50 protein-coding genes are annotated in these 48,943 nt (G+C 70.8%); 14 read left to right on the forward strand and 36 right to left on the reverse strand.

The features are described from left to right. Window positions 1-68: 68 nt before the first annotated feature. Window positions 69-1,757: a DUF6114 domain-containing protein gene (locus ACFT2C_RS19895; RefSeq protein ID WP_377208804.1), complete on the reverse strand. Its 1,689-nt coding sequence runs from the start codon at window positions 1,755-1,757 to the stop codon at window positions 69-71. Then, on the reverse strand, window positions 1,748-2,341 hold the full coding sequence (locus ACFT2C_RS19900; RefSeq protein WP_377208805.1) for a DUF6230 family protein: 594 nt from the start codon (window positions 2,339-2,341) through the stop codon (window positions 1,748-1,750). Before ACFT2C_RS19900 ends, ACFT2C_RS19895 begins: the two co-directional genes overlap by 10 nt. A gap of 129 nt (window positions 2,342-2,470) precedes the next feature. On the opposite strand from ACFT2C_RS19900, the gene ACFT2C_RS19905 reads away from it, so the two are divergent. Then, window positions 2,471-3,100: a TetR/AcrR family transcriptional regulator gene (locus tag ACFT2C_RS19905; RefSeq protein ID WP_377208806.1), complete on the forward strand. Its 630-nt coding sequence runs from the start codon at window positions 2,471-2,473 to the stop codon at window positions 3,098-3,100. Between the two features lie 17 nt (window positions 3,101-3,117). On the opposite strand, the gene ACFT2C_RS19910 is transcribed toward ACFT2C_RS19905, so the two are convergent. The 4 genes from ACFT2C_RS19910 to ACFT2C_RS19925 all read right to left on the reverse strand — a co-directional run bounded on the left by ACFT2C_RS19910 (window position 3,118) and on the right by ACFT2C_RS19925 (window position 8,243). After that, window positions 3,118-3,615, reverse strand: coding sequence for a GNAT family N-acetyltransferase (locus ACFT2C_RS19910; protein ID WP_377208807.1), 498 nt, complete (start codon window positions 3,613-3,615; stop codon window positions 3,118-3,120). Window positions 3,616-3,736: 121 nt separating this feature from the next. Further along, window positions 3,737-5,353 carry a trypsin-like peptidase domain-containing protein gene (locus ACFT2C_RS19915; RefSeq protein ID WP_377208808.1) on the reverse strand — a complete coding sequence of 539 codons (1,617 nt, stop codon included), beginning with the start codon at window positions 5,351-5,353 and terminating at the stop codon, window positions 3,737-3,739. 158 nt (window positions 5,354-5,511) lie between these two features. Continuing rightward, a complete protein-coding gene (gene menD / locus ACFT2C_RS19920; RefSeq protein WP_377208809.1) occupies window positions 5,512-7,266 on the reverse strand; it encodes a 2-succinyl-5-enolpyruvyl-6-hydroxy-3-cyclohexene-1-carboxylic-acid synthase in 1,755 nt (584 codons plus the stop codon). Continuing rightward, entirely contained in the window at window positions 7,263-8,243 is a 981-nt protein-coding gene (locus ACFT2C_RS19925; RefSeq protein ID WP_377208810.1) for an o-succinylbenzoate synthase, read from the reverse strand. Before ACFT2C_RS19925 ends, menD begins: the two co-directional genes overlap by 4 nt. 91 nt (window positions 8,244-8,334) lie before the next feature. Between ACFT2C_RS19925 and ACFT2C_RS19930 the strand changes: the two genes are divergently transcribed. Next, window positions 8,335-9,291, forward strand: a complete 957-nt coding sequence (locus ACFT2C_RS19930) for a DMT family transporter (RefSeq protein WP_377208811.1) — start codon at window positions 8,335-8,337, stop codon at window positions 9,289-9,291. A gap of 14 nt (window positions 9,292-9,305) precedes the next feature. Here ACFT2C_RS19930 and ACFT2C_RS19935 read toward each other — a convergent pair whose 3' ends face one another. Then, window positions 9,306-9,908, reverse strand: coding sequence for a gamma carbonic anhydrase family protein (locus ACFT2C_RS19935; protein WP_377208812.1), 603 nt, complete (start codon window positions 9,906-9,908; stop codon window positions 9,306-9,308). Window positions 9,909-9,976: 68 nt separating this feature from the next. On the opposite strand from ACFT2C_RS19935, the gene ACFT2C_RS19940 reads away from it, so the two are divergent. Then, window positions 9,977-10,930 carry a 1,4-dihydroxy-2-naphthoyl-CoA synthase gene (locus tag ACFT2C_RS19940; RefSeq protein ID WP_377208813.1) on the forward strand — a complete coding sequence of 318 codons (954 nt, stop codon included), beginning with the start codon at window positions 9,977-9,979 and terminating at the stop codon, window positions 10,928-10,930. An 18-nt stretch (window positions 10,931-10,948) separates the two neighbouring features. Here ACFT2C_RS19940 and ACFT2C_RS19945 read toward each other — a convergent pair whose 3' ends face one another. Together ACFT2C_RS19945 and ACFT2C_RS19950 are read right to left on the reverse strand one after the other, a co-directional pair. Continuing rightward, the gene (locus tag ACFT2C_RS19945) at window positions 10,949-11,614 is read right to left on the reverse strand and encodes an SDR family NAD(P)-dependent oxidoreductase (protein ID WP_377208814.1); all 666 of its coding nucleotides are present in this window, start codon (window positions 11,612-11,614) and stop codon (window positions 10,949-10,951) included. Between the two features lie 124 nt (window positions 11,615-11,738). Then, on the reverse strand, window positions 11,739-12,818 hold the full coding sequence (locus ACFT2C_RS19950) for a DUF3048 domain-containing protein (RefSeq protein ID WP_377208815.1): 1,080 nt from the start codon (window positions 12,816-12,818) through the stop codon (window positions 11,739-11,741). Between the two features lie 111 nt (window positions 12,819-12,929). On the opposite strand from ACFT2C_RS19950, the gene ACFT2C_RS19955 reads away from it, so the two are divergent. Both ACFT2C_RS19955 and ACFT2C_RS19960 read left to right on the forward strand, forming a co-directional pair. Beyond that, on the forward strand, window positions 12,930-14,186 hold the full coding sequence (locus ACFT2C_RS19955) for an AMP-binding protein (protein WP_377208816.1): 1,257 nt from the start codon (window positions 12,930-12,932) through the stop codon (window positions 14,184-14,186). An 85-nt stretch (window positions 14,187-14,271) separates the two neighbouring features. Then, window positions 14,272-15,141 (forward strand): 1,4-dihydroxy-2-naphthoate polyprenyltransferase, encoded by an 870-nt coding sequence (locus ACFT2C_RS19960; protein ID WP_377208817.1) that lies wholly within the window; start codon window positions 14,272-14,274, stop codon window positions 15,139-15,141. Here the strand turns inward: ACFT2C_RS19960 and ACFT2C_RS19965 are convergent. After that, window positions 15,105-15,425 (reverse strand): DUF4229 domain-containing protein, encoded by a 321-nt coding sequence (locus tag ACFT2C_RS19965; RefSeq protein ID WP_377208818.1) that lies wholly within the window; start codon window positions 15,423-15,425, stop codon window positions 15,105-15,107. The two genes, ACFT2C_RS19960 and ACFT2C_RS19965, sit on opposite strands and share 37 nt — an antisense overlap. A gap of 95 nt (window positions 15,426-15,520) precedes the next feature. On the opposite strand from ACFT2C_RS19965, the gene ACFT2C_RS19970 reads away from it, so the two are divergent. Continuing rightward, complete coding sequence (locus tag ACFT2C_RS19970; RefSeq protein WP_377208819.1) at window positions 15,521-15,949, forward strand: PLD nuclease N-terminal domain-containing protein; 429 nt, start codon at window positions 15,521-15,523, stop codon at window positions 15,947-15,949. Window positions 15,950-16,050: 101 nt separating this feature from the next. Further along, window positions 16,051-16,452 carry a PLDc N-terminal domain-containing protein gene (locus ACFT2C_RS19975; protein ID WP_377208820.1) on the forward strand — a complete coding sequence of 134 codons (402 nt, stop codon included), beginning with the start codon at window positions 16,051-16,053 and terminating at the stop codon, window positions 16,450-16,452. Window positions 16,453-16,603: 151 nt separating this feature from the next. Here the strand turns inward: ACFT2C_RS19975 and ACFT2C_RS19980 are convergent, their stop codons facing one another. The 7 genes from ACFT2C_RS19980 to ACFT2C_RS20010 all read right to left on the reverse strand — a co-directional run bounded on the left by ACFT2C_RS19980 (window position 16,604) and on the right by ACFT2C_RS20010 (window position 23,880). Further along, entirely contained in the window at window positions 16,604-18,085 is a 1,482-nt protein-coding gene (locus tag ACFT2C_RS19980; RefSeq protein WP_377208821.1) for an RNA-guided endonuclease InsQ/TnpB family protein, read from the reverse strand. Window positions 18,086-18,372: 287 nt separating this feature from the next. Continuing rightward, window positions 18,373-19,386, reverse strand: coding sequence for a c-type cytochrome biogenesis protein CcsB (gene ccsB / locus ACFT2C_RS19985; RefSeq protein ID WP_377208822.1), 1,014 nt, complete (start codon window positions 19,384-19,386; stop codon window positions 18,373-18,375). Window positions 19,387-19,388: 2 nt separating this feature from the next. Beyond that, a complete protein-coding gene (locus tag ACFT2C_RS19990; RefSeq protein WP_377208823.1) occupies window positions 19,389-21,146 on the reverse strand; it encodes a cytochrome c biogenesis protein ResB in 1,758 nt (585 codons plus the stop codon). Beyond that, on the reverse strand, window positions 21,146-21,985 hold the full coding sequence (locus ACFT2C_RS19995) for a cytochrome c biogenesis CcdA family protein (protein WP_377208824.1): 840 nt from the start codon (window positions 21,983-21,985) through the stop codon (window positions 21,146-21,148). Before ACFT2C_RS19995 ends, ACFT2C_RS19990 begins: the two co-directional genes overlap by 1 nt. Continuing rightward, window positions 21,985-22,581, reverse strand: a complete 597-nt coding sequence (locus tag ACFT2C_RS20000) for a TlpA family protein disulfide reductase (RefSeq protein WP_377208825.1) — start codon at window positions 22,579-22,581, stop codon at window positions 21,985-21,987. The genes ACFT2C_RS19995 and ACFT2C_RS20000 overlap by 1 nt, the downstream gene beginning before the upstream one ends. Continuing rightward, a complete protein-coding gene (locus ACFT2C_RS20005; protein ID WP_377208826.1) occupies window positions 22,581-23,225 on the reverse strand; it encodes a histidine phosphatase family protein in 645 nt (214 codons plus the stop codon). The genes ACFT2C_RS20000 and ACFT2C_RS20005 overlap by 1 nt, the downstream gene beginning before the upstream one ends. 142 nt (window positions 23,226-23,367) lie before the next feature. Further along, window positions 23,368-23,880 carry a MarR family winged helix-turn-helix transcriptional regulator gene (locus ACFT2C_RS20010; RefSeq protein WP_377208827.1) on the reverse strand — a complete coding sequence of 171 codons (513 nt, stop codon included), beginning with the start codon at window positions 23,878-23,880 and terminating at the stop codon, window positions 23,368-23,370. A 130-nt stretch (window positions 23,881-24,010) separates the two neighbouring features. Between ACFT2C_RS20010 and ACFT2C_RS20015 the strand changes: the two genes are divergently transcribed. After that, a complete protein-coding gene (locus tag ACFT2C_RS20015) occupies window positions 24,011-24,562 on the forward strand; it encodes a YceI family protein (RefSeq protein ID WP_377208828.1) in 552 nt (183 codons plus the stop codon). A 178-nt stretch (window positions 24,563-24,740) separates the two neighbouring features. On the opposite strand, the gene ACFT2C_RS20020 is transcribed toward ACFT2C_RS20015, so the two are convergent. Beyond that, complete coding sequence (locus ACFT2C_RS20020) at window positions 24,741-25,334, reverse strand: helix-turn-helix domain-containing protein (protein ID WP_377208829.1); 594 nt, start codon at window positions 25,332-25,334, stop codon at window positions 24,741-24,743. A 218-nt stretch (window positions 25,335-25,552) separates the two neighbouring features. Here ACFT2C_RS20020 and ACFT2C_RS20025 point away from each other — a divergent pair, with 218 nt between their 5' ends. Both ACFT2C_RS20025 and ACFT2C_RS20030 read left to right on the forward strand, forming a co-directional pair. Next, window positions 25,553-27,184 carry an NCS1 family nucleobase:cation symporter-1 gene (locus ACFT2C_RS20025; protein WP_377208830.1) on the forward strand — a complete coding sequence of 544 codons (1,632 nt, stop codon included), beginning with the start codon at window positions 25,553-25,555 and terminating at the stop codon, window positions 27,182-27,184. Window positions 27,185-27,186: 2 nt separating this feature from the next. Further along, window positions 27,187-27,927 carry an aspartate/glutamate racemase family protein gene (locus ACFT2C_RS20030; protein ID WP_377208831.1) on the forward strand — a complete coding sequence of 247 codons (741 nt, stop codon included), beginning with the start codon at window positions 27,187-27,189 and terminating at the stop codon, window positions 27,925-27,927. Between the two features lie 76 nt (window positions 27,928-28,003). Here ACFT2C_RS20030 and ACFT2C_RS20035 read toward each other — a convergent pair whose 3' ends face one another. The 3 genes from ACFT2C_RS20035 to ACFT2C_RS20045 are packed head-to-tail and all read right to left on the reverse strand — an operon-like array spanning window position 28,004 to window position 29,643. Continuing rightward, a complete protein-coding gene (locus ACFT2C_RS20035) occupies window positions 28,004-28,651 on the reverse strand; it encodes a redox-sensing transcriptional repressor Rex (RefSeq protein ID WP_377208832.1) in 648 nt (215 codons plus the stop codon). A 60-nt stretch (window positions 28,652-28,711) separates the two neighbouring features. Then, on the reverse strand, window positions 28,712-28,960 hold the full coding sequence (locus tag ACFT2C_RS20040) for a glutaredoxin family protein (RefSeq protein ID WP_377208833.1): 249 nt from the start codon (window positions 28,958-28,960) through the stop codon (window positions 28,712-28,714). A 14-nt stretch (window positions 28,961-28,974) separates the two neighbouring features. After that, on the reverse strand, window positions 28,975-29,643 hold the full coding sequence (locus tag ACFT2C_RS20045) for a Pr6Pr family membrane protein (protein WP_377208834.1): 669 nt from the start codon (window positions 29,641-29,643) through the stop codon (window positions 28,975-28,977). A 75-nt stretch (window positions 29,644-29,718) separates the two neighbouring features. Here ACFT2C_RS20045 and ACFT2C_RS20050 point away from each other — a divergent pair, with 75 nt between their 5' ends. Next, on the forward strand, window positions 29,719-30,513 hold the full coding sequence (locus ACFT2C_RS20050) for an HAD family hydrolase (protein WP_377208835.1): 795 nt from the start codon (window positions 29,719-29,721) through the stop codon (window positions 30,511-30,513). 81 nt (window positions 30,514-30,594) lie between these two features. Here the strand turns inward: ACFT2C_RS20050 and ACFT2C_RS20055 are convergent, their stop codons facing one another. From ACFT2C_RS20055 to ACFT2C_RS20075, 5 genes are all read right to left on the reverse strand, one after another. Continuing rightward, window positions 30,595-31,125, reverse strand: a complete 531-nt coding sequence (locus ACFT2C_RS20055) for an SRPBCC domain-containing protein (RefSeq protein ID WP_377208836.1) — start codon at window positions 31,123-31,125, stop codon at window positions 30,595-30,597. Beyond that, window positions 31,122-31,439, reverse strand: a complete 318-nt coding sequence (locus ACFT2C_RS20060) for an ArsR/SmtB family transcription factor (RefSeq protein WP_377208837.1) — start codon at window positions 31,437-31,439, stop codon at window positions 31,122-31,124. Before ACFT2C_RS20060 ends, ACFT2C_RS20055 begins: the two co-directional genes overlap by 4 nt. Window positions 31,440-31,549: 110 nt before the next feature. Continuing rightward, entirely contained in the window at window positions 31,550-31,648 is a 99-nt protein-coding gene (locus tag ACFT2C_RS20065; RefSeq protein WP_003792170.1) for a 30S ribosomal protein bS22, read from the reverse strand. A 205-nt stretch (window positions 31,649-31,853) separates the two neighbouring features. Beyond that, window positions 31,854-32,522 carry a potassium channel family protein gene (locus ACFT2C_RS20070; protein WP_377208838.1) on the reverse strand — a complete coding sequence of 223 codons (669 nt, stop codon included), beginning with the start codon at window positions 32,520-32,522 and terminating at the stop codon, window positions 31,854-31,856. A gap of 71 nt (window positions 32,523-32,593) precedes the next feature. After that, the gene (locus tag ACFT2C_RS20075) at window positions 32,594-33,994 is read right to left on the reverse strand and encodes a TrkH family potassium uptake protein (RefSeq protein ID WP_377208839.1); all 1,401 of its coding nucleotides are present in this window, start codon (window positions 33,992-33,994) and stop codon (window positions 32,594-32,596) included. A gap of 172 nt (window positions 33,995-34,166) precedes the next feature. On the opposite strand from ACFT2C_RS20075, the gene ACFT2C_RS20080 reads away from it, so the two are divergent. Both ACFT2C_RS20080 and ACFT2C_RS20085 read left to right on the forward strand, forming a co-directional pair. Further along, complete coding sequence (locus ACFT2C_RS20080) at window positions 34,167-34,772, forward strand: hypothetical protein (protein WP_377208840.1); 606 nt, start codon at window positions 34,167-34,169, stop codon at window positions 34,770-34,772. Window positions 34,773-34,919: 147 nt separating this feature from the next. Further along, entirely contained in the window at window positions 34,920-36,095 is a 1,176-nt protein-coding gene (locus tag ACFT2C_RS20085; RefSeq protein WP_377208841.1) for an acetoin utilization protein AcuC, read from the forward strand. An 18-nt stretch (window positions 36,096-36,113) separates the two neighbouring features. Here the strand turns inward: ACFT2C_RS20085 and ACFT2C_RS20090 are convergent, their stop codons facing one another. The 10 genes from ACFT2C_RS20090 to ACFT2C_RS20135 all read right to left on the reverse strand — a co-directional run bounded on the left by ACFT2C_RS20090 (window position 36,114) and on the right by ACFT2C_RS20135 (window position 47,246). Then, the gene (locus ACFT2C_RS20090; protein WP_377208842.1) at window positions 36,114-36,839 is read right to left on the reverse strand and encodes an ABC transporter permease; all 726 of its coding nucleotides are present in this window, start codon (window positions 36,837-36,839) and stop codon (window positions 36,114-36,116) included. Further along, entirely contained in the window at window positions 36,836-37,627 is a 792-nt protein-coding gene (locus ACFT2C_RS20095; RefSeq protein ID WP_377208843.1) for an ABC transporter ATP-binding protein, read from the reverse strand. Before ACFT2C_RS20095 ends, ACFT2C_RS20090 begins: the two co-directional genes overlap by 4 nt. 8 nt (window positions 37,628-37,635) lie before the next feature. Next, window positions 37,636-38,280 (reverse strand): TetR/AcrR family transcriptional regulator, encoded by a 645-nt coding sequence (locus tag ACFT2C_RS20100; RefSeq protein ID WP_377208844.1) that lies wholly within the window; start codon window positions 38,278-38,280, stop codon window positions 37,636-37,638. Window positions 38,281-38,395: 115 nt separating this feature from the next. Then, a complete protein-coding gene (mmsB, locus tag ACFT2C_RS20105; protein WP_377208845.1) occupies window positions 38,396-39,577 on the reverse strand; it encodes a multiple monosaccharide ABC transporter permease in 1,182 nt (393 codons plus the stop codon). Next, complete coding sequence (gene mmsA / locus ACFT2C_RS20110) at window positions 39,574-41,145, reverse strand: multiple monosaccharide ABC transporter ATP-binding protein (protein WP_377208846.1); 1,572 nt, start codon at window positions 41,143-41,145, stop codon at window positions 39,574-39,576. Before mmsA ends, mmsB begins: the two co-directional genes overlap by 4 nt. A 163-nt stretch (window positions 41,146-41,308) precedes the next feature. Next, a complete protein-coding gene (gene chvE / locus ACFT2C_RS20115; protein WP_377208847.1) occupies window positions 41,309-42,484 on the reverse strand; it encodes a multiple monosaccharide ABC transporter substrate-binding protein in 1,176 nt (391 codons plus the stop codon). 243 nt (window positions 42,485-42,727) lie between these two features. Further along, the gene (locus ACFT2C_RS20120; RefSeq protein ID WP_377208848.1) at window positions 42,728-43,633 is read right to left on the reverse strand and encodes a carbohydrate ABC transporter permease; all 906 of its coding nucleotides are present in this window, start codon (window positions 43,631-43,633) and stop codon (window positions 42,728-42,730) included. Further along, window positions 43,633-44,598 (reverse strand): carbohydrate ABC transporter permease, encoded by a 966-nt coding sequence (locus ACFT2C_RS20125; protein ID WP_377208849.1) that lies wholly within the window; start codon window positions 44,596-44,598, stop codon window positions 43,633-43,635. The genes ACFT2C_RS20120 and ACFT2C_RS20125 overlap by 1 nt, the downstream gene beginning before the upstream one ends. Continuing rightward, on the reverse strand, window positions 44,595-45,944 hold the full coding sequence (locus tag ACFT2C_RS20130; protein ID WP_377208850.1) for an ABC transporter substrate-binding protein: 1,350 nt from the start codon (window positions 45,942-45,944) through the stop codon (window positions 44,595-44,597). The genes ACFT2C_RS20125 and ACFT2C_RS20130 overlap by 4 nt, the downstream gene beginning before the upstream one ends. Before the next feature lie 207 nt (window positions 45,945-46,151). After that, window positions 46,152-47,246 carry a LacI family DNA-binding transcriptional regulator gene (locus ACFT2C_RS20135; RefSeq protein WP_377208851.1) on the reverse strand — a complete coding sequence of 365 codons (1,095 nt, stop codon included), beginning with the start codon at window positions 47,244-47,246 and terminating at the stop codon, window positions 46,152-46,154. Window positions 47,247-47,362: 116 nt separating this feature from the next. On the opposite strand from ACFT2C_RS20135, the gene ACFT2C_RS20140 reads away from it, so the two are divergent. Next, on the forward strand, window positions 47,363-48,895 hold the full coding sequence (locus ACFT2C_RS20140) for an alpha-N-arabinofuranosidase (protein WP_377208852.1): 1,533 nt from the start codon (window positions 47,363-47,365) through the stop codon (window positions 48,893-48,895). Window positions 48,896-48,943: the final 48 nt, after the last annotated feature.

The raw sequence follows: 48,943 nt of genomic DNA on the forward strand, positions 1-48,943 counted from the left end.
CGCCTGTCCGGGTCTCCCTTGTGTCACCAAGGGAGACTCGGACAGGCGCTCTACTTCGCGGACCTACCTCAGGGGGTGCCTGCGGTCGGGCCCTTGCCGATCGGGTCGGTCTCGTCACCCCAGACCTGCTCGCGGAAGTGGTCCCACACCTGGATGTCAGACGTCGCGCCCATGAAGCCCATCCGCGCGTCCGTAGCCGTCAGCAGGATCTCGATGAGCGAGGCGCCCTCGAGCACCTGGGTCGCCACCTCCAGGAGGTCCTGCCCGTCGGGCAGGTTCGCGTGGATCGACGACACGTACATCTGCGCGTCGCCCTCGAGCGACACGAAGTTCGCCCGGGTGTCGGTGCCCGCCGGCGGGTTGTTGTCGTCGTAGGCGTACGACTTGAGCCAGAAGCCGTCGACGACGACCTTGTCGGCCGAGATCTTGATGGCGTCCCGGCGGCTGCCGTCGTTCTTGACCGGCACGTTCGCCAGGCCGATGCCGTTGATACCGGTGAGCGGGATCTCCAGGTCCGTGCTCTCCAGGTCGGCCGGCAGGGAGAAGACCGAGCCGTCCTCCCGCGCACCGCACTGGCCGGGCAGGTCGATGTTGAGGTCGTACTTGCCGCCGAAGCTCACCTTGACGCACGTGCCGAGCTCCGTCTGCAGCGCCTCCTCGATGGTCTGCTGAGGGTCGACCTCACCGCACGGGTCCGACGGCGCCGCGTCCCCCGACTCCGGTGGCACCTCGCCGTCTTGCGTCGGCTCCTGGCACTCGGAGTCGTAGTCGTCGGTGGTCCCGTCGCCGTTGCCCGCGCCGTCGCCTGACCCGGTCCCGTCGCCCTCTGCCGGGTCAGTCGTGCCCCCGGTGATGTCGTCGACCGCGTCCCCGACCGGGTCCTCGCCCGCGCCCGACTCGGACGCGCTGGGCGACGGCGACGCGGTCGGCGAGGTGGAGGGGTCGGCGGTGCCGTCGTCCTCGCAGGCCCCGAAGACGGCGCACCAGAACGAGTCGTCCTGCTGGGTCTCGGCGCCCGACGTCGACGCAGGCAGGCTCATGCCGCCCATCGCCATCGCGCTCGCGACGACCACCGCCGCGGACTTCTGGGACAGGGCGCGCAGCGCGCTGCTGAGCGTTTCCACCTTGGGGATCGCCTCCGTGTCCGGGTCCGGATCGCGGTCGGCGCGCGGTGCGTCGTCGTCCGGCTCCGGCTCCGCTGCCGTCGTGTCGTCTGCGGCGGTGTCCGACGCCGGGGCGTCGTCCGCCGCGCGCGCCGCGTCGTCCGTCTCCGCGACCGGCTCGGCGCCGCCCGCCTCCGCGACCGGCTCGGCGCCGCCCGCCTCGCCGGCGGCCGCCGACGGTGCCCAGGTCACGACGATGATGCCGCCGATCACGCCGAGCAGGAACCCGACGACCCAGCCGCCGAGGTTCACGCCCGCGATCGAGTAGACGGCGATCGCGAGCGCGATGACGCCGTAGAAGATCCGGTGCACGGGCTGGGCGATCGAGAGGATCCCGAGCAGGAGCAGGGCGATCGGGAGGATCGTCGCCTGCGCACCCTCGACCCCGAACTGCAGCACGATGTTCATGCCGAGCTGGTCCAGCTTGATCGGGCCGGACAGAAGCATCTCCAGGCCGGCGAGAGCTACCAGCACACCCCCGACGAACGGCCGCTGCCTGCGCCAGGGGCGGAAGTCCCTGCGCCAGTCAGCAAGCTTCGTGCGAAGTCCGGGGCGGCTGGCGTTCGCCTGGCCGTCACCCGGACTCAGAAGCACTCGGTGCCGTCCGTGATCTTGAGGCTGAGGTCCGTCAGCTGGAAGACGGCGGCCTGCGTGCTCCAGGAGACCTGCTCGAGGTTCGAGATGTCGACCGAGTCGGAGTCCATGGCGAAGTCGCCGGCGTCGCCCTTCTTGGCCGTGTTCACGGTCGAGGCGTCCACGCCGATGCGGATGTTCTTGAAGATCGCGGTGCCGGACAGGTCGTTCATGCCGATCTGCAGGTCGGTGGCCTTCGCCGGCTCCTCGCCGGTGCCCGCCGAGATCAGGATGCCGACCTTGCCGAGCGGCGTGTCCTGCACGACCGACTGGCACAGGTTGTAGAGCTGCGCGTCCTTGATGTTCGCGATCGCCGCGGGGTGCTTCGTACCGTCGGAGGCGGTCGCGACGCCCGCGTACTGCGAGAAGCCGGTCCCCGCGAGCTGGTCGGCGCCGATCTTGAACTGGCTGCCGGAGATGGCGAACGAGACGGGCACTGCCCCCTGCGCAACGCCGCCGAGCAGAACGCTCGCGGCGATGGTGACCGGAATGACGGCGAGAGCCACACGACCCTTGCGCGACCCGGTGAGCTTGCTGAGCTTCATTGGTTTCCCCTCGATGCCAATGTTGAGGACGACTACAGCGTCGTCTCGCCGCGACGTTAGCGCGATTACTGAGTTACCGTCAATTGCCCCTCTGACGGCGCCGCAAAGCATGCCCGATATGCTCGACGCATGGCAACAGCCCGACGCACGCGACTTCGTCCGGAGGAGCGCCGCAACCAGCTCGTGGCGCTGGGGGTCGCGACCCTTGCGGACCGCCCACTGGCCGAGGTGACCGTCGAGGAGATCGCCGCCGAAGCCGGTGTCTCGACGGGTCTCGTCTACTACTACTTCGGCTCCAAGAACGGCCTGCACCACGAGATAGTGCGCCGCGCGCGGGACTCGATGCTGCACGCGTCCGAGCCCCAGCCGGAGCTTCCGCCGTCCGACCGCCTGGTCAGCACGCTGACCCGGCTCGTCGCGTACGTGCGGGAGCACGGCCCCACCTTCTACTCGCTCGTGCGCGGCGCGGCCAGCGGCGACGAGGAGGTGCGCGCGGTCATCGAGGACGCGCGGCGTGAGCAGACCGAGCGCGCCCTCGCCGTGCTCCTGGAGCTGGGCGTGCCCGAGACGGAGCTCCTGCGCATAGCTGTCCGCTCCTGGGTGGCCCTCGCCGAGCAGGCCCTGGTCGACGGCGCCATCAACTCCGACCTCGACGACGACCTGCTCGTCGGCTACCTCGAGCGCAGCCTGGGCGGCGTCGTCGCCGCCGTCGTGCCGGGTGCCTCGGAGGCATTGTTCGGGATTCCGTCGACGCTCTGAGCGGCTTGACTCGCCGGTCAGAGCGGCTTGACCATCAGCAGGCAGGGGTTGTCGACCCAGAGGTCGGGGAACTCCTCCACCGGGTGGAAGCCGCAGGCGGTGTAGAAGGCGCGGGTCCGGTCGAAGTCCGGGTCGGACGCGGACGGGCCGAACGTCTTCACGCTCAGCAGGCGCACCCCCTGCGCACGGAGGTCCTGCTCAACACGCTCCAGAAGGGTGCGCCCGATCCCCGCGCGATGGTGCTTCCGGCGGACGGCGAGCAGGTGCACCTCCGCCGACGTCGGGTAGCGCTGGTCGACGAGCAGCACGCCGAGCACGTCCTCGAAGGGGGTCTCGCCGCCGTCGGCCCCGCCCTCGGGCGGGGCGACCGCCACGTAGTTGGGGAACTTGGCCGCCGCCTCGACGTACTCGTGCGTGAACCTGTCAATGCCGAACCACTCCGGCAGCTCTTCGAGGATGTCGTGTGCGGCATCCGATCGGCCGAGGGTCCTGACCACGGTAAACGTCCCAGACACGCGGCCTAACTTAAACCTGACGGCCCATCTTCACCCGCTGAACGCGAATACGCCGAGGTAGTCATCTGGCGAGGTAGTCAGATGACTACCTCGCCAGATGACTACCTCGGCGGAAAGGGGGTCAGCCCTGGTTGTTGAAGAACTGCTGCAGCCAGTCCGGGATGTTGTTCGGGCTGTTCTGGTCCGAGCCGGAGCCGTCGTCCTGGCCCGGGAGCTGCTGGTCCTGCGAGCCCTGGTCCTGGGTGGCCGTCTCGTCCTTGACCGCGAGCGTCACGGTGATCTCCTGGGTGTTGCCGTCGCGAACCACGGTGAGGACCGACTTGTCGCCGGCCTCCTTCTCCCGCACGAACGCGGTGAGCGACGCCGAGCCGTTGACCGCGTCACCGTCGATCGCCACGATCACGTCTCCCTTCTGGATGCCTGCGTCTCCGGCCGGCGAGTCCGCGACGACCTCCTCGACGCCCGCGCCGCGGCGGGTGACGCCGTCGGCCGTGGCGGTCGCGTCGGTGAGCGAGACGCCGAGGAACGCGTGCTCGGCCTTGCCGTTCTCCTTGAGCTGGTCACCGATCTGCGTGGCCAGGTTCGACGGGATGGCGAAACCGAGGCCGATCGAGCCGGAGCTGCTCGACTGCACTCCGCTCGACAGGGTGGCGATCGACGAGGTGATGCCGATGACCTCGCCCGACGCGTTGAACAGCGGCCCACCCGAGTTGCCGGGGTTCACCGCGGCGTCGATCTGGATGGCGTTGGTGACCACCTGGTCGGACCCGTTCTCGGCGCTGGCCGTGACCGGACGGTCCAGGGCGGACACGATGCCCGTCGTCGCCGTGTTCGCCAGCCCCAGCGGGTTACCGAGCGCCAGCACGGGCTCCCCCACGACGACGTCGGACGAGTCCGCGAACTTCGCGGGCTTGAGGTCCGACGGCGGGTCGGTCAGCTTCACGACGGCGAGGTCGGTGGCCGGGTCGGTACCGACGATGTCGGCGTCGTACACGCGGCCGTCGCTCAGCGTGACCTGGACCTTCTGGGCGTCCGCCACGACGTGGTTGTTGGTCAGGATGCGGCCCTCGGAGTCCAGCACGATGCCGGAACCCTCGGCGCCGCCGGCCTGGCTCTGCACCTGGATCGCCACCACGGACTCCTGCACCGCGGAGGTGACCGACGTCCAGTCCGGGTTCTGGACGGTCGAGCTCTTCACGGGCACGTTCTGGCTGGTGGTCTGTCCGACGTCGGCCAGGGAGGTCGCGTTACCCGAGTCGCTGGTGAGCGAGATGGCGCCGGCCGTGCCCAGGCTGGCCAGCAGCGCGGCGGCCGCGGCGGCACTGACCACGGGAACCCAGGCGCGGTTCCGCGGCTTGGCCTGCGGGCCGCCCGACGCCGGGGCGGGCGCGCCGTACGGGTTGACGTACCCGGACGTGGGGCTCGCGGCGGGCGCCGCGTTGTATGCGGGCGCCGGGTGCTGAGCGGTGGCCGGGTGCTGAGCCGGCGCGCTGTGCTGCGCCGATGCGCCCACGGGAACGGACGCGGGTGCCGGGGACTGGCCGCCGGTCGAGGGCTGCGCGGGGTTCGAGGGCTGCTCAGGCACCGCGTCCTGGGCCGGCGTCTGGTGCTGCGCCGGCGCCGGCCCGGTGGCCGGCAGCTGCTGAGTCGGCTGCGGCGCGGGCGGCAGCTGCTCGGTGGGCTGCGTCGCGGGCGGCTGCTGGTCCGGCTGCGGAGTGGTGCTGTTCTCGTCGTTCATCGGTGACCCTCCTTGAAGTCACCACTAGTTGACACCCCGTTCCTTGTCCCACCCTTGGACAAGTCTGTGAGTTCCCTGCACAGCCGGCCCCCCGCCCGCCCCGTTGAGTGCTGGCTATTTGTCGGCCAGGCGCCGCCAACTCAACAAATAGCCCGCACTCAACGCGGGGTGGCGGCCGCGACGATCGCGCTCGACAGGGCGCGGGACTCCGTCAGGCGGTCCGCTCGCGGCACCTGCACCTCGATGACCTGGACGCCGTGGCTCGGCGCCTGCAGCGCGTGGCGCAGGGTCGGCACGTCCTTGACGAGCTGATGGTCCACGCCGTACCCCGCGCAGAGCTGCGCCAGGTTCGACCCGTGCGGCGTCCCGAACACCCGCTCGAACGTGGCGTTCGCGGCGCTGCCGGTCGCGGCGAGCGCGCCGTGCTCCAGGGTCGCGAAGATCGAGCCGCCGTCGTCGTTCACCACCACGATCTCAAGGTCCACGGGGGGCTCGTCGGGCCCGCGGAGCAGGCCGCCGACGTCGTGCAGGAACGTGAGGTCGCCCAGCAGGGCGCGCGTGCGCAGCCCCCGGCGGGCGGCCGCGAGCGCCACGCCGACCGCCGTCGAGACCGTGCCGTCGATGCCCGCGAGCCCCCGGTTGGCCAGGACCGCCGGGCCGGGGCCGTCCAGCCCGAGCACGAGCTCCAGGTCCCGCACGGGGTTGGACGAGCCCACCACCAGCAGGTCGTCGGGGCCGAGCACCGCGGCCACGGCCCGGGCCACGGAGTGGGCGGTCGGGCCGCCGAGGACCGCGTCGTCGCAGGTGGCGTCGTCAAGCACGCGCGAAGCTTGGGCCCCGGCGGCCCGCCAGCGCTCCAGGAACGCCGACGGCGGCGGCGTGAACGTCTCGAACCAGGCGGGCGCCACACCGGGCAGGACGACGGCGGCGTTGCGGGCGGCGTCGGGCCACGGGCCGGCACCCGGCGCGACGACGGTGACGGTCACGTCGGGGCGGCCGAGCAGCCGCTGCACGGGCCGGGAGAGCGTCGGCCGGCCGAGGACGACCACCTGCTCGATGCTCGCGGCGAGCTCCTCCGACCCGAGCAGCACCCGGTACGCCGCTATCGCGTTGGGCCCGCCGGTCGCCCCGGACGACGGCTCCGCGAACAGCGGCCAGCCCTGCACCTCCGCGAGCTGCCGGGCATCTGTGCCGGCGCCGTCACCCGCGACGACAACGGTGCGCGCCGGGTCACCGGGCAGCGCGGGCGACGCGACGTGCTGCAGCACGGCGGGCACGACGAGCGGCGGGTCGGGCTTGGGGTGGCCCTCCTGCGCGGTGTCCGCGGGGAGGCCGGGCAGCGGGGCCGACGGCGCCAGCGGATCCCGGAACGCCAGGTTGAGGTGCACCGGCCCCGGGTACCCCGACCGGAACCCGAGGGCCGCGCTGACCGCGCGCCCGGTGACGCTCCGCAGGTCCCGGAGGTCGGGCGCGGCCGCAAGCTCCGCCGCCGCCGGAATGTCCACCGCGAACCGCACCGCCGACCCGAAGATGCCCACCTGGTCGGTCGTCTGCGACGCGCCCGTGCCGCGCAGCTCGTGCGGCCGGTCCGCGGTGAGCAGGATCAGCGGCAGCCCGGTGTGGCTCGCCTCCAGCACGGCAGGGTGCAGGTTCGCGACGGCGGTCCCCGACGTCGTGACGACGGCGACCGGCGCCCCCTCCGCGCCCTTCGACAGGCCGAGCGCGAGGAATCCCGCCGCCCGCTCGTCGATCCGCACGTGCAGCGTGAGCCGGCCGGAGTCCGCCGCCTCCGCCACCGCGTACGCGAGGGGGGCGCTGCGCGAGCCGGGCGCGAGGACGACGTCCCGCACACCTCGGGTCACCAGGTCGGCGATCAGTGCGCGGGCGGCTGTCACGGCGGGCGGGATGTTCATGCGTCCTCCAGGATCCGGGTCAGTCGGTGGTACCGCGCGAGCCAGCGCTCCGTGGTCGGGCCGTCGGCCGCCGCTTCCGCGAGCGCCGCGGGCGAGGGTTCGGGACGACGGACCGGGAGCGCGCCGCCTGTGGGCAGCAGCGGATCAGCGACGACGTCGTGCACCAGGAGCTGGGACGTCGCGAGCCCGCAGGCGTAGGGCAGCTCGGGGAGCGCGGCTGCGAGGGCGACGCCGGCGGCGAGCCCCACGGAGCTCTCCAGCGCCGAGGAGACGACTACCGGTAGACCCACCTGCTCGGCGAGCTCCAGGCAGGCACGGACGCCGCCGAGCGGCTGGACCTTGAGGACCACGATGTCGGCAGCCTCCTCGCGGACCACCCGCATCGGGTCGGAGGCGCGGCGGATCGATTCGTCGGCGGCGACGGGCACATCCTGCTTGCGGCGCACCAGGGCCAGCTCGTCGACTCCGGCGCAGGGCTGCTCCACGTACTCGAGCCCACCGGCCGCGCGGTCGATCTCGGCCAGGTGCGCCAGGGCCTCGTCGGGCGTCCAGGCGGCGTTGGCGTCCACGCGGACGGCGCCGTCCGGCCCGAGGGCGTCGCGGACTGCCGCGACGCGCTCCACCTCGGCGGCCACGGACTCGAGCGTCCCGTCGGGACCTCGCTGGGCGACCTTGACCTTGGCGGTGCGGCACCCGCCGGACGCCAGGACTATCTCCCGCGCCCGTTCCGGCCCGACGGCGGGAACCGTGACGTTGACCGGCACGCTCTGCCGGACCGGTTCGGGCCAGCCGAGGAAGGCCGCCTCGTGGGCCGCGCGCAGCCAGGTGGACGACTCCTCGTCGTCGTAGTCCCAGAACGGCGACAGCTCGCCCCACCCGGCGTCGCCCCGCAGCAGGACGCCGTCGCGCACGTCGATCCCGCGGAAGCGGGTCCGCAGGGGCGTCGACCAGACGACGGGTTCACCGATCAGCAGCACAGGCTCAGGCTAGCGACCCGGGCGGCTGCTCGGGTCTCGTCCGGTGCGCAAATGACGTGTCGCACGAGCAGTAGTCATCGATACTCCACATGTGGCCCCTGTGAACGACGACAGCACTCGACGCGGCCCGACCCCCCGGCCCTCGCTGACCGGCCTGGTCGGGCGTGCCCTCGGCGGGGTGCCGCCGACGGCCCTGGTGCTGCTCGGCATCGTCAGCGTCCAGCTCGGCTCCGCGCTGGCCAAGCAGCTGTTCGCCGAGGTGGGCAGCTTCGGGACGGTCGCGCTGCGCCTGTTCTTCGCCGCGACGATCCTGGTGCTCCTGTGGCGGCCCTCGCCGCGCATGAGTCGTCGCGCGTGGACCGTGGTGGTCGGCTACGGCCTGACCCTCGGCCTGATGAACCTGTGCTTCTACCTGGCGCTGGACCGGCTCCCGCTGGGGATCGCGGTCACCGTCGAGTTCCTCGGGCCGCTGACGGTGGCGCTGGTTGGGTCGAGGCGCTGGATGGACGCGCTCTGGGCGGTGCTCGCGGCAGGCGGCGTCGTCCTGCTCATGGGTGGTGGCGGCGACGTGAACCTCGTGGGCCTGCTGTTCGCTCTCGGCGCGGCCGCGTGCTGGGGCCTGTACATCGTGGTCAGCGCGGCACTTGGCCGCCACACCACGGAAGGCAACGGCCTGGCTCTGGGCATGATCGTCGCGGCGCTGGTGGCAGTGCCCGTCGGCGTGGCCGACAGCGGAGCGGCGCTGGTCCAGCCGTGGGTCCTGGTCGCGGGGCTCGGTCTGGGGCTGTTGTCGTCGGTGGTCCCGTACTCGCTGGACCTGGAGGCGCTGCGCAAGATCCCGCCGCGCGTCTTCGGCATCCTGATGAGCCTCGAACCAGCCATGGCGGCACTCGTCGGCCTCGTCGTGCTCCAGGAGCTGCTGCACTGGTCGCAGTGGGTCGCCGTGCTGTGCGTGGTCGTCGCCTCCGTGGGCGCCACCCGCGGCGCGCGCCCCGCCGTCCGGCCGGAGGACCTCGCGCCGGCCCAGCCCCTGGACCGCCGGAACTGAGCCGACCTGGACCGCTACGTGGTCCCGTCGACAGGCGTGTCGTCGCGGTGCGCACCGTAGTAGTCCGACTGGCGGCGCATCAGCTCGCGCATCGGCACGTCCCGGTCCACCCCGTACACCGTGCCGGGAAAGTCGAGCTCCCGCTGGATCGCCCAGATCTCCTCGTGCCTGTCCGGCGGCAGGATCGTCGCCGGACTGCCCACGGCTACCCACCCGATCGGCACGACCTCTCCCGGGGCGACGGTGGTGTTGACCTGCACCACGCCGTTGATGCGGACCTCCGCGCCCGCGCCGATGAGGCTGCCAGGAAACAGGGCGGCGCCGGTCGCGATGAATGCCTCGTCCTCGACGGTGCTGCCGTTGACGTGAGCGTGCGGGCCGATCATCACGGCGTCCCCGATCCGGGCGGGGTAGCCGTGCCGCCCGCGCACGAGCGCGTTCTCCATCACCACGGTGTCCACACCGATGACGACGTCGCCGTCCTCCGCGGTGAGGACCGCACCATGCAGGATCCTGGCTCCGGCTGCGACGCGGACATCGCCGACGACGGTCGCCGACGGGGCGACGTACGCCAACGGATCGATGGTCGGTTCGAGACCGCGATGGCGGATCAGCATGTGGGGGTTCCTCTCCTCGCCGCCACCCTAGGGGCCGACACCCACACCGCCCGAACTAGGCTTGCCGCGTGAGCACGAGCACCGAACTCCCCAAGCAGGTCTCCGAGACGTTCGACCCCCAGCGCTGGCGCGAGGTCGCCGGCTTCGAGGGCCTGACCGACCTCACGTACCACCGCGGCGTCGACCGCAGCGGGCCCGAGCCGCGCGACCTGCCCGTGGTGCGCATCGCGTTCGACCGGCCGGAGGTCCGCAACGCGTTCCGCCCGCACACGGTGGACGAGCTGTACCGGGTCATGGACCACGCGCGTATGTCGTCCGACGTCGGCACGGTGCTGCTGACCGGCAACGGTCCCTCCCCCAAGGACGGCGGCTGGGCGTTCTGCAGCGGCGGTGACCAGCGCATCCGCGGCCGCGACGGCTACCGCTACGCGGAGGGCGAGAACGCCGACTCGATCGACCCGGCCAAGGCCGGCCGCCTGCACATCCTGGAGGTGCAGCGCCTGATGCGGACCATGCCCAAGGTGGTCGTCGCGGTGGTGGACGGCTGGGCCGCCGGGGGCGGGCACTCGCTGCACGTCGTCGCCGACCTCACGGTCGCCTGCCGCGAGCACGGCAAGTTCAAGCAGACCGACGCCGACGTCGGCTCGTTCGACGCCGGGTACGGCTCCGCGTACTTCGCCCGCCAGATCGGGCAGAAGCGCGCCCGGGAGGTCTTCTTCCTCGCCCGCGAGTACTCCGCCGACGACGCCGAGCGCTGGGGCTCCGTCAACGAGGTCGCCGCCCACGAGGACCTGGAAGGGCTGGCGCTCGAGTACGCGCGGATCATCGCGACCAAGTCGCCGCAGGCCATCCGGATGCTGAAGTTCGCGTTCAACGCCACCGACGACGGCATCGCCGGCCAGCAGGTGTTCGCCGGCGAGGCGACGCGGCTGGCGTACATGACCGACGAGGCGGTCGAGGGCAAGGAGGCGTTCCTGGAGCGCCGCGACCCGGACTGGTCCGGCTTCCCGTACTACTACTAGGACCGCGGGGTCAGCAGGCTACTTTTCGAGGGCGATGTAGTGCAGCTCGGGCTCGGTGCGGGTCTCGTAGAGCTTGGTGTAGGCGGCAGCGATCGCGCTGGCTTCGGCGTCGGGGTGACCAGATCCGATCCAGGCGCTGATGGCGACGTGAGCGACGTAGATGCCGTGCTGGCTCAGCTCGTTGTGCAGGTTCAGGGTCCAGTTGCGCAGGCCCGCGGCCGCGATGTTGATGTCGGCCAGGAAGGGCACGGGGTCGATGGCGCCGGCCCCGTTGGTCACCAGGATCGTGCCGCTCCCGGCTTCGATCATGTCCGGGATGACCTGCTTGATCGCGTGGATCCCGCCGTGGAGGTAGAAGTCGAGCTGAGGTCCGAGCGTGGAGGGGTCGACGTCCAGGACGCTGGTCGCGCCGAGGGCGCGGTCGGCGGGCGAGAACTCCAGGACGTCGACTCGTCCGAAGCGTTCCTTGATCTGAGCGAAGGCTCGGGTGATCGTGTCGCGCTGAGCGATGTCGGCGGGGAAGCCGGCGGCTTCGATGCCTTCCTCCTGCAGCTGGGCGGCCAGCAGGTCGAGCTTGGTGGCGTTGCGGGCGATCAGTGCGACGGTGAAGCCCTTGGTGCCGAAGGCGCGGGCGATCTCGATGCCCAGGCCGGGTCCGGCTCCGATGATGGCGATAACAGGCACGGTGGTTCTCCTCATCTCCACCTTCACGGTGGACTCCACTACTCACTGTTGGTGCGTAGCACCATCGTGCGTCGGGAGATGAGGGCGTACAAAAGGCACACGCGTGTGCGCAACCGGCCCGGGCTCAGCGCGGCGACCAGCTCCCCGACCCGGCCGGGACCAGCTCGATCCAGGTGTTGCCCGGGTCGAGCTTCACCTCGCCCCCGTTCCCCGTCTTGAGCACGATCGGCGAGTTGTGGTCCTTCTTGGACCAGCGCACCGGGACACCGTGCCCCATGGAGTAGAGCGTGCCGCTGCCGCTCTGGCCCGCGAGCCGGGTCTCCGGCACGGGGGAACCGGCGGGGTCCACCCACTTGGTGTTGAACACCTGGGTGGACAGCACGAGCACGTTCCGGGCGGAGTGCCGCCGGCCGTCGGAGTCGACCGACGGCGTCGAGCCCTCGCTGCGCAGGTACCGCTTGTTCTCCCGGTCCCACGTCCAGACGGTGCGCTGCAGGGCCGACAGGCGGATGTCCACCTCCTGTGCCGGCTTGCCGCTCCGCGGCGCCGTGCCCTGTCCCACCTCGCGGGCGTACTCGAACTGCGCGGGCGGCGGGCTCGTCCGCTCGTCGTCGGCCTGCGCGACGAACGTCGGCATGCTCCCGATCACGTTGTGCGGCGCGGCCCGTCCGGGGTCGCGGGAGAAGCCGGGGTCGCCCTTGTCCATGATGAGCGTCTGGGTGCCGTAGCGCTCCGTCGCGGCGATGAACGGGCCCTGCCCGCCGGAGAACACGAGGATGCCGTCCAGCGGCGCCACGATCGCGGGGTCCATCGGTCGCACGGAGCGCACGGGCTCCACGACGTCCGGGATGTTCGAGTGGTAGGTCGCCACGAACCGCGTGATGCCGCCCTCGACGACCTCCTCCCACACGATGTCGGCCTCCACGAGGCCGGTCTGCGGCCGCGCCTCCGCCGCGTTCTCGATCTTCACCGAGACCGCGGGGCGGTTCGCCACCTTGTCCGTCCGCACCCCGGTGAGCGGCCACACGGGGGGCACGTCCGGCCTGGGCGGCCCGTTCCGGTCGCCCCGCACGGGGCCGTCGACCGTGGTGGTGGGCGTGGGCACGGGTTCGTCGGGCGTCCCGAGCCCGCACCCGGCCAGTCCCAGCGCGATCACCAGTGCCGTGCCGGTGGCACGGACGGCCGTCGTCCAGCGGATCGTCATCGGTTCTCCTCCGCGAGCGTCCGCACCCGGGCTCTCCCGAGGCGTTCTGCGTGGCGCACACCCTACATAAACCGTAGTCCGGTATCCCTCAGGCACGCTTACTCTCATGAGGTGGCCTCGACCAGCACCTCGACCGACGTCGTCCGCGCCGTACGGGACGCGCTCGACGGCGGCCCGGCCTACGCGCCGCAGCCCCGCCTGTCCGACGCCGCTCCCCCGCCCGGCGCCGCGCTCGTGCTGCGGACCTCCGGTTCCACGGGAAACCCGCGCGAGGTCGCGCTGAGCGCGGCGGCCCTGCGCACCTCCGCCGAGGCCACCCACGAACGGCTCGGCGGCCCCGGCCGCTGGCTGCTGGTGCTGCCGCCCACCCATGTCGCCGGGGTCCAGGTCATCAACCGGGCGGTCGTGGCCGGCACGGAGGTACGCGTCGGCGCGCCGGACCGGTTCACGGCGGAGGGGTTCGCGGCCCTCGCCGCCGACTTCCTCCGGCCCCCTTCGTCGTCGGCCCGGGACGGGCTAGGACTCGGCGACCGGACGTACGTCTCGCTGGTCCCCACCCAGCTGCACCGCCTGGTCGCCGCGGCGGACGACGGCGACCCCGCCGGGCTGGACGCCCTCGCCCGGTTCGACGCGGTGCTCGTCGGCGGCGCGGCGACGCCCGCCTCGCTGCTGGCCCGGGCAAGGGCGGCGGGCGTCCGCGCCGTCACGACGTATGGCATGTCCGAGACGAGCGGCGGCTGCGCGTACGACGGCGTCCCGCTCGCCGGCGTGCGCGTGCGGGCCGCCGGCACCGGCATCATCGAGCTGTCCGGCCCCGTGCTCGCCGAGGGCTACGTCGGCGACCCCGAGGCCACGGCCGCCGCGTTCCGCACCGACCCCGACGGCACCCGCTGGTTCCGCACCTCCGACCTGGGCCGCCTGGACGACGGGCGGCTCACCGTCCTCGGCCGGGCAGACGACGTCATCCTCACCGGCGGGGTCAACGTCGCCCCGGCGGCCGTCGAGGACGCGATAGCCGAGCACCTCGCGGGGCTCGGCACGCCTGGCGAGGCCTGCGTCGTCGGCGTGCCCGACGCCGAGTGGGGCCAGGCCGTCGTCGCGGTGATCACTGGCCAGTCGCCGGCCGCCCGCGCGGCCCGCGGCAGCACCGCCGCCCGGGCAGCGCGCGGCAGCACCGGCCTGGCCGACGGCGGGGCCGAGCTGCTCGCCGGGCTGCGCACCGCCGTCGGGCAGCGGCTCGGGGCGCCGGCCGCGCCGCGCCGCGTGTACGTCACCACCGCCCTGCCGACCCGCGGCCCGGGCAAGGTGGACCGCCGGGCGGTGCGGGACGCCGTCGTGCGGGCCGCGCGGGAACCCGTGCGACCATGACTTCGTTCCTCCGCCAGGACCGCGCACCGGCCCGGACCCGGTGTCTCGACGAACCGGACCCACCCCACGAAAGAAGGACACACTGATGGCGACTGCCGCCGAGTGGATCTCCGGGGCGCGGCCCCGCACGCTGCCGGCGGCGGCGGCACCGGTCATGGTCGGGACGGGCGCGGCAGGCCAGGTCGACGCCTCCGCGTGGCTGCCCGCGCTGCTCGCGCTGGGGGTGGCCCTCGCGCTGCAGGTCGGCGTCAACTTCGCCAACGACTACTCGGACGGCGTGCGCGGGACCGACCTGGACCGGGTCGGCCCGATGCGGCTCACGGCCTCGGGCGCCGCGGCCCCCGGTGCGGTGAAGGGCGCGGCGTTCGCCGCGTTCGGCGTCGCCGGCGTGCTGGGCCTTGCGCTGTGCGCGGTGTCGGGCCACTGGTGGCTGCTCGCGGTCGGCGCGGTGTGCGTGGCCGCCGCCTGGTACTACACGGGCGGCAAGCAGCCGTACGGGTACCGGGGCCTCGGCGAGATCGCCGTGTTCGTGTTCTTCGGCCTGGTCGCGGTGCTCGGCACCACGTACACCCAGGCCGACCGCATCACGTGGCCCGCGGTGCTCGGCGCCGTCGGCGTTGGCCTCATCGCGTGCGCGCTACTCATGGTGAACAACCTGCGCGACATCCCCACCGACGTCCTGGCCGGCAAGCGCACCCTGGCGGTGCGGCTCGGCGACTACCGGGCCCGCCGGGCGTACGTCGCCATGGTGTGGGTCCCGGTGCTGCTCGGCGCGGTGTGCGCGTTCTGGGCGCCGTGGTCGCTCGTCGTGCTGCTGCTGTTCGGCCCGGCGACGCTGCTGACCATCCCCGTCCTCGCCGGCGCGCGTGGCAAGCTGCTGATCCCGGTCCTGGCCGGCACGGGCCTGTACGAGCTGGGCTACGGCGTCCTGCTCTGGTTCGGCTTGTCGCTGTAGGGCGTGGTACCGCGGAGCTTCTCGTCGACCTGCGCGTCCTCGTGGGCCGCGTCGGCACCGGCCTTCGGGAGGGCTGCCCGCTCGGCGGCGCGGTGCTCGGCCCGTCCGGCCATCCACCGCGCTGCGGCGTCCCGCGGCCTGCCCAGCGTCAGGTACGACACGGCGAGCGCCACCACCACAGCGACGATCGGGAGCAGCCAGCCCCGCAGGCCGGCCACGTAGAGCAGACCAAAGGCCGCGCCGAACAGCGCGAGGCGGAGCAGGGTGTAGATCACGAGGGGCACGTCTCAATGGTAGGCCGGGCCTGGGTCACACCCGGCCACGAATTCACCCGTTCCGACCGGCGCCCCGGGTATCTCCCCCAGCTAGGCTCCAGCGCATGCCCAAGCTCGTCTTCTTCCTCCTGTACCTCGCGCTCGTCGTCTACGCGCTGGTCGACGTGATCCAGGCAGACGAAGAGGACCTCGGCGGCATCCAGAAGGGCTTCTGGGTCATCGCCATCGTGTTCCTCCCGCTGGCGGGTTCCATCGCGTGGATAGTGGTGAGCAACGGTGCCCGACGCCGCCGGGCGAGCTCAGGTCAGCAGGTCACCGGGTTTCCGGCCGGCCAGCCGGCGCCCGCCCGGTACGAGCGGCGGGTCCGCTCCTGGGAGCAGGACGCCCAGCCCGTCGCGCCCGAGGACGACCCCGAGTTCCTCTGGCTGATGGAACAGGCCAAGCGCAAGCGCGAGCGCGAGGCCCGCGGACGGCAGGACGCCAAGGACGACGACAAGAGCATCGAGGACCGCGAGCCCACTGACGAGATTTGAGCCGGATGTGACTGCCGGCGATGCGCCGCGTCGGGCGAGAAGGGGGCGAAGGTCACGTCACGCTCTGACGTACACCCGCCAACCCGCCGTACGCTGGGAACATGTTTCCCCGTGTGATCGTCCCGCTGTTCGTCGTAGGGCTCATGGTGTACGCCCTGGCCGACGTCTGGGGTGCGGAAGAGGACGAACGCGGCGGCCTGCCCCGGTGGCTCTGGGTGCTCCTCATCGTGCTCCTGCCCCTGCTCGGCCCGATCTCGTGGATAGTGGTGCGCACCACCAGCCGCCGGTCCGGTGCAGACCCTGCATCGGGCCCGAGCTCAGGCGGCAGCCGCCCGACGCCGCCTCCGCGCCCCCCGCGGCCGAGCCCTCGTCGTCCCTCCGGTCCAGCCGCCCCCGACGACGACCCCGAGTTCCTGTGGCTGCTGGAGCAGGCGAAGCGCAAGCGCGAGCGGGAGGACCGCCGCAGCCAGGACGCCACGGGCGACGACGCCGAGAACAACTAAAGCGTGTCTCAGAAGTCGCGAGGCTTGTGAGACACCGCCCTTCTCGGGCGTCCAGGCTTCGGGCCGCGGGTGCGGCCTGAGGATTGGTTCCCACGTCATCCAGTCCCTCCCCACCACGACCACGAGGGCCGGGGTGGGCGGGGGTGTCCTGTCAGTGGGCGTTGTTGACGGAGCCGGCTGCTTGACGGTCCCCGACCCGGGCAACCCCACGCCCACCACCGTCGGTGACGGTAGAGGTGTGGTTCTCGGCCCAGGCGGCGAGATTGACGGCGGCATTCAGATCCCGATCCATCACAAGCCCGCACTCACGGCACTCGAACGTGCGGTCCTTGAGCGTCAGGTCCTTGCGGAGCGTGCCGCAGGCGGAGCAGGTCTTGGACGACGGAAACCACCGATCCGCCAGCACGACTTGCCCGCCGCGCCAGGCCTGTTTGTACGTGACCTGCCGGGCGAGTTCTCCCCACGCCGCATCCGAGATGGCGCGGGAGAGCTTGCGGTTGGATCGCATGCCGGTGATGTTCAGGTCTTCCAGGACCAGCCGGGCGTGGTTCTTGACCAGCTGGTTGGACACCTGATGCAGCACATGGCGACGACGGTTACGGATCCGGGCGTGCTGCCGTCCCAGGCGGGCGACAACCTTCTGACGGTTCTTCGATCCCTTCTTCTTCCGGGACACCGCCAGGGACAGGCGGCGTAGCCGGGGCAGGCCACGCCGCAGGGCGCGCTGGTTGGTGACCCGCAGGACCTCGACGCCGTCGGACGAGCCGGCGACGACCAGGGCGTGCAGGCCACGGTCCACCCCCACCCAACCCTTCTCACCGTGCCCGTAGGGCTGGGCGTCACCCTTACCCACCTCGACCTCGACAGGTTGGGATGCGTGCCGTGCTGCGGGATGCAGGTCGGCGGCCTCGACCGTGATGGAGATCCACCACCGGCTCGCGCCCCTGGACACCGTCACATGCAGGATCCGGGCACGACCCGTGGCGATCATCCGACGCAGCCGCCGGGTGCATTCCCGGACCCGCAGCACGCCGATCTTCGGCAGGCGCACCGACCGGACGCGCTCCCCGTCCCCTAGACGGATCCTGGCACGCCCGCTGCTGGTCTTGTTCCGGATCCGGAACGACCCGCCGGTCGGACTCTTTTTCTTGAACCGCGGGAACCCGACCCTGGGTCCTTTCCGAACACCGGTGTGGGAGTCGGCGGCCGCCTTCAGTCCGCGGCCGAGGTCGACGGCGGCTTCCTCGAACACCTGCGCCAGCACCTTGTCCTGCCAGACCAGACCCGTCACCTCCACCCGCGCCGTGCCGTTCGCAGCGACGAGGAAACGGCGCCCGGCGGCCTCGGACCGCTTCCAGGCGTTGAACGCGTTGATCAGGTCGAACCCCGTCCACGGCACCCGAACAGCATGAGCGCCACGGCCCACGGTGCGGTCGCCGTCCGGCATCACGTCCACTGAGACCTCGGGTGTCGAATCCTGGCGCCGCCCACGGTGGGCGGCGGCGCGGGCGTCCTTGTGCAGGCGCAGGGCCTGGTTGAACGCGAACCTCGCCGCACCCACGTGCCGGGACAGCACACGTTCCTGCTCGACCGACGGGTCGAGACAGAACCGGAACGACGTGTGCCTGGGCATGCCGACCATCCTGCCGCCCACCACTGACACACACCCTCGACTGGTGCTTTATCCACTGATCAGTGCGGACATCAGTTCCACATTCGGGAGGTCTCTCCAGCGCCGATCTACTTGTCGGCCGTTCCGAAACACGCCATAGCCCGGTCCAGCCGCCCGAGCCCCATGCCGGCGCCCCGCGCGCAAAGTGCGCTTCTGCTCAGCGATCTGGCCCAAAACCCTCAGCGGTTTTGGGCCAGATCACTGAGCAGAAGCGCACTTTCGGATTTCGCCGCGACCCGGGGCCTCGGTTACAGGCCCGAGTACGAGTGCTTCCCGTTGAAGATCAGGTTCACGCCGGTGAAGTTGAACAGCACGCAGGCGTAACCGGCGACGACGAACCACGCCGCGCGGGTCCCGGACCAGCCGCGCGTCGTGCGCGCGTGCAGGTAGGCCGCGTAGACCACCCAGACGATGAAGCTCCAGACCTCCTTGGGGTCCCAGCCCCAGTAGCGGCCCCAGGCGTCCTCGGCCCAGATGGCGCCGCCGATGACCGTGAAGGTCCACAGCACGAACCCCACGGAGTTCAGCCGGAAGGAGAGCGACTCGAGGGCCGTCGGCGCCGGCGTGTGGTCGAGCCAGCCAAAGTGCCGGCTGCCCAGCAGCGCCGAGCCGTTGTCCCGGGCGTCCCGCAGGAGCTGCAGCACCGACGTCACGAACGCGACGGTGAAGATGCCGGTCGCGCAGATGGCGACGCCCACGTGGATCACGAGCCAGTACTTCTGCAGCGCGGGCTGCACGCCCATCGCCGCGATGAAGAACTTCTCCTGCGCCAGCACGAGGAACAGCACGCCGAGCCCGGTCACGAAGGCGCCGAGGAACCGCACGTCACGCCGGGTGTTGACCCCGACGAACACCGCGACGGCCACGAACGTGCCGACCAGCGTGAACTCGTACATGTTGGCCCACGGGGTGCGCCCGGCGGCGATACCGCGCAGCACTATCGCGATGAGCAGCAGCGCGGCGGCCAGCCAGCTCACGGACATCCCGATCCCGGCGAGCTTGCGGTTCACCGCCTCGGCAGCGGTCGACCCGACGGCGGTCACCCCGGCGGGCGGGCCGGCGTCCGGGCCGTACGGCGAGACCGGCGCGTCGACCGGCGCCCCGGCGCCGACCGCCACCTTCTCCCGGTCCCGCGCGGCGTCACGCGCGTCGACCTTCGCGCCCGACAGGCGCGACAGGTCCACCGCGAACGCGACCAGCGCGACCGCGAGCGCAGTCGCGGCGCCCCAGACGAGCAGCACACTCAGGTTTGCCAGCTCCATGTTCAGTCCTTTTCCGATCTGGTCTCGACAGCCTGCCCGGCCACGTCCATCTGCCCGGGCACCACCGCCAGCGCACGGTCCACCTCGGCCTGCAGGCCGGCGTCGTCCCCGCGGGCGAGCCCTGCGACCTCGACCACGGTAGCCCCATCCGGCCCGGTGTACGCACGCGCCCAGACGCGGCGCCGCGGCGTGAAGAGCGAGACGGTGAGCCCGCCGAGCGCGAGCAGCGCGAACACGAGCACGAAGGCGAGCGACGGGTCGTGCCGCAGGTCGAGCGCCACGTAGCGCGGCAGCTCGTCGCCGAGAGTGAGGGTGCCGAGCCCGTCCGGGAGCTTCACCGTCTCGCCGGGCCGCGCCAGCACCTTGATCCGGTCGCCGTTCTCGTCGAGAGCGGGGGTCAGCGACGCCGTGTCGAGCTCGTACACGTTCTGCGGGGCGCCGTCGTCGAGCCCCAGGTCGCCCGTGTACACCTCGAGCACGAGCAGCGGGTCGACGGGCTGCGGGAACGCCGAGCGGGCGGACCCGTCGGGATCGACCTCCGCCGTCGGCAGGAAGTAGCCCACGAGGCCGATCTGGTCGAGGCCCGGGGACACGTCGGGCACCTTCACGACGCCGCGGGACGTGTACATGGTGTCCTGCGGGATGAACGTGACGCGTCCGGAGAAGGCGACCTCGCCGTCGGCGTCGTGCACCGTGATCTCCGGCGCGAAGCCGTTGCCCTGCAGGTAGACCTTGGCGCCGTCGACGACGATCGGGTGGTTCACCTTGATCTGCTCGGGCCGCTGCTCGCCGGAGGGCTCGGTGACCGTGACGTGCGCCGTGAAGTCGCGCGCCTGCGCGAAGGCCACGGTGTCGCTCGCGAACTCCGACACGAACCGGTCGAGCGTCATGGAGAACGGCACCAGGGACTCGGGCCGGAACCAGGCGCCCTTCTCGAAGGTGTCGTAGTCGACCACGGCGTTCGCGAACCCGCGGCCCTCGGTGACGATCGCCTGGCCGCGGTAGTGCAGCATCTGGCCGGTCGCCACGGACACCAGCAGCCCCACGAGGGCCAGGTGGAACACCAGGTTCCCGGTCTCGCGCAGGTAGCCGCGCTCGGCACTCACGGTGGCCGACGCCGGCCGCGCGCCCCGGGCGGGCTCCTCGCCCCGGTCCACGCGGAAGGTGGGCAGCCAGGAGATCCTGCCGCGCAGGCGGGCGGCGACGGCGTCGGCCACCTGCGCGGGCGAGGCGTCGGTGGTCGCGGAGGCCTTGGCCGGGAACCGGTTGAACCGGGACGGCACGCGGGGCGGGCGGCCGCGCAGCGCGCGGTAGTGCGCCGCCGACCGCGGAAGGATGCAGCCCACCAGCGACACGAACAGCAGGAGGTAGATCGCGGAGAACCAGACCGACGAGTAGACGTCGAAGAACCCGGCCTTGTCGAGCCACTCCCCCGCCGTCGGGTGGTCGGCGAGGTACTCGAGCACGCCCGCCGCGTTCTGGTTGCGCTGCGGCAGGACCGACCCGGGCACCGCGGCGACGGCGAGCAGCATGAGCAGCATGAGCGCCACGCGCATCGAGGTGAGCTGACGCCACATCCAGCGCAGGGTGCCCACCAGGCCGAGCGCGGGGGCACTGGGAGGCTGGTTCGGCTTCTGCTGCTCCTCGCCGGACGACGGCGCGCCCGACGACGGCGCGCCCTGCGCCGGCTCACCCTGCGTAAACTCGTCCGCGATGCCCTCGGGGACGTAGGTACCTTCGCTGCTCGTGCGGCTGGCCATCAGATCACCGTCTCGAATCCGCCGATCCACAGCTGCATGGCGCCGGTGATCTGCGTCCACAGCCCCGTGACCAGCAGCAGCCCGACCAGCACCAGCAGCCCCCCGCCGATCCGGAGCGCCGCGAGGCGGTGCTTGCGCAGGAAGTCCAGCATGCGCTCGGAGCTCTGCAGCCCGAGGGCAACGAGCAGGAACGGCACGCCCAGCCCGATGCAGTACGCGACGCCGAGCAGCGCGCCGCGCCCCGCGGACGCCTCGTCGATCGCGAGCGCCTGCACCGCGCCGAGGGTCGGGCCGATGCAGGGCGTCCAGCCGAGCCCGAACACGATGCCCAGCAGGGGCGCGCCCCACAGTCCGGTGCGCGGGGTCACGTGGAACCGGGCCTCGCGCTGCAGGAACGGGATGGCGCCGAGGAAGCCGAGGCCGAGCAGGATCACCACCGCGCCGAGCACGCGGGTGATGATGTCCTCCCACTGCACCAGGTACGTCCCGAGGCTGCCGAACGCGGCGCCGAACGAGACGAACACGGCGGTGAAGCCGAGCACGAACAGCGCCACGCCGCCGACGACGCGGCCACGGGCGGGCTTGACGCGCGTGCCCACGGGGCCGGGCGTCGTGCCCATCGAGCTCGCCGCCATGCTGCTCACGTAGCCGATGTACCCGGGCACGAGCGGCAGCACGCACGGCGAGGCGAACGACACGAGGCCCGCCAGCACCGCGACGGGCACGGCCAGCAGCAGGGACCCGCTCCACGCCGTGCTCGCGAACCCGTCGCCGACGGCGGTCGCGACGGTGCCGGCAAGGCTGCCGGTGAGGCTGCCGGTGAGGCTGCCGGGAAGCATCAGGCCGCCTCCGCCAGGACGTCGTCGATCAGGGCCTCGAGCGTGGAGCCCTCCACCTGGCCGATGACGCGCGCGGCCACGTAGCCCTCCTGGTCCAGCACCACGGTGGACGGCACGGCCTGCAGCGGCACGACGCCGGACAGGCCCGCGATCACGGCACCGCTGCGGTCCTCGATGCTCGGGTACGGCACCTCGAAGGTGCGCTGGAACGCCTGGGCGGCGCCGGCGTCGTCCTCGGTGTTGATGCCGAGGAACCGCACGCCGTCCTTCGAGGAGGCGAGGTTCACGAGGTCGGGCGCCTCGGCGCGGCAGGGCGCGCACGAGGCGTACCACGTGTTCACGACCACGACGTCGCCCGCCCAGTCGGCGCTGTCGACGTCCTTGCCCTCGAAGTCGGCGCCCACGACGGCCACGGGGCCCTTGCGCTCCCCGACGTCGTACGTCTGCACGGACCCGTCGCCGGAGACGTACCCCTGCCCGACGACGTCGCCGGCGCCGGACTCCTGCGGCGCGCACGCCGCGAGAGAGACGACCAGGCCCAGCACGATGCCGACCACCACGACCCACTGCACGACCTTGACGGTCTTTCCTCGCATCACGCGCCGGCGACCTTGCTCGCGCCGTCGTAGAGCTCCGCGGCGGGCTCCGTGTAGTGGAGGCCTACGAACCGCTCGTCCTCGAAGTGCAGGGACGTCAGGGAGGCCAGGTTGCACTGGCGGTTGCGCGGGTCGTGCCAGAGCGTGCCGCCCTCGAACGACCTGCGGGTGAGCCACACCGGGAGCTGGTGGCTGACGAGCACGATCTCGTGGCCCTCGGCGGCCTTGCGCGCGTCCTCGACGGCGCCGCGCATGCGCTCGACCTGCTGCGTGTACGGCTCGCCCCACGACGGGCGGAACGGGTTCCACATGAGCGGCCAGTTGCGCGGGTTCTTGAGCGCGCCGCCGCCGTTGCCGACCTGCAGGCCCTCGAACCGGTTGCCGGCCTCGATGATGCGGTCGTCCGTGGCGAGCTCCAGGCCGAAGCCCTGGGCCACGGGGGCCGCCGTCTCCTGCGCGCGCTGCAGCGGGGAGGCCACCACCCGGGTCACGTCGTGACCGGTGCTGGTGAGGTGGTCGGCGACGATCTTCGCCATCGCCTGGCCACGGTCGGAGAGGCGGTAGCCGGGCAGCCGCCCGTACAGGACGCCGTCGGGGTTGTACACCTCGCCGTGACGCAGCAGGTGAACCGTCGTGGAAACCATGGCGCCCAGTCTCGCACCCGACCCTGGGTGCCTGTGACCTCAGGGAAGTGTGCATTACGTCATCTCGCGCCGATCCGCGGCCCTCGACCTGCCGTCACCAGGGAAGTTTTCACCATGAAACTGCCCGAATGACCCACAACCCTCAGTCGCAGAGGGCCGTCAGGCCCTCCTCTGTGCCGCCCGACTCCTTCGACGACGCCGCGACCTTGGCCATGATCCGGCCCAGCATCGCGAACTCCTCCGGCTCCAGCGCCTCCACCATGATCCGGCGCACTGCCGCGACGTGACCGGGTGCCGCGACCTCCAGGGCCGTGCGGCCTGCGTCGGTCATGGTGCAGTTCACACCGCGCCGGTCGCCCTCGGCCGCGCGGCGCTCGACGAGCCCGCGCGCCTCCATGCGCGCCACCGTGTGGGTGAGCCGGCTGCGGGACAGCACCAGGCCGTCGGCGAGCGTCGACATCCGCATGGTCAGGTCGGGCGCCTCCGAGAGCTGGACCAGCAGGCTGTACTCCCCGAGGGAGAGGTCGAGGGTCCGGTCGTGGACCGCGCTGAGCGCCTCCACGAAGCGCGCTGTGCCCTCGAGGTAGTGCCGCCAGGAGCCCTGCTGCTCCTCGGTCAGCCAGAGGTCCTGTTCCTCGATCGTCTGTGCTGTCATGTCGCCCCTGCCTTCATACTCGCCGCGCCCTAGGAATACATTAGGCGACCCGTTATGTTGGACCCCATCGTGAGTAGTTGATCCCTCAACTATCCACCCAAATCGCCACATCACCAAGGAGTCCTCCCTCATGGCCACCCCGCTCCCCGCCGGCCTCACCACCGGCACGTACGACATCGACCCCTCGCACACCGCCGCTTCGTTCTCGGTCCGCCACGCGGGCATCGCGAAGGTGCGCGGCAGCATCGCCGTCACCTCGGGCACCATCACGGTCGGCGAGGACCTCGAGTCGTCGAGCGTCACCGCCGTCCTGGACGCGGCCTCCGTCAGCACGGGCGACGCCGGCCGTGACGGCCACCTGAAGAGCGCCGACTTCTGGCACGCCGACGAGAAGCCGACCTGGTCCTTCGCGTCCACCGACATCCGGACCGATGGCGACGACTACGTCATCTCGGGCGACCTGACGATCAACGGCATCACCAAGGGCGTCGAGCTGGAGACCGAGTTCACCGGCACCGCCAAGGACCCGTTCGGCAACGACCGTGCCGGCTTCGAGGCCAACGTCGAGGTCAACCGCAGGGACTTCGGCCTGACCTGGAACGCCACGCTGGAGACCGGCGGCTTCCTGGTGGGCGACAAGGTCAAGATCACCCTGGACATCAGCGCCATCGCCAAGGCCTGATTTCCCAACAAGCTAACCCCCCTGCAGCCGCTGACGCGGCGAGGACCGAGCGAAGCAGCAGAGCGCCTGGATACCTGTGCGCCGCCGTAAAACCGTAGCGGAGGGCCCCCTGGGGCCCGTGAGCGAGGCGGCGCACAGGTATCCAGGCGCTCTGCTGCGCCCCACGACGAACGACCGCTCACGGATGCACGATCAACCAGGTGGCGACCGCCGGGCGGACCCCCGCGTTCCGGATCCGGTGCGGCACCGAGCACGGGTAGCTGATCGAGTCGCCCGCCGCCAGCACCACCACGTCGTCGGCCAGCTCGACGGTGAGCTCCCCCGAGACGACGTTGCCGATCTCGTGCCCCTCGTGCTTGAACAGGCCGACGTCGCCCAGCGTCGCCGTGGCACCCGGCGGGTAGACCGACTCGAAGAAGTCGAGGCCGCTGGTGGGGTTCGGCGAGAGCCGGCGGAACGTGACCCCGCCGTCGAGCGTCACCGGCGACGCCTCCCAGCCGCGCGCGACCGCGATCCCCGCGTGCTCCAGCCCCGCCGCTCCGCCGCGCGGCCCGGCCACGGCGTCCGCGGGCTCGAACACGTCGGACAGCGACACCCCGAGCGCGTCGGTGATGGCCAGCAGGCGCACCACCGACGGGCGCATCACGTCCCGCTCGATCTGCGAGACCGCGCTGGCCGAGATGCCGAGCTTCCCGGCGAGGCTGCGCGCGGAGACACCCCGGGCTTCACGGAGCGCGCGGAGCCGGGCGCCGAGCGGCGGTTCGGATGACACCGCCGCATCGTACGAGCGCGCGGGGCCGCCGCGCTCCCGCCCGGCCCGACACGCCGGGCGACACGCCCTGATTCACCTGCGCGACACGCGCCGAAACACGTGTGAAGTCATTACTGAACATGAGCCTTACGACCTCGTTACCCCGCAGAAACCGGGAGTCGCGAGTTAACCCATAACTTCATGGTGACCCACGGACCGCCCCCCGGAAGGCACTGCCCATGACCGAGAACACGGAGGTGACGGCCTCCCCGGCGGCCGCACCCCAGAACCCGCCCGACACGCTCCCCGACGCCGGGCCCCACGCCGCGCCCGACCTGGTGGAGGCCGCCGGGCACCCGGTGGGGTCCGGCACCATCAAGGCCTCCTACGACCCCCGGCTCGCCAACGAGGACCTCGCCCCGCTGCGGGAGCAGAAGTGGTCGTCGTACAACATCTTCGCCTTCTGGATGTCCGACGTGCACAGCGTCGGCGGCTACGTCACCGCCGGCAGCCTCTTCGCGCTCGGCATCGCGAGCTGGCAGGTGCTCCTGGCCCTGCTGGTCGGCATCGTCATCGTGCAGGTGTTCACCAACCTGGTCGCGAAGCCCAGCCAGAGCACCGGCGTGCCGTACCCCGTGATCAACCGCGCCGTCTTCGGCGTCAAGGGCGCGAACATCCCGGCGATCATCCGCGGCCTCATCGCCGTCGCCTGGTACGGCGTGCAGACCTTCCTCGCCGGCGAGGCGCTGAACATCGTGTTCCTCAAGTTCATCCCCGCCAGCGCTGCGCTCGTCGAGCCGACCTTCCTCGGGCTGAGCGCCCTGGGCTGGATCTCGTACGCCGTGCTCTGGTTCGCGCAGGCCGCGCTGTTCTGGAACGGCATGGAGACCATCCGCAAGTTCATCGACTGGGCCGGCCCCGCCGTCTACGTCGTGATGATCGCGCTGGCGATCTACCTCGTCTCGCAGGCCGGCTGGTCCAACATCAGCCTGGACCTCTCCGCGGGCGAGCCGCTGACCGGGTGGGCCTCGGTGGGCGTGTTCTGCACGGCGGTCGCCATCGTCGTGTCCTACTTCTCCGGCCCCATGCTCAACTTCGGCGACTTCGCCCGGTACGGGCGCTCGTTCAAGGCGGTCAAGCGCGGCAACCTGCTGGGCCTGCCGGTCAACTTCCTGTTCTTCTCGCTCCTGACGGTGATCACGGCGTCGGCCACGGTGCCCGTGTTCGGCGAGCTCATCACCGACCCGATTCACACCGTCGAGCGCATCGACACCCCGTTCGCGATCCTGCTGGGCGGCCTCACGTTCGTCACGGCGACGGTCGGCATCAACATCGTCGCGAACTTCATCTCGCCCGCGTTCGACTTCTCCAACGTGGCCCCGCAGAAGATCAGCTGGCGGATGGGCGGCATGATCGCCGCCGTCGGCTCGGTGCTGCTGCTGCCCTGGAACTGGTACAACAACGCCGACGCGATCCACTACACGCTCGGCGTGCTGGGCGCCCTGATCGGCCCGCTGTTCGGCATCCTCATCGCCGGCTACTACGTCGCGGCCAGGCAGCGGATTCTCGTCGACGACATGTTCACCATGTCGCCCGAGGGCGCCTACTGGTACACGAACGGCTACAACCGCAACGGCGTGCTCGCGATCTTCCTGGCCGGCGTGCCCACCGTGCTCCTGGGCGTGCTGCCCAAGCTGATCGCCGACCTCGGGTACTTCGACATCTCCTGGATCGGCAACTACACCTGGTTCATCGGGTGCGGGCTCGGCTTCGTCGCCTTCCTGTGGCTGGAGCGGCTCAGCCCGCAGATCCCATCCTTCGACGGCGTCACCGAGGGCGTGGTCGACGGCAACACGGACACCGCGGCCTGAGCGTGCGGATCCACCTCATCAATCCCAACACCTCCCGGGCGATGACCGACAAGATCGCGGTCACCGCCCGGGAGGTCGCCGGGCCCGACGTCGAGGTCGTCGCCACCTGCCCCGCGCCCGGCGCGGGCCCGGCCGCCGTCGAGAGCCACACCGACGAGGCATGGGCAGCGCTCGTCGTGGCCCAGGAGGTCGCCTCCGCCGAGGCGGCGGCCTCGCCGGGCGCTGGGCTGACGCCCGACGCCTACGTCGTCGCCTGCTTCGGCGACCCCGGCCTGGACGCGGCCCGGGAGCTGACCGCCGGCCCGGTCGTCGGGATCGCCGAGGCCGCGATGCACGTCGCGACCCTGTCGGGCCGCACGTTCGCCGTCGTCACGACGCTGTCGCGCACGCTCGGCCGCGCGCACGACCTGGTCCGGCGCTACGGCTTCGAGGACGCGTGCGTCGCCCTGTACGCGGCGGACGTGCCGGTCCTCGAGCTGGAGGACGCCGGCTCGGCCGCCCGGGAGAAGATCGCCGAGCTCTGCGAGCGTGCGGTCCGCGACGACGGCGCCGACACCGTCGTGCTCGGCTGCGCCGGCATGACCGACCTCTGCGCGGACCTCACCAAGCGCACCGGGGTCCCGGTGATCGACGGCGTGGCGGCCGCCGTCGGCCTGGTGTCGGGAATGGTCCGGATGGGCGTGGGAACGAGCAAGCGCGACGAGTACGCGCCCCCACAACGCCCACCGTCGAGCCGCGCCTGACCCACCTTGGTTGTGGGCGCGGCCGTTGCGACTACCTGCCCGTCTTAGGCGCAACGGTCGCGCCCACAACCAAGGGTCAGAGCGCAGCCGCGCGCGTCGCCGCGTGGAAGGCCAGGATCTGGAGCTCGCCGCCGACGTCGACCGAACGCACCACCACGTCCTCGGGGACCTGGAGCGCGATCGGCGCGAAGTTGAGGATCTCGCGGACGCCCGCGCCGACCACGGCGTCGGCCACGTCCTGGGCCACGTGGCCCGGCAGCGCAAGGATCACCATCGTCACGCGGTCACGGAGGATGACGTCGGCCACGCCGCGGACGTGCTCCACGTTCACGCCGGCCACGCGGGTGCCCACGACGTCGGGCGACGCGTCGAGCAGCGCCACCACCTGGAAGCCGCGCGTCGAGTACCCCGAGTAGTTCGCGAGGGCGTGCCCGAGGTTGCCGATGCCGACGATCGCGAGCCGGTGCTCGGTCTCGAGCCCCAGGGCGACGGTGATGTAGGAGGCGAGCGACTCGACGTCGTACCCGACGCCGCGGGTACCGAACGAACCCAGGTACGACAGGTCCTTGCGCAGCTGCGCCGAGCTCACGCCCGAGCGCTCGGCGAGCTCCGTCGAGGAGGTGAGCCCCACCCCCTCGGCCGCGAGGTCGCGCAGGGCGCGCAAGTAGTACGGCAGCCTCCCTACGGTTGCCGCCGGAACTGTCCCGTCACTGAGTTCGACCACGTGCTGCTCCCCTCCCCGCAACCACTGTGTCGCGGGCGTACGCACACACTGCCGGGATGATCATGCCAGGAGGCGGGCCAGGCGCGCACCGTCCACGCGCCAGAAACCTTGCTGGACCCCGTCCACCTCGACCACGGGGACGTACTCCCCGTACTTCTCCCGCAGTTCGGGCGCGCTGTCGATGTCAACCTCGCGCCACTCGGCTCCCGCACCCTCGCACACCTGCACGACGACGGCGCGTGCGTCCTCGCACAGGTGGCACGCCTCTCGTGTGTACAGGACGACGCGGGCCTCGGCGGGAGTTGTCACGCCCCGAGGTTACGTCAGGGGCGGGGTACCGAACGGTCGGTGTCCGGCAGCCGTCCGTCCGCCCAGCGCACGCCCCAGGCCAGGACGAGGAAGACGACGGCGACGATCGCGGCGTTGGTCACCGCGCCCGCGTAGCCGAGTACGTTCACGTCGAGGAACGGGTACGGGTACCAACCCGTGGCGGCGCCGCGCACGAAGGTGTAGACGAGCCACGCGATCGGGTAGACGACCGACCACCACACGGTCTGTGCGGTCACGCGCGGCCGTGGCCCCAGCCACAGCCAGACGACGACGGCGAACAGCGGCGCCAGGACGTGCAGCATCGTGTCCGACACCAGCAGTGCGCCCGTCATCTCCATGCCGCGCAGAACGATGTTGTAGACGATCCCGGTGACCGCTATGCACAGCAGCGCGTCGAGGCGCAGCACCCGGAAGACGGGACCGTCCCGGCGCGGGTTCGAAGCGAGCGCCAGCGATACCCCGCCGATCAAGAGGTTCGACTCGATGGTGAAGAAGCTGAGGAGCCGGACGATGCGGTCGGCGGGCGTGGGCGCCATCCCGGGGCCGCCCGCGATCGCGAGGACGAGCTGGATCGTGAAGCCGCCGAGCGCCAGAACGGCCACGAGCAGGTGGAGGAATCGGGCGAGCGTGGCCTGCTCCGGCGTACTGATCCCTGGCGTCACGTGCCGGTTCTATCACGGTCGACTCGGCCGCGCGGTGTGACTTGCCCGACGTGCCACGCGGATAGAGTGACCTCCATGCCGTCGACGCACCTCTCGTCCGCCACCGCGGCGTTCTTCGACGTCGACAACACGATCATCCGCGGCGCGAGCGCCTTCCACCTCGCCAAGTCCGCGTACCAGCGCAAGTTCTTCGGTACGCGCGACATCCTCAGGTTCGCCTGGGTCCAGGCGCGGTACCTGCTCTGGGGCGAGAACAAGGAGCAGATCGACCTGGTGCGCAACCGCGCCCTGTCGCTCATCGCGGGACGCAGCGTCGCGGAGATCGCCACCCTCGGCGAGGAGGTGTGGGACGCCGTCCTGTCGCTGCGGATCTATCCCGGCACGCGCCGGCTGCTCGACGAGCACATCGCGGCGGGCCACCAGGTGTGGCTCATCACCGCAACGCCGGTGGAGATCGCGCAGCTCATCGCCCGCCGGCTGGGCGCCACGGGGGCGCTCGGCACGATCGCCGAGCACAAGGACGGCTTCTACACGGGCCGGCTCAACGGCGACCTCATGCACGGCCAGGCCAAGGCGGACGCCATAGTCGAGCTCGCGGACAGCAAGGACATCGACCTCGACGAGAGCTACGCGTACGGGGACTCGCTGAACGACCTGCCGATGATGCGCGTGGTGGGCCACCCCTGCCCGATCAACCCCGACCTGCGGCTGCGCCGGCACGCTCAGGAGGTGGGCTGGCCCATCCGGGAGTTCCGCGGCCGGTCGCAGCGAGCAGCGGGACGCGGGGTGCGGACCGCCTCGTGGGCGGGCGCCGCGTGGGTGTTCGGCCTGGTGCTGCGGGCGGCCCGCCGCCGGCTGCGCGGGCACTGACCCCTGCCGGCTGCCGGCGGGATGCCTCGTCGGCCGCCAGGCCGCTGCGTGTCGCCCGCCCGGCCGCCCGGCCGCCCGGCGTCAGCCCGCCGCCAGCAGCGTCGCGTACCTTTCCCGCAGCTCGTCCCAGCCGTACAGCTTGGCGTTGTCGCCGTGCACCGGCGGCGGCGTGCTCCCTGCGAGCAGCATGGGGAGCGCCGACCAGCACAGGTGCCAGCCCGCGCCGTAGTCCGGGGCGGTGTTGCGGTCGTCGAACCGGTGCGTGAAGTGCAGCAGCGTGCCCGACGCCGTCGCCGACAGCCGGTACGTCAGCTCCTGGTCACCCCAGGCGACGACCAGCAGGTGCGGCGCCTCCACGCGCAGCACGCGACCGGACTGGGGCTCGTGCGGATCCGGGGCGTCCGCGTTGTGCGCGAGGTCCACCGGCCCGACGTCGGTCAGGTCGCGGTCGGGCCGGTACGGCGCCCAGTGCACGACGTCGTCCGCGCGCGTGAGCGCGAGCCATACCTTCTCGACGGGATGGGCTAGCTCGCGCTCCATGGTGAGCATGTACTCGTCGCCGTCGGGCGCGAGGGACGCGGCGACCGGATGCTCCGGCAGGTTCTCGGTCATGACTGGTTCTCCTCCGCGCTGTCGAGGTGCCGTTCGAGGGCGTCGAAGGCACGGCCCCACCGGGCGCGGTGCGGGGCGAGCCACGCCTCGACGTCGGCCAGCGGCGCGTTCGTGAGGTGATAGACGCGGCGCGGGCCCTCCACGCGGGCGCCGACCAGCCCGGCGTCCCGCAGCACGCGCAGGTGCTTGGACACGTTGGGCTGCGCCACGCCGAGCTCGCCGACCAGCTCGTTGACGTCCCGCTCGCCCGCCAGGAGGAGGTCGAGGATCTGCCGCCGCGAGGGATCGGTGAGCACCGTGAAGCCGTCTACCATTCCCCCATATTCCCTCTGAGCCATATACATGTCAAGGCATATGGCTCCGACGAAGAAGGCCCGGCCCACAGGGACCGGGCCTGCTCGTCACGCGCCCGACGGCGCGCGCGTCACTTCTTGTTACGGCGCTGGTGGCGCGTCTTACGAAGCAGCTTGCGGTGCTTCTTCTTCGCCATACGCTTGCGGCGCTTCTTGATGACGGAGCCCATAGGTCCTCGCAATGTTCGATCGGTCGGCGGCAGCCCGACGACGGGCCGCTCAGCGAAATGGTCCACGGTTGGTCCAGGACAGTGACGCCAGAGTGACGATGGCCGACCAACACGAAAGGGAGTCCGCTCCCTAGGCTACCTGCTCAACCGCGCGGCCCGTAATCGACCCGGGTGTGAGGTTGCGCCGGCCCGGCCGGACAGCCGGTCAGGGCCGCGCCGCGAACCGCTCCAGCAGCTCGGCGTGGCCGGAGCACACGAGAAGGTCGTTGGCGGAGATCCGGGTCTCCGGCGTCGCGTAGACGAACTCCACGCCGGGCGACTTCACGCCGATCACGGTGATCCCGTACCGCTTGCGGATGTTCGACTGCGCGAGCGTGAAGCCCTGCGCCTCCTTGGGCGGGCGCATCTTCACGATGGTGAACCCGTCCTCGACCTCGATGTAGTCGAGCAGCTTGCCGCTCACGAGGTGGGCCACGCGCGACCCGGCGTCGGCCTCCGGGAAGACGACGTGGTGGGCGCCGATGCGGGTCAGGATGCGGCCGTGCTCCGCGGAGATGGCCTTGGCCCAGATCTGGGGCGTGCCCAGGTCGACCAGGTTGCCCGTGATCAGCACGGACGCCTCCAGCGACGAGCCCACGCCGACCACCGCGACGCCGAAGTCCTTGGCGCCGAGCTGCTCCAGCGCGTCCGGGTTGGACGCGTCGGCCTCGACCAGGGGCAGGCGTCCGGACCACTGGGCGACGAGCGCCGGGTCCTGCTCGACGGCGAGCACGTCCTGACCCAGCCGGTCCAGGGTGGCGCCGATCGACGACCCGAACCGCCCGAGGCCGATCACCAGCACACCCGCATCCCGATCGGGCTTTCTCTCCGGCACGATGTTCCTCTCTGGCCACTGTCAGATGTACGGGTCACGCTAGTGACCTGCGCCTCTGACACTCTCGTCTGTCAACCGATGATCGGTCGTTCCTCGGGGAAGCGTACGATGCGCCGCCGGTCCCGCAGAGCCAGCACCGCAACGACCGTCACGGCCCCCGTACGCCCCACGAACATCAGGGCCGCGAGCACGTACTTTCCGGCGTCGGGCAGCTCGGGCGTGATGCCCGTCGTCAGCCCGACCGTCGCGAACGCCGACAGCACCTCGAACAGCACGCGGGACAGGGGCAGACCGGTGATCTCGAGCAGCGCCACGCACGAGACCAGCACGATGGTCGCCCCCGTGAACACCACGGCGATCGACAGCCGCAGCACGTCCCGCGGGATGCGGCGGCCGAACGCATCGATGTCCCGGTCACCGCGCGCCTCGGCCACGATCGCGAGCAGCATGACGGCGAGCGTCGTCACCTTGATACCGCCGGCGGTCGACGCCGACCCGCCACCCACGAACATCAGGGCGTCCTGGATGAGCCAGCTCGACTCGGTCATGGCCCCGATGTCGACGGTGCTGAACCCGCCCGAGCGCGGCATGATGCCGGCGAAGATCGCCGCCAGGAGCTTGTCGCCGAAGCTCAGCGGCCCGAACGTGTCGGCGTTCGTCCACTCCAGGACCAGGATCAGCAGCGCGCCCACGGCGAACAGCACGCCGCTGGTCACCAGCGTGAGCTTGCTGTGCAGGGAGAGCCGCTTGGTCCAGCCGTGCCAGCGCTGCCCCGGGCGGGGCAGCGCGCGCTGCATGTTGAGGATCACGGGGAAGCCGAGCGCGCCGACGAAGACGCCGACGGCGATCGGCAGCAGCAGGGTCCAGTCGCCGACGTGCGGCATCAGCCCCTCGGTGGTGGGCACGAAGCCCGCGTTGTTGAACGCCGAGATCCCGTAGAAGAGCGAGTGCCATGCGGCAGTGCCCACGTTGTCCTCGAGCACCAGGAACCGGGGGAAGAGCAGCAGGGCTATCGACAGCTCGAGCGTCGTCGCGGTGATGATGATGACCCGGACCAGCGACCCGACGTCGCCCAGCCGGCTCGTCTTCGTCTCCGACGCCGTGAGCAGCTTCTGCGTCAGGCCGATCTTGCGGGACACCATCATGCCCAGCAGCGAGGCCACGGTCATGATCCCGAAGCCGCCCACCTTGATGCCCGCCAGGATGACTATCTGCCCGTAGAAGGACCAGTAGGTGGCGGTGTCCTGGACCACGAGCCCCGTCACGCACACGGCGGAGACGGCGGTGAACAGCGCGTCGACCAGCTGGGCGCCCTCGCCGTCGGCGGTCGCGAAGGGCACCGTGAGGAGCGCCGCGAAGAGCACGACCACGCAGGCGAACACCGTGACGGCCAGGCGCGCCGGGGCCCGGAAGGCGAGCTCGTCGACCAGCTCCCGCAGCCCGAACAGCCGCTGCCGCAAGCTCGACGCCATCCGACCCGCTCCCCTCCGCCGTGCCTCGACGATCGACGGCCTACTCTGCCACGCCGTCGGGCACCCGCAGGCCAGAAACCCTGCAGCGGCCAGCGGACCTTTAGATGCCTGTTGCGTATATGCAACGGCGACTGAGCGAGCATGGCCGTGTTTTCTGCGCGATGATCCACCGGTGAAAGAGGAGCATGCCCCGTCAGACGACTTCGCGTTGCACGCATGGGTGGACGAGTCGATGCAGATGCCAGGTCCGGAACGTGACGGCCTGTATCTGTTGGCAGCTGCAGTAGCCAGCCCCGTGACGTGCGACCCGATGCGAGAGAACCTGCGCGAGCTACTCCTCAAAGGTGCTCAGAGGCTCCACTGGCGAGACGAGTCCGCGCCTCGTCGTGCCAAGATCGCGTCCGCGATCGCGGACCACGACCTGGTGCATGTCGTCGTCGTAGGTGCGCCGATCGACACGAAGCGGCAGGAACGCGCCCGCCGCCAATGTTTGGAGCGTCTCGTGTTCGAGCTAGGAGTCCTGGCCGTCTCCCAGGTCTGGCTCGAGTCCCGAACACAGTCCCTCAACGACCGGGACAGGCGAATGTTCGCGGCCCTTCACGCGAAGCACGCGATGCCCGCGGAGCTGCACATCGACTTCGCGTCTCCCACGGAGGAACCGATGCTCTGGGTGGCCGACGCCGTCGCAGGCGCGGTCGGTCAAGCACGGCGAGGAATCGGCCTCGACGTACGCGGATCCCTAGGTCAAGGGGTCAATGAGATCAACATCGAACTCTGAACGCGCGAAAGCCGGGATCCCGTCGTCCGGCGGGGTTCCCGGCTTCACTTCCTCTCCTCCCGCAGGAGGTGGCAGCACCTAGCCTACCTCGCGTTCTGATCCTGGGCCACGGCACCTGCCAGAGCGGTGGTCCGTTACCGTGGGCGGGTGCACCTCGCCCGGCTGGTCTGGAGTCCGCGACTGCTCGAGTACGACTTCGGACCCGGGCATCCCATGTCGCCCGCCCGCCTCGACCTCACGATGCGGCTCATCGAGGCGCTCGGCCTCCTCGACGAGCCCACGCTCGAGGTGGTCGACGTCGAGCCCGCGTCCGACGCCGTGATCGAGTCGGTGCACGACGCCGACTACGTGGCCGCCGTCCGGCACGCCGGGACGACGCTGGAGCCGGACCTCGCACGCGGGCTGGGCACCGACGACGACCCGCTGTTCATCGGGATGCACGAGGCCGCCGCACGTCAGCTCGGCGGATCCGTAGCGCTCGCCGACGCCCTGTGGACCGGGGAGATCGCGCACGGCGTGAACGTCGCCGGCGGCATGCACCACGCGATGCCGGGCGCGGCGTCGGGCTTCTGCGTCTACAACGACGCCGCCGCCGCGATCCAGCGCCTGCTGGACCTCGGCGCGGAGCGGGTCGCCTACCTGGACTTCGACGCCCACCACGGCGACGGCGTCGAGGCGATCTTCTGGGACGACCCGCGCGTGCTGACCATCTCGATCCACGAGGACGGCCGCACCCTGTTCCCCGGCACGGGCGCCTCGGCCGACGTCGGCAGCCCCGGCCCTGCCGAGGGCGGCGCCGTCAACATCCCGGTCCCGGCGCGCACGTCGGGCGCGGCCTGGCTGCGGGCTATCGACGCCGTCGTCCCCGCCCTGGTCCGGGAGCACCGCCCCCAGGCGATCGTGTCCCAGCACGGCTGCGACGCCCACGGAGACGACCCGCTCTCGAACCTGAACGTCTCGGTGGACGCGCAGTGGACGGCGCAGCAGTGGACGCACGCGCTCGCGCACGAGCACGCGGAAGGCCGGTGGCTCGCCCTGGGCGGTGGCGGGTACGCCGTGTCCGACGTCGTCCCGCTCGCCTGGGCGGCGCTCGTCGCCGAGGCGGCGCACGCGCCTCTGGAACGCGGGTCCGCGCTGCCGGAGGCGTGGCGCGCCGCGGTCGAGGGCATGGACCTGGAGGCTGCCCGCACGCTGGGCTCGGGCGAGGTGCGGTTCCGCAGGTGGCGAGACGGCTACGACCCCGCGGACCCCCTGGACCGGGCGGTCCAGGCGACCCGCCGCTCTGTCTTCCCGCTCTGGGGCCTGGACCCCCTCCACGACTGACCCGGCCTTGTTGTGGGCTCAGGGGGTGCGGCGGCGGAGGGTGAGGACGCCTAGGAGCACCGCGCCGACTATGAACAGGGCTATCACGCCGACGGCGCCGCGGATGTCGGCCCACTCCTCGCCCGCCGCGAGCGACGTCATCGCCTCGATGGCGTAGGTGAGCGGGAAGGCGCGGGACAGCCACTCGAGCACCTGCGGCATCTGGTCGCGCGGCATGAGGAGTCCGCAGGTGATGAGCTGCGGAAAGATGATCGCGGGCATCATCTGGACCGCTTGGAACTCGCTGCGCGCCAGCGCCGACGCGGCCAGGCCGAGGGTGCAGCCCAGGATGGCGTCGAGCAGGGCCACCACGATGACGAGCCAGAGCGAGCCGGCCACGTCCATCCCGACGAGGAGCGCGAACCCGACCACCACGAACGCCTGGAGGAGCGCGAGCGTCGCGAAGGCGAGTCCGTAGCCCGCCACGAAGTCGCCCTTGCGGATCGGCGTGGTCATGAGCCGCTCCAGGGTTCCCGACTGCCGCTCGCGCAGCGTGGCCACGCTCGTGACCAGGAACATCACGGTGAGCGGGAACAAGCCGACGAGCATCGGGCCGAACTGGTCGAGCACCTCGGGCCGGTCGTGGAACATCCAGGCGATGAGGCCGATCAGCAGGCACGGCAAGCCCAGGATGAGGACGACCGTGCGGTGGTCGCCGCGCAGCTGAGACAGCACGCGGCTGGCGGTGGCGAAGGTGAGGTTCATCGCGCCGTCTCCTCGGTGGGGTCGGTCGCGGCGGCGGCGTGGGTCGCGGCGCCGTCGGTCGCGGCGGCGGCTTCTGCCGCGTCGATCAGGGCGAGGAACGCACGCTCGGCGTCGGGCGCCCCCGTGGTGGTCAGCAGCTCGTCGGGAGTGGTGTCCGCGACGAGCCCGCCGGCTCGCATGAGGAGCAGGCGGTCGCACTGCGTGGCCTCGTCCATGACGTGGCTGGAGACCAGGAGGGTGCGGCCCTCGGCCGCCAGCTTCCGGAACACCGCCCACAGGTCACGGCGCAGCACGGGGTCGAGGCCTACGGTGGGTTCGTCCAGGACGAGCAGCTCGGGGTCGCTCACCAGGGCCGCGGCGAGGGAGACGCGGGACCGTTCGCCGCCGGACAGCGTGACGACGTGCTGCTTCTCGTGCCCGCCGAGGTCGACCGTCGCGACGGCGGTCGCTACCGCCTTGGCGGGCGACGGGACGCCGGCCAGCGCCGCGAAGTACCTGAGGTTCTGCACCACGGTGAGGTCGGTGTAGACGCTGGCGTCCTGCGTCATGTAGCCGACCCGGTGGCGCAGTGCGGGGGTGCCAGCCGCGCTGCCCAGCACGTCGACGGTGCCGGTCACCTTGTCCTGCACCCCGACGATCGCGCGCATCAGCGTCGTCTTGCCGGAGCCGGACGGGCCGAGCAGCCCGACGACCGAACCGGCGGGAACGGCGAGGTCCAGCCCGTCGATGATCGGCCTGCCGCCGCGAATCACGCGCAGACCCCGGATGACTACCGCGCTTTTCCTCATGTGAGGAATTATGCTCCCGCAGCGCGACCGGACGCAAGAGCTTGGACGTCCGGGAGAGGGCCGGTGAGGTAGCGCTGCAGCGTGGGGCCCACGAGCTGGGCTACCTGCGCCGGGGCGAGCGACGCGAGCGGCTCCACCGGGATCAGGTACCGGGTCAGCAGCACGCCCGCCATCTGCGAGGCGACGAGCCCGGTACGCAACGCGGCGTCGGGCACGTCGAGGGCGCGCATCACCGGCGCCAGGATGGCCGCGCCGATGAACTGCGGCACCAGGCTGCGCAGCTCGGCGTCGGACATGACGGCCGGGACGACCAGCCGGACGGTGTCACCGCCGTCGAAGTCCCAGATGCCGATCACCGCCTCCAGGAGGCGTTCCCCGAGGGTCTCGACCGGCCCGTCGGCGACCCGCGCCACGACCTTGTCCGGTTCGATCCCCGCGACGCCGAGCGTCGCGGTCAGCAGCCGTGCCTTGTCGGGGAACCAGTGCCGTACCGTGCCGGGGTCCACCCCGGCACGCCTGGCCACGGCCCGGAGCGACGCCGCCTGATAGCCGCGCTCCACGAACTCGTCGCGCGCGGCGGCGAGGATCTCGGCGCGCGCGTCCTGCCCGGCGGGACGCCGCCCTCGACGCGGCCCAGAACCAGCTTCAACCATCCACCCATTCTCGCCCACCGGGATACAACCGCCGCGAAGTAGAGCGCCTGTCCCCTTCGCGCGAGGCTTGCCTCGTGCGGGAGTGGGACAGGCGCTCTACTTCGCGGCTACCGGGTCAGCGGGTGGCTGCGGCCCGTCGCTTGTTCCAGACGTCGAACGCGACGGCCAGCAGCAGCACGATGCCCTTGACGATCTGCTGCGTCGACTGGTCGACGCCCATGAGCTGCATGCCGTTCGACATGACGGCCATGATCAGACCACCGACCATCGCGCCGGTCACCGTCCCGATGCCGCCGGTCACGGCGGCGCCACCGATGAAGCACGCCGCGATCGCGTCGAGCTCGAACATGTTGCCGGCCGCCGGCTGGGCGGCGCTCGACCGGGCCGAGAACACGACGCCCGCGATCGAGGCGAGGAAGCCCATGTTCACGAACATCCAGAAGTTCACGCGCTTCACGCGGACGCCGGAGAGCTGCGCTGCGGCGAGGTTGCCACCGATGGCGTAGACGTGGCGGCCGAACACGCTGTGCTTGGTGACCAGCGTGTAGACGAGGACCAGCACGGCCAGGATGATCAGCACCGCGGGCAGGCCACGGTAGGTGGCGAGGTTCCACGCGAACCACATGACGACGGCCGCGATCACCACGAGCTTCAGCACGAACAGCACCGGTGCCTCGACGGCCTGCCGGTACGCGATGCGCGCGCGGCGGTTGCGCCACGAGTTGTACGCGAAGCCCAGGATGCCGACCGCGAAGATCACGAGCGTGAAGGTGTCGTAGCCGTAGCCGCCGAGCAGGCCGTTGAGGAAGCCCGAGGCGATGGACGAGTACTCCGCCGGGAACGGCGAGAGCGAGATGTTGTTGAGCACCTCGAGCGTCAGGCCGCGGAACAGCAGCATGCCGGCCAGCGTCACGATGAATGCCGGGATCCCGACGTAGGCCACCCAGAACCCTTGCCAGGCTCCCACCAGGAGTCCCGTGCCGATGGCGGCGAGCACGCCCACCCACCAGGGCAGGCCGTTCCGGATCACGACCACGGCGGCCACCGCGCCGGTCAGCGCGACCACCGAACCCACCGACAGGTCGATGTGCCCGCCGATGATGATGATCACCATGCCGATGGCGAGGATGAGGATGTACGAGAACTGCAGCACGAGGCTGGTCATGTTCCGCGAGCTGAGCAGCAGCCCGTCGGTCAGCACGGTGAACAGCACGACGATCAGCACGAACGCGATGTAGATGCCGCTGGTGCGGATGTTGCGGGTGAACAGTTCCCGGAGGTTCGCGATGCCGGTCATACCTTCGTCTCCTGCGTGTTCTCCTGGGTCATGAGAGCCATGAGTCCTTCCTGGGTGGCTGAGGCCACGTCGACCTCGCCAGTGATACGGCCGAAGGCCAGGGTGTAGATGCGGTCGCAGATCCCGAGGAGCTCGGGGAGCTCCGAGGAGATGACCAGCACGGCCTTCCCCGCCGCGACCAGCTCGTTGATGATGGTGTAGATCTCGTACTTGGCGCCGACGTCGATGCCGCGGGTGGGCTCGTCGAGGATCAGCACCTCAGGCGCGGTGTACAGCCACTTGGACAGCACCACCTTCTGCTGGTTGCCGCCCGAGAGCTTGCCCACCTCCACCAGCACGTTGGGGGTGCGGATGTTCATGGACTCGCGGTACTCGCCCGCGACCTTGAGCTCCTCGTTCTCGTCCACGAAGCCGTTCCTCGACAGCTTGCCGAGGCCCGCCGCCGAGATGTTGCGCTTGATGTCCTCGATGAGGTTGAGCCCGTACTGCTTGCGGTCCTCGGACACGTACGCGATGCCGGCCTTGATCGCGTCCGGCACGCTGTGGACGTTCACTTCCTTGCCGTGCACGAAGGCCTTGCCAGAGATGTCGCGCCCGTACGAACGGCCGAACACCGACATCGCGAGCTCCGTGCGGCCGGCGCCCATGAGGCCGGCGATGCCGACGACCTCGCCGGCGCGAACGTTCAGGCTCGCCCCGTCGACGACGACGCGCCCAACCTGGGTCGGGTGGTTCACCGACCAGTCCTCGATGCGCAGCACCTCTTCGCCCGGGTGCGACTCGCGGTCGGGGTACCGGTTGTCGAGGTCACGGCCCACCATGCCGCGGATGATGCGGTCCTGGATCGCGTCGGACGAGCCGCCCGCCTCGGCCATGTCGAACGTCTCGATCGACTGGCCGTCCCGGATGATCGTGGTGCGGTCGGCGATCTCGGCGATCTCGGCGAGCTTGTGGGAGATCATGATCGACGTGATGCCCTGCTGCTTGAACTGCCGGAGCAGTTCGAGCAGGTGCTCGGAGTCGTTGTCGTTCAGCGCCGCCGTCGGCTCGTCGAGGATGAGCAGGCGCACGTCCTTCGAGATCGCCTTGGCGATCTCGATGAGCTGCTGCTTGCCGACGCCGAGCGCCGAGACGAGGGTGGTGGGCGACTCGCTGAGGCCCACCCGCTCGAGCAGGGCGGCCGCCTCGTGGTTGGTGCGGTTCCAGTCGATGGCGCCGCCCGCACGACGGCGCTCGTTGCCGAGGAAGATGTTCTCGGCGATCGACAGGAACGGGACGAGCGCGAGCTCCTGGTGGATGATCACCACGCCCCGCGCCTCGGAGTCGTTGATGTTGCCGAACTGGGCGGTCTCGCCGTCGAGCACGATGTCGCCCTCGTAGGTGCCGTGCGGGTACACGCCCGACAGCACCTTCATGAGGGTGGACTTGCCCGCCCCGTTCTCGCCGCAGATCCCGTGGATCTCGCCTCGACGGACGATGAGGTTGACGTCCTGGAGTGCCTTCACCCCAGGGAATGTCTTGGTGATGCCGCGCATCTCGAGGATGTCGGTCGGCGCCGAATCGGCCATGCCAGTCCTTGTCGCGTACTAGTCGCCAGTAGTGATGGTGCGGTGCCGGACGCTGACGCCCAGCGCAGGCCTGGCTCCGGCGGTCGGGCCGACCGTGAGTCACGATCGGCCCGACCGCCAGAGCGTCAGCGGTCTCGGTACCAGTGGTGCCGCGGCGGCAGACCTAGTCGGCCTGGCCGGAGGCGACCTCTTCCTCGGTCCAGTACCCGGTGTCGACCAGCGCAGACTTGATGTTGTCCTTGTCGACGATCACCGAGTCGAGCAGGTACGACGGGACGACCTTCACGCCGTTGTCGTAGTCCGTGGTGTTGTTGGCCTCGGGCTCCTTGCCGCTCAGGAAGTCCTGGGTGGCGGTGACGGCCTGCTCGGCCAGCAGACGGGTGTCCTTGAAGATGGTCGAGTACTGGACGCCGTCGTCGATCAGCTTGACCGACGCGATCTCGGCGTCCTGGCCGGTGATGATCGGCATGGCCTTGTCGCCCTTGCCGTAGCCCTCGTTCTGCAGGGCCGTGATGATGCCGCGCGACAGGCCGTCGTAGGGGGACAGCACACCGTCCACCTCTTCGCCGCCGTTGTAGGACGACGTCAGCAGGTCCTCCATGCGCTTCTGCGCACGCTCCTGCTCCCAGCGCAGGGTGGCGACGGTGTCGAAGTCGGTCTGCTTCGAGGGCACGACGATCGTCTTGTCGTCGATGTACGGCTGGATCACCGACATCGCGCCGTCGAAGAAGAACCCGGCGTTGTTGTCGTCCGGCGAACCGGCGAAGAGCTCGACGTTGAGCGGGCCCTTCGGCGCGTCAGCGGCCTTCTCGCCGTTCTCGTCGAGCAGACCGAGGCCGGTCAGCAGCGAGGTGCCCTGCTGCACGCCGACCTGGTAGTTGTCGAACGAGACGTAGAAGTCCACGTTCTTCGAGTCGCGGATCAGGCGGTCGTACGAGATGACCGGGATCCCCTCGGCCGCGGCCGCGTCGAGCTGGCTCTGCAGGGCGGTGCCGTCGATCGCCGCGATGATCAGGGCCTTGGCGCCCTTGGTGATCATCTGGTCGACCTGCTGCTGCTGGGTCGGGATGTCGTCGCCCGCGAACTGCAGGTCGACGTCGTACCCGGCCTTCTCCAGACCCGACTGGACGGCGTCGCCGTCGGCGATCCAGCGCTCGGAGGTCTCGGTGGGCATGGCGACACCCACGAGGCCACCCTCCTCGGCCTGCGCGGGAGCGCCACCGGCACCACCCGCACCAGCGCCACCGGCGCCGCCTCCGCCGCACGCGGCGAGCGAGAGGGCCATCGCGCCCGTTGCCAGCGCAGCCAGGCCACGCACTGCCCATAGCTTCCTTGCCATGACTTCTCCTCTTCGAGTTTGCCCGGGCAACGTCTCTGCGACCCGGCCGACTTCACGTTGTGAACCCAACAGATTGTGAACGCTCACACGCCCGTTGGTCAAAACCGAGTTCGGCTGAACTCCGCCACATCCGGCCGGTGACCGAGATCACCGTAGCGGTGGCGAGAGGGAAGTAAGGAGATCTTCCTGGATGGTTACGGCATCGATACAGTCAACTCTTGAATCCGGCGAGCGCCGCTCGTCTCATCGGACGCTTCCGAGCGAAAGCCCGCCCTGCCAGTACTTTTGCAGCGAGAGGAACGCCGCGACCAGCGGAACCACCGAGAGGAACGACCCGGTGACGATCAGGTTCCAGACCTGCTCGCCGCCCGCCCCCGCGTTGGAAAGGGCTTGCCAGTTGTAGACCCCGACCGTGACCGGGAGCAGGTTCGGGTCCCGGAGCACGGCCAGCGGGAGGAAAAAGTTGTTCCACGTCGCGACGGTTGTGAGCAGCAGCACAGTCACGATCGCCGGCCGCAGCAGCGGAAGCACCACCTGGAAGAAGAGTCGGATCTCACCCGCTCCGTCGACGCGGGCGGCGTCGAGGACCTCCTCCGGGACCGCGTCCTGCGCGTAGACGCGCACCAGATAGACACCGACCGGGCTGAGCAGCGACGGCAGGATCACTGCCCACATCGTGTTGAGCAGGCCCATACCGGACAGCAGCACGAAGGTGGGGATCACGAGCGCCGTCATCGGCACCATGACCGAGCCGAGGAGCAGCGCGAAGAAGACGCTCCTGCCTCGGAACTGGTACTTGGCCAGGCCGTAGCCCGCCAGCACCGACAGCACCGTCGCGCCCACGCCGCCCCCGATGGCGTACACGAACGAGTTGCGGAACCAGGTCCAGTAGATGCCGCCCTGGTGGCTGAACAGCCCCGCGATGTTGTCGCCGAGGGAGAAGTCCGAGCCGAACCAGAGCGGCGCGCCCGCGAACAGGCCCGCGTTGGTCTTGGTAGACGCCACCACCAGCCACCACAGCGGCACCACGAAGTAGATCGCGAGGATCACGAGCACCACGTGGGAGCCGATGCGGCGGCCCTGGCCCACGGGCTCCGCCGCGGTCCGGTCGGTGCGGCGGGATCGGGAAAGAAGCGTCGAGGTCGCCATCACTTGAGCCCGCTCTGCTTGCGCGTCAGGAAGAGGAACACGTACGAGCCCACGAACACGAGGAACCCGAGCGAGAACGCCAGCGTCGAGGCGTAGTTGAACTGGCTGTAGTTGAACGCCGTGGCGAACGCGTACATGTTCGGGGTGTAGTCGGTCGGGATGGAGCCCGACGCCGAGGCCCGCAGCACCTGCGGCTCCGTGAAGAACTGCAGCGTGCCGATCAGCGAGAAGACGACGATCATCACCATCGACGACGAGATCATCGGCACCTTGATCCGCAGCGCGATCTGCCGCCGGCTGGCGCCGTCGAGCACCGCGGCCTCATAGATCGACGGGTCGATCGACCGCAGGGCCGCGTAGATGATGATCATGTAGTAGCCCACCCACTGCCAGGTCACGATGTTGACCAGGGACCCGAAGATGTTGGCTGAGCTGAAGAAGTTCGGCGCGGTGAGGCCCACCAGGCCGAACACGTCCTGCGCGGGGCCGAACCGCGGGCTGTACAGGAACCCCCACATCAGGGCGCCGATCACCGCCGGGATCGCGTACGGCACGAAGATCAGCAGGCGCGTGGCCTGGCTCAGCCGCGTCGCCAGCGTGTCGAGCAGGAGCGCCGCCACGAGCGCGACCCCGATCTGCACCGGCACCATGACCAGCACGAACCGGAGCACCCGCCACATGCCCTCCAGGAACACCGGGTCCGTGAACGCCTTGACGTAGTTGTCGGCGCCCACGAACACGCTGCGCCCGGCAGTGGCTATGCCCTTGTTGTGCAGGCTCATCCACAGCGCGTAGCCGAGGGGCAGCACCAGGAACACGGTGAACACGACGGCGAACGGCGCCACGTACACGTATCCCCAGTGCTGCCGCCGGCTCGCGATCTTGCTGGTGGGCCTGCTCGCGGGCGTCCTGACGACGCTCTTGCTCCTGCTCTCGCTCGTCGCCGAGCTCGTTCCCGAGGTCATTGGGAGACCGTGAAGCCCTGCTCGGTGGCGTACTTGACGAGCCCGTCCTGAATGGTGCTCAGCGCGGCGCCCGGGTCCGTGTCCTTCTGGACCATGTCGTACAGGGCCTGCGTCTGCTGGTCGTACGCGTAGACCTGGAACGGGCTGAACGAGAAGCCCTTGTACCCGGCGGCCGCGTCGAGGAAGACGTCCTCGTTGATCTTCTGCCCGCCGAAGAACGGCGCCTTGAGGCCCGTGAACCAGTCGGCCTCGAGCGTCGGCTTGTACTGCGGCCACAGGGCCGCCTCCTTGACGCCGAGCTGCCACGCCTCGTCGGTGTCGAAGAGCTCCTTGGCCACGGTCGCTGCCGCCTCCGGCTGCTCGGACTGCTTGGTCACCGCGAAGGTGGAGCCGCCCCAGTTCACCTGGACCGGGTTCTTCGGGTCCCACTGCGGCATCGGGGCGGCGCGCCACTCGGCGTCGGAGTCGGACTCCGACAGGCCCTGGAGGTAGCCCGGGCCCCACGCCGCCGCGAGGTAGACGGCGTAGGTGCCGTCGACGAGCGCCGCGTTGTAGTCGGTGGTGAACGCGTCCTCGGTGGCGACCAGGTCGTCGTCAATCAGGCCCTTCCAGTAGCTGAGGACCTCCTCCGCCTCCGGGGTGTCCACGTTGATGCCCACCTCGGTCGGCTTCGCGGGGTCGTACTGGAACGGCTTCCAGCCGTTCTGCGCGAACAGCGCGTAGTTGAGCGCGTTGCCGTTGGTCGGGAAGTCGGTGATGCTCCCCTTGAAGCCGGCGTCGCGCAGGTCCTGGGCCGCCTTTGCGAACTCGTCCCAGGTGGTCGGCACGTCGACGCCGTACTTCTTGAAGATGTCGGCCCGGTAGAGCATGCCCATGGGGCCGCCGTCCACGGGGATCGCGTAGACGGCGTCGCCGTTGGACACGTCCGCCCAGGAGCCCTCGGTGTAGTCGTCCTTGAGCTCGCCGGCGCCGTACGCGGACAGGTCGACGAGCGAGTCGAGGATCGTGAAGGTGGGGAGCACCTCGGCCTCGAGCATGATGACGTCGGGCGCGCCGGTGTCGGCCTCGATGGCGGTCTGGAACTTGTTGTACTCGTCCGCGCCCTGGCCCGCGTTGGTCCAGCAGACCTGGATGTCGGTGTGGGTGTCGTTGAAGTTGTCGACTATCGACTCGAACGACGGGTACCACGCCCACACGGTCACCTGGGTGGCTTCGGGCTGCTTGATCTTGTTGGTGCACGACGCCTCCTCGGCGCCGCCTCCGCCGGAGCAGGCGGCGAGGCCGACAGTCGTCACGGCCATGACGGCTGCGGCAGCGACGCCTCGGCGCCGGGCTGGTTTACGCATCCGAGTCCTCCTTGATTCGGTGCCCACGGCCGGAGGGCCGAGGTGCGCCCGGCATCCTCACCGGGGTTCTTTTCAACGTTGTAGGAAACGCCGGGCACCGTTCTACCCGGTACCCGACGCCGTTGGCAAGTGGCCTGTCACCGTTGATCGGTAAAGCGTCACGGGGCAGAGTGGCCCCGAGCTGTCCCTAGGCGGACATCTCGCCGATCACGCGCCGACGGCGGGGGCGGGGGCGACCAGCTCGGTAACGCCCTCCTGGACGCCCACCACCAGGTCTGCCGCGCCCGCGGCGGCGTCGCCCGTCGACTCCCGGCCCACGATCCGCGAGTCCGCCACGATCCTCCTGAAAGGCTCCGGGTCGCCGGTCGCGCCGATCCGCGCGAGCAGCAGGCGCACCGCCGTGTGCGCGATCTGGTCCCTGCCCGGGTCTACCGAGGAGAGCGTGGGGACCGAGTACTTCGAGTCGTCGATGTCGTCGAACCCGATGAGGGCCACGTCCCGCGGGACGTCGATCCGATGCGCGTGCAGCACGTGCAGCGCACCGAGGGCGAGCGCGTCGTTGAGCGCGAAGACGGCGTCGAGCTCCACCCCGCTGTCGAGCATGCGACGCATGGCCTCGGCGCCCGTAGAGCGGTGCCAGAGGCCCGCCGGGCCGACGAGCGCGGGGTCGTATGGGAGCCCGGCCTCGGCGAGCGCCTCGCGGTACCCCGTGGTCCGCAGCGCGGCCGACCCGGTCACCTCGCCCTCGTGCGCCCCGATCAGCGCGATCCGGCGGCGGCCGAGCGACGCCAGGTGCAGGGTCGCCGCCTTCGCCGCCGCCACGTTGTTCATCGTCACGTGGTCGGCGGGCGCGCCGAACACGCTCTCGCCGAGGACCACCAGCGGGAAGTCCACGGAGAACAGGTCGAGGTCGTCCGGCCCCAGGATCAGGGGCGAGAAGATGAGCCCGTCGGTGAGGTGCTGGCGCCGGCCCGAGAGCACCTCGATCTCCCGCTGGCGGCTCGCGCTGGTCTGCTCGATGAGCACCGTCCAGCCCGCGGCGTCCGCGGCGGAGATGATGGTGTCGGCCAGCTCCGCGAAGTACGGGAGGGACAGCTCGGGGACCGCGAGCGTGATCAGCCCGGTGCGGCGCGTGCGGAGGTTCCGGGCGGACATGTTGACGCGATAGCCCAGGTCATCGATCGCCAGCTCGACCCGCTGCCGCGTCTCTGCGCGGATGTACGGGTAGCCGTTCACCACGTTCGACACGGTCTTGATCGACACGCCCGCGCGCTGTGCCACGTCGTGCATCGTCACAGCCACGCTGCCGCCTCCGCTCCCGAGTTTTCCCACAGAGTAAGGGACGACGTCGCTCCCCCGCCGCCGATCCGCTACTGTTCAACGTTGTAGAATAGCTCCGACCCGAACAACGAGGAACAATGACGACCTCCCGCACCCGCGTGCTGCTGCACCCCGACTTCACCGTCGGCACCGTCGACCGCCGCCTGTTCGGCTCCTTCGTGGAGCACCTGGGCCGCGCGGTCTACACGGGGATCCACGAGCCGGGCCACCCGACGTCGGACGGCCACGGCTTCCGCCGCGACGTCGCCGACCTGACCCGCGAGCTGGGCGTCACGACCGTCCGGTACCCGGGCGGCAACTTCGTCTCGAACTACCGGTGGGAGGACGCCGTCGGGCCCGTGGAGCAGCGCAAGCCGTTCCTCGATCTCGCGTGGCGCACCGTCGAGCCCAACGTCGTGGGGACCGACGAGTTCCTGCAGTGGGCCGAGCGCGAGGGCATCCAGCCGATGATGGCGGTCAACCTCGGCACCCGCGGCGTCGAGGAGGCCGTGGCCCTGGTCGAGTACTGCAACGGCGAGGCCGGCACCCGCTGGGCCGACCTGCGCATCGCGAACGGCCGCGAGAAGCCGTACGGCGTCAAGCTCTGGTGCCTGGGCAACGAGATGGACGGCCCGTGGCAGGTCGGGCGCAAGGACGCGCACGAGTACGGCAAGCTCGCCCGCAACGCCGGGCGCGCGATGAAGCAGGTGGACCCGTCGATCGAGCTGGTGGCGTGCGGGTCGTCCTCCATGGAGATGCCGACGTTCGGCGAGTGGGAGCGCACCGTCCTGGAGTACACGTACGACCTCGTGGACCACATCTCGATGCACGCCTACTACCAGGAGGTCGACGGCGACCGCGCGTCGTTCCTCGGTTCCGGTACGTCGATGGACCGGTTCATCGAGAGGGTGATCGCATCGGCCGACGCCGTGGGCGCGCAGCACCGCTCGGACAAGAAGATCACCATCTCGTTCGACGAGTGGAACGTCTGGTACCAGGGCCGCTTCCCCGGCGAGGAGAACCTGCCGATCCAGCGGGACGCGCCGCGCATCATCGAGGACGTCTACTCCGGGCTCGACGCCGTGGTGGTGGGCGACCTCCTGGTCACGTTGCTGAACCACGCCGACCGGGTGCCGGTCGCGTGCCTCGCCCAGCTCGTCAACGTGATCGCGCCGATCATGACCGAGCCGGGCGGCGAGACCTGGCGGCAGCCGACGTTCCACCCCTTCGCGACGACGGCGCGGCTCGCCCAGGGCGAGGCTCTCGACCTGCGCGTGTCCTCGCCGACCATCACGACCAAGGCCCACGGCGAGGTGCCGTCGGTGACGGCCGCGGCCACGCTGTCGGACGGCGCCGTGGCGCTGTTCCTGACCAACCGCTCCGCCGAGCCGGTCGAGGTCGAGCTGGCGCACCTGGGCGCGGCGCTCGAGATCGCCGAGGGCTGGTCCATGACCGCTGACCACGAGGCCGCCGTCGCGGGGCCCGAGCACGCGGAGAAGGTGGCGGCCGAGCACTGGGGCGCGTTCGACGTCGCCGGGCGGGTGGCCGGGGGCGCTGGTGCGTCGAGCACGACGGTGACGCTGCCGCCGGAGTCCTGGACCGCCCTGTCGGGAACCCTCACGTCGGTGTGAACGTCGGTGGTCGAGCTTGTCGAGACCCGGGTCTCGACAAGCTCTGTC

Source organism: Promicromonospora sp. NPDC057138, from assembly GCF_042670845.1.
In the GTDB taxonomy this organism is placed as follows: Bacteria; Actinomycetota; Actinomycetes; order Actinomycetales; family Cellulomonadaceae; genus Promicromonospora.

Bases quoted from the DNA above. Each gene is read 5' to 3' on its own strand.
- ACFT2C_RS20025 (WP_377208830.1), top strand. From the start codon at position 25,553: ATGACCGAGAACACGGAGGTGACGGCCTCCCCGGCGGCCGCACCCCAG.
- ACFT2C_RS19905 (WP_377208806.1), top strand. From the start codon at position 2,471: ATGGCAACAGCCCGACGCACGCGACTTCGTCCGGAGGAGCGCCGCAAC.
- ACFT2C_RS20050 (WP_377208835.1), top strand. From the start codon at position 29,719: ATGCCGTCGACGCACCTCTCGTCCGCCACCGCGGCGTTCTTCGACGTC.
- ACFT2C_RS20095 (WP_377208843.1), bottom strand. From the start codon at position 37,627: ATGAGGAAAAGCGCGGTAGTCATCCGGGGTCTGCGCGTGATTCGCGGC.
- ACFT2C_RS20015 (WP_377208828.1), top strand. From the start codon at position 24,011: ATGGCCACCCCGCTCCCCGCCGGCCTCACCACCGGCACGTACGACATC.
- ACFT2C_RS19995 (WP_377208824.1), bottom strand. From the start codon at position 21,985: ATGCTTCCCGGCAGCCTCACCGGCAGCCTCACCGGCAGCCTTGCCGGC.
- ACFT2C_RS19960 (WP_377208817.1), top strand. From the start codon at position 14,272: ATGGCGACTGCCGCCGAGTGGATCTCCGGGGCGCGGCCCCGCACGCTG.
- ACFT2C_RS20055 (WP_377208836.1), bottom strand. From the start codon at position 31,125: ATGACCGAGAACCTGCCGGAGCATCCGGTCGCCGCGTCCCTCGCGCCC.
- ACFT2C_RS20010 (WP_377208827.1), bottom strand. From the start codon at position 23,880: ATGACAGCACAGACGATCGAGGAACAGGACCTCTGGCTGACCGAGGAG.
- ACFT2C_RS20090 (WP_377208842.1), bottom strand. From the start codon at position 36,839: ATGAACCTCACCTTCGCCACCGCCAGCCGCGTGCTGTCTCAGCTGCGC.
- ACFT2C_RS20120 (WP_377208848.1), bottom strand. From the start codon at position 43,633: ATGGCGACCTCGACGCTTCTTTCCCGATCCCGCCGCACCGACCGGACC.
- ACFT2C_RS19975 (WP_377208820.1), top strand. From the start codon at position 16,051: ATGTTTCCCCGTGTGATCGTCCCGCTGTTCGTCGTAGGGCTCATGGTG.
- ACFT2C_RS20005 (WP_377208826.1), bottom strand. From the start codon at position 23,225: ATGGTTTCCACGACGGTTCACCTGCTGCGTCACGGCGAGGTGTACAAC.
- ACFT2C_RS19990 (WP_377208823.1), bottom strand. From the start codon at position 21,146: ATGGCCAGCCGCACGAGCAGCGAAGGTACCTACGTCCCCGAGGGCATC.
- ACFT2C_RS19935 (WP_377208812.1), bottom strand. From the start codon at position 9,908: ATGCTGATCCGCCATCGCGGTCTCGAACCGACCATCGATCCGTTGGCG.
- ACFT2C_RS19900 (WP_377208805.1), bottom strand. From the start codon at position 2,341: ATGAAGCTCAGCAAGCTCACCGGGTCGCGCAAGGGTCGTGTGGCTCTC.
- ACFT2C_RS20100 (WP_377208844.1), bottom strand. From the start codon at position 38,280: ATGGTTGAAGCTGGTTCTGGGCCGCGTCGAGGGCGGCGTCCCGCCGGG.
- ACFT2C_RS19950 (WP_377208815.1), bottom strand. From the start codon at position 12,818: ATGACGATCCGCTGGACGACGGCCGTCCGTGCCACCGGCACGGCACTG.
- ACFT2C_RS20075 (WP_377208839.1), bottom strand. From the start codon at position 33,994: ATGGCGTCGAGCTTGCGGCAGCGGCTGTTCGGGCTGCGGGAGCTGGTC.
- ACFT2C_RS20130 (WP_377208850.1), bottom strand. From the start codon at position 45,944: ATGCGTAAACCAGCCCGGCGCCGAGGCGTCGCTGCCGCAGCCGTCATG.
- ACFT2C_RS19915 (WP_377208808.1), bottom strand. From the start codon at position 5,353: ATGAACGACGAGAACAGCACCACTCCGCAGCCGGACCAGCAGCCGCCC.
- chvE (WP_377208847.1), bottom strand. From the start codon at position 42,484: ATGGCAAGGAAGCTATGGGCAGTGCGTGGCCTGGCTGCGCTGGCAACG.
- ACFT2C_RS20060 (WP_377208837.1), bottom strand. From the start codon at position 31,439: ATGGTAGACGGCTTCACGGTGCTCACCGATCCCTCGCGGCGGCAGATC.
- ACFT2C_RS20140 (WP_377208852.1), top strand. From the start codon at position 47,363: ATGACGACCTCCCGCACCCGCGTGCTGCTGCACCCCGACTTCACCGTC.
- mmsB (WP_377208845.1), bottom strand. From the start codon at position 39,577: ATGACCGGCATCGCGAACCTCCGGGAACTGTTCACCCGCAACATCCGC.
- mmsA (WP_377208846.1), bottom strand. From the start codon at position 41,145: ATGGCCGATTCGGCGCCGACCGACATCCTCGAGATGCGCGGCATCACC.
- ccsB (WP_377208822.1), bottom strand. From the start codon at position 19,386: ATGGAGCTGGCAAACCTGAGTGTGCTGCTCGTCTGGGGCGCCGCGACT.
- ACFT2C_RS20000 (WP_377208825.1), bottom strand. From the start codon at position 22,581: ATGCGAGGAAAGACCGTCAAGGTCGTGCAGTGGGTCGTGGTGGTCGGC.
- ACFT2C_RS19970 (WP_377208819.1), top strand. From the start codon at position 15,521: ATGCCCAAGCTCGTCTTCTTCCTCCTGTACCTCGCGCTCGTCGTCTAC.
- ACFT2C_RS19980 (WP_377208821.1), bottom strand. From the start codon at position 18,085: ATGCCCAGGCACACGTCGTTCCGGTTCTGTCTCGACCCGTCGGTCGAG.
- ACFT2C_RS20125 (WP_377208849.1), bottom strand. From the start codon at position 44,598: ATGACCTCGGGAACGAGCTCGGCGACGAGCGAGAGCAGGAGCAAGAGC.
- menD (WP_377208809.1), bottom strand. From the start codon at position 7,266: ATGAACATCCCGCCCGCCGTGACAGCCGCCCGCGCACTGATCGCCGAC.
- ACFT2C_RS20065 (WP_003792170.1), bottom strand. From the start codon at position 31,648: ATGGGCTCCGTCATCAAGAAGCGCCGCAAGCGTATGGCGAAGAAGAAG.